This is a genomic window from Coleofasciculus sp. D1-CHI-01 (genome assembly GCF_040218875.1).
GTDB lineage: Bacteria > Cyanobacteriota > Cyanobacteriia > Cyanobacteriales > Coleofasciculaceae > Coleofasciculus.
The window spans coordinates 1-47,258 of the sequence record NZ_JAVJQP010000064.1; the positions used below are offsets into that span (position 1 = coordinate 1).

The 47,258-nt window shown below is 45.2% G+C and carries 45 protein-coding genes and 2 pseudogenes; 23 read left to right on the forward strand and 24 right to left on the reverse strand.

Annotated features, from left to right (window positions below):
- Positions 1-348 precede the first annotated feature (348 nt).
- Complete coding sequence (locus RIB93_RS12265) at positions 349-975, forward strand: type I restriction endonuclease (protein ID WP_446373048.1); 627 nt, start codon at positions 349-351, stop codon at positions 973-975.
- 176 nt (positions 976-1,151) lie between these two features.
- Here the strand turns inward: RIB93_RS12265 and RIB93_RS12270 are convergent, their stop codons facing one another.
- From RIB93_RS12270 to RIB93_RS12285, 4 genes are read right to left on the reverse strand one after another with little or no spacing between them, the layout of a single operon-like run.
- Positions 1,152-1,577 (reverse strand): hypothetical protein, encoded by a 426-nt coding sequence (locus RIB93_RS12270; protein WP_446373049.1) that lies wholly within the window; start codon positions 1,575-1,577, stop codon positions 1,152-1,154.
- The gene (locus tag RIB93_RS12275; RefSeq protein WP_446373050.1) at positions 1,564-1,785 is read right to left on the reverse strand and encodes a hypothetical protein; all 222 of its coding nucleotides are present in this window, start codon (positions 1,783-1,785) and stop codon (positions 1,564-1,566) included. The genes RIB93_RS12270 and RIB93_RS12275 overlap by 14 nt, the downstream gene beginning before the upstream one ends.
- A 59-nt stretch (positions 1,786-1,844) precedes the next feature.
- Positions 1,845-2,078: a hypothetical protein gene (locus tag RIB93_RS12280; RefSeq protein ID WP_446373051.1), complete on the reverse strand. Its 234-nt coding sequence runs from the start codon at positions 2,076-2,078 to the stop codon at positions 1,845-1,847.
- A 9-nt stretch (positions 2,079-2,087) separates the two neighbouring features.
- Positions 2,088-2,318, reverse strand: coding sequence for a ribbon-helix-helix domain-containing protein (locus RIB93_RS12285; RefSeq protein ID WP_446373052.1), 231 nt, complete (start codon positions 2,316-2,318; stop codon positions 2,088-2,090).
- Between the two features lie 162 nt (positions 2,319-2,480).
- On the opposite strand from RIB93_RS12285, the gene RIB93_RS12290 reads away from it, so the two are divergent.
- Both RIB93_RS12290 and RIB93_RS12295 read left to right on the forward strand, forming a co-directional pair.
- Entirely contained in the window at positions 2,481-3,635 is a 1,155-nt protein-coding gene (locus RIB93_RS12290; protein ID WP_446373053.1) for an AAA family ATPase, read from the forward strand.
- Positions 3,632-4,255 carry a DUF4276 family protein gene (locus RIB93_RS12295; RefSeq protein WP_446373054.1) on the forward strand — a complete coding sequence of 208 codons (624 nt, stop codon included), beginning with the start codon at positions 3,632-3,634 and terminating at the stop codon, positions 4,253-4,255. The genes RIB93_RS12290 and RIB93_RS12295 overlap by 4 nt, the downstream gene beginning before the upstream one ends.
- 63 nt (positions 4,256-4,318) lie before the next feature.
- On the opposite strand, the gene RIB93_RS12300 is transcribed toward RIB93_RS12295, so the two are convergent.
- From RIB93_RS12300 to RIB93_RS12315, 4 genes are all read right to left on the reverse strand, one after another.
- A complete protein-coding gene (locus RIB93_RS12300) occupies positions 4,319-4,789 on the reverse strand; it encodes a putative dsRNA-binding protein (protein ID WP_446373055.1) in 471 nt (156 codons plus the stop codon).
- 62 nt (positions 4,790-4,851) lie between these two features.
- A complete protein-coding gene (gene bchB / locus RIB93_RS12305; protein ID WP_446373056.1) occupies positions 4,852-6,378 on the reverse strand; it encodes a ferredoxin:protochlorophyllide reductase (ATP-dependent) subunit B in 1,527 nt (508 codons plus the stop codon).
- A 1,080-nt stretch (positions 6,379-7,458) separates the two neighbouring features.
- Positions 7,459-7,767, reverse strand: coding sequence for a hypothetical protein (locus RIB93_RS12310; RefSeq protein WP_446373057.1), 309 nt, complete (start codon positions 7,765-7,767; stop codon positions 7,459-7,461).
- A 9-nt stretch (positions 7,768-7,776) separates the two neighbouring features.
- Positions 7,777-8,067: a hypothetical protein gene (locus RIB93_RS12315; RefSeq protein WP_446373058.1), complete on the reverse strand. Its 291-nt coding sequence runs from the start codon at positions 8,065-8,067 to the stop codon at positions 7,777-7,779.
- A 156-nt stretch (positions 8,068-8,223) separates the two neighbouring features.
- On the opposite strand from RIB93_RS12315, the gene RIB93_RS12320 reads away from it, so the two are divergent.
- Positions 8,224-8,409 carry a lanthionine synthetase LanC family protein gene (locus tag RIB93_RS12320; RefSeq protein WP_446373091.1) on the forward strand — a complete coding sequence of 62 codons (186 nt, stop codon included), beginning with the start codon at positions 8,224-8,226 and terminating at the stop codon, positions 8,407-8,409.
- 125 nt (positions 8,410-8,534) lie between these two features.
- Positions 8,535-9,749, forward strand: a complete 1,215-nt coding sequence (locus RIB93_RS12325) for a glycosyltransferase (protein ID WP_446373059.1) — start codon at positions 8,535-8,537, stop codon at positions 9,747-9,749.
- 270 nt (positions 9,750-10,019) lie between these two features.
- Here RIB93_RS12325 and rph read toward each other — a convergent pair whose 3' ends face one another.
- From rph to RIB93_RS12340, 3 genes are all read right to left on the reverse strand, one after another.
- Entirely contained in the window at positions 10,020-10,736 is a 717-nt protein-coding gene (gene rph / locus RIB93_RS12330; protein ID WP_446373060.1) for a ribonuclease PH, read from the reverse strand.
- A gap of 41 nt (positions 10,737-10,777) precedes the next feature.
- Positions 10,778-11,401, reverse strand: coding sequence for an adenylate kinase family protein (locus tag RIB93_RS12335; protein ID WP_446373061.1), 624 nt, complete (start codon positions 11,399-11,401; stop codon positions 10,778-10,780).
- Between the two features lie 236 nt (positions 11,402-11,637).
- Positions 11,638-11,892 carry a hypothetical protein gene (locus tag RIB93_RS12340; protein ID WP_446373062.1) on the reverse strand — a complete coding sequence of 85 codons (255 nt, stop codon included), beginning with the start codon at positions 11,890-11,892 and terminating at the stop codon, positions 11,638-11,640.
- 19 nt (positions 11,893-11,911) lie between these two features.
- Between RIB93_RS12340 and RIB93_RS12345 the strand changes: the two genes are divergently transcribed.
- The 4 genes from RIB93_RS12345 to thyX all read left to right on the forward strand — a co-directional run bounded on the left by RIB93_RS12345 (position 11,912) and on the right by thyX (position 15,770).
- Positions 11,912-12,448 carry a P-loop NTPase family protein gene (locus RIB93_RS12345; protein WP_446373063.1) on the forward strand — a complete coding sequence of 179 codons (537 nt, stop codon included), beginning with the start codon at positions 11,912-11,914 and terminating at the stop codon, positions 12,446-12,448.
- A gap of 80 nt (positions 12,449-12,528) precedes the next feature.
- On the forward strand, positions 12,529-13,425 hold the full coding sequence (locus tag RIB93_RS12350; RefSeq protein WP_446373064.1) for a hypothetical protein: 897 nt from the start codon (positions 12,529-12,531) through the stop codon (positions 13,423-13,425).
- 65 nt (positions 13,426-13,490) lie between these two features.
- Complete coding sequence (dcd, locus tag RIB93_RS12355) at positions 13,491-14,072, forward strand: dCTP deaminase (protein ID WP_446373065.1); 582 nt, start codon at positions 13,491-13,493, stop codon at positions 14,070-14,072.
- Between the two features lie 342 nt (positions 14,073-14,414).
- Positions 14,415-15,770, forward strand: a complete 1,356-nt coding sequence (gene thyX / locus RIB93_RS12360) for an FAD-dependent thymidylate synthase (protein ID WP_446373066.1) — start codon at positions 14,415-14,417, stop codon at positions 15,768-15,770.
- Positions 15,771-16,137: 367 nt separating this feature from the next.
- Here the strand turns inward: thyX and RIB93_RS12365 are convergent, their stop codons facing one another.
- The 6 genes from RIB93_RS12365 to RIB93_RS12390 form a co-directional block, all read right to left on the reverse strand.
- Entirely contained in the window at positions 16,138-17,409 is a 1,272-nt protein-coding gene (locus RIB93_RS12365; RefSeq protein WP_446373067.1) for a sensor histidine kinase, read from the reverse strand.
- Between the two features lie 217 nt (positions 17,410-17,626).
- Complete coding sequence (locus tag RIB93_RS12370) at positions 17,627-18,298, reverse strand: response regulator transcription factor (RefSeq protein ID WP_446373068.1); 672 nt, start codon at positions 18,296-18,298, stop codon at positions 17,627-17,629.
- 71 nt (positions 18,299-18,369) lie between these two features.
- On the reverse strand, positions 18,370-18,666 hold the full coding sequence (locus tag RIB93_RS12375) for a hypothetical protein (protein WP_446373069.1): 297 nt from the start codon (positions 18,664-18,666) through the stop codon (positions 18,370-18,372).
- A gap of 257 nt (positions 18,667-18,923) precedes the next feature.
- Complete coding sequence (locus RIB93_RS12380; protein ID WP_446373070.1) at positions 18,924-20,894, reverse strand: mechanosensitive ion channel domain-containing protein; 1,971 nt, start codon at positions 20,892-20,894, stop codon at positions 18,924-18,926.
- Positions 20,895-21,023: 129 nt separating this feature from the next.
- Positions 21,024-21,410 carry a four helix bundle protein gene (locus tag RIB93_RS12385; RefSeq protein ID WP_446373071.1) on the reverse strand — a complete coding sequence of 129 codons (387 nt, stop codon included), beginning with the start codon at positions 21,408-21,410 and terminating at the stop codon, positions 21,024-21,026.
- 251 nt (positions 21,411-21,661) lie between these two features.
- Complete coding sequence (locus RIB93_RS12390; RefSeq protein ID WP_446373072.1) at positions 21,662-22,210, reverse strand: FHA domain-containing protein; 549 nt, start codon at positions 22,208-22,210, stop codon at positions 21,662-21,664.
- Between the two features lie 243 nt (positions 22,211-22,453).
- On the opposite strand from RIB93_RS12390, the gene RIB93_RS12395 reads away from it, so the two are divergent.
- The 5 genes from RIB93_RS12395 to RIB93_RS12415 all read left to right on the forward strand — a co-directional run bounded on the left by RIB93_RS12395 (position 22,454) and on the right by RIB93_RS12415 (position 28,007).
- Complete coding sequence (locus tag RIB93_RS12395; RefSeq protein ID WP_446373073.1) at positions 22,454-24,460, forward strand: protein kinase domain-containing protein; 2,007 nt, start codon at positions 22,454-22,456, stop codon at positions 24,458-24,460.
- A 386-nt stretch (positions 24,461-24,846) separates the two neighbouring features.
- Positions 24,847-25,278 (forward strand): hypothetical protein, encoded by a 432-nt coding sequence (locus RIB93_RS12400; protein WP_446373074.1) that lies wholly within the window; start codon positions 24,847-24,849, stop codon positions 25,276-25,278.
- 59 nt (positions 25,279-25,337) lie between these two features.
- Positions 25,338-25,784, forward strand: a complete 447-nt coding sequence (locus tag RIB93_RS12405) for a tetratricopeptide repeat protein (RefSeq protein ID WP_446373075.1) — start codon at positions 25,338-25,340, stop codon at positions 25,782-25,784.
- Between the two features lie 297 nt (positions 25,785-26,081).
- A complete protein-coding gene (locus RIB93_RS12410) occupies positions 26,082-26,489 on the forward strand; it encodes a hypothetical protein (protein WP_446373076.1) in 408 nt (135 codons plus the stop codon).
- Between the two features lie 219 nt (positions 26,490-26,708).
- Entirely contained in the window at positions 26,709-28,007 is a 1,299-nt protein-coding gene (locus tag RIB93_RS12415) for an ABC transporter ATP-binding protein (protein ID WP_446373077.1), read from the forward strand.
- 176 nt (positions 28,008-28,183) lie between these two features.
- On the opposite strand, the pseudogene RIB93_RS12420 reads toward RIB93_RS12415, so the two are convergent.
- From RIB93_RS12420 to gltD, 3 genes and pseudogenes are all read right to left on the reverse strand, one after another.
- Positions 28,184-28,579, reverse strand: a pseudogene (locus tag RIB93_RS12420) (Uma2 family endonuclease); the annotation flags it as partial.
- Between the two features lie 185 nt (positions 28,580-28,764).
- Complete coding sequence (locus RIB93_RS12425) at positions 28,765-30,591, reverse strand: AAA-like domain-containing protein (RefSeq protein ID WP_446373078.1); 1,827 nt, start codon at positions 30,589-30,591, stop codon at positions 28,765-28,767.
- A gap of 263 nt (positions 30,592-30,854) precedes the next feature.
- The gene (gltD, locus tag RIB93_RS12430; protein WP_446373079.1) at positions 30,855-32,342 is read right to left on the reverse strand and encodes a glutamate synthase small subunit; all 1,488 of its coding nucleotides are present in this window, start codon (positions 32,340-32,342) and stop codon (positions 30,855-30,857) included.
- Positions 32,343-32,970: 628 nt separating this feature from the next.
- Between gltD and RIB93_RS12435 the strand changes: the two genes are divergently transcribed.
- Entirely contained in the window at positions 32,971-33,333 is a 363-nt protein-coding gene (locus RIB93_RS12435) for a protein kinase domain-containing protein (protein ID WP_446373080.1), read from the forward strand.
- On the opposite strand, the gene RIB93_RS12440 is transcribed toward RIB93_RS12435, so the two are convergent.
- Positions 33,297-33,728: an element excision factor XisI family protein gene (locus tag RIB93_RS12440; protein ID WP_446373081.1), complete on the reverse strand. Its 432-nt coding sequence runs from the start codon at positions 33,726-33,728 to the stop codon at positions 33,297-33,299. The genes RIB93_RS12435 and RIB93_RS12440 overlap by 37 nt on opposite strands.
- A complete protein-coding gene (locus RIB93_RS12445) occupies positions 33,716-34,156 on the reverse strand; it encodes an element excision factor XisH family protein (protein WP_446373082.1) in 441 nt (146 codons plus the stop codon). Before RIB93_RS12445 ends, RIB93_RS12440 begins: the two co-directional genes overlap by 13 nt.
- Here RIB93_RS12445 and RIB93_RS12450 point away from each other — a divergent pair.
- Both RIB93_RS12450 and RIB93_RS12455 read left to right on the forward strand, forming a co-directional pair.
- Positions 34,115-34,258, forward strand: a pseudogene (locus RIB93_RS12450) (element excision factor XisI family protein); the annotation flags it as partial. The gene RIB93_RS12445 and the pseudogene RIB93_RS12450 sit on opposite strands and share 42 nt — an antisense overlap.
- Positions 34,259-35,249: 991 nt before the next feature.
- Positions 35,250-35,546 (forward strand): ISAs1 family transposase, encoded by a 297-nt coding sequence (locus tag RIB93_RS12455; RefSeq protein WP_446373092.1) that lies wholly within the window; start codon positions 35,250-35,252, stop codon positions 35,544-35,546.
- A 330-nt stretch (positions 35,547-35,876) separates the two neighbouring features.
- Here RIB93_RS12455 and RIB93_RS12460 read toward each other — a convergent pair whose 3' ends face one another.
- Both RIB93_RS12460 and RIB93_RS12465 read right to left on the reverse strand, forming a co-directional pair.
- The gene (locus tag RIB93_RS12460) at positions 35,877-36,275 is read right to left on the reverse strand and encodes a hypothetical protein (protein ID WP_446373083.1); all 399 of its coding nucleotides are present in this window, start codon (positions 36,273-36,275) and stop codon (positions 35,877-35,879) included.
- A 543-nt stretch (positions 36,276-36,818) separates the two neighbouring features.
- Positions 36,819-37,469: a calcium-binding protein gene (locus RIB93_RS12465; protein WP_446373084.1), complete on the reverse strand. Its 651-nt coding sequence runs from the start codon at positions 37,467-37,469 to the stop codon at positions 36,819-36,821.
- A gap of 573 nt (positions 37,470-38,042) precedes the next feature.
- On the opposite strand from RIB93_RS12465, the gene RIB93_RS12470 reads away from it, so the two are divergent.
- The 6 genes from RIB93_RS12470 to RIB93_RS12495 all read left to right on the forward strand — a co-directional run bounded on the left by RIB93_RS12470 (position 38,043) and on the right by RIB93_RS12495 (position 46,486).
- A complete protein-coding gene (locus RIB93_RS12470) occupies positions 38,043-39,311 on the forward strand; it encodes a hypothetical protein (protein WP_446373085.1) in 1,269 nt (422 codons plus the stop codon).
- Between the two features lie 62 nt (positions 39,312-39,373).
- Positions 39,374-41,650 carry a heavy metal translocating P-type ATPase gene (locus RIB93_RS12475; RefSeq protein WP_446373086.1) on the forward strand — a complete coding sequence of 759 codons (2,277 nt, stop codon included), beginning with the start codon at positions 39,374-39,376 and terminating at the stop codon, positions 41,648-41,650.
- A gap of 223 nt (positions 41,651-41,873) precedes the next feature.
- The gene (locus tag RIB93_RS12480; protein ID WP_446373087.1) at positions 41,874-42,170 is read left to right on the forward strand and encodes a DUF5132 domain-containing protein; all 297 of its coding nucleotides are present in this window, start codon (positions 41,874-41,876) and stop codon (positions 42,168-42,170) included.
- Between the two features lie 87 nt (positions 42,171-42,257).
- Positions 42,258-42,545, forward strand: coding sequence for a DUF5132 domain-containing protein (locus RIB93_RS12485; protein ID WP_446373088.1), 288 nt, complete (start codon positions 42,258-42,260; stop codon positions 42,543-42,545).
- A gap of 102 nt (positions 42,546-42,647) precedes the next feature.
- The gene (locus RIB93_RS12490) at positions 42,648-43,205 is read left to right on the forward strand and encodes an HMA2 domain-containing protein (RefSeq protein ID WP_446373089.1); all 558 of its coding nucleotides are present in this window, start codon (positions 42,648-42,650) and stop codon (positions 43,203-43,205) included.
- A gap of 389 nt (positions 43,206-43,594) precedes the next feature.
- Positions 43,595-46,486, forward strand: coding sequence for an NACHT domain-containing protein (locus RIB93_RS12495; RefSeq protein ID WP_446373090.1), 2,892 nt, complete (start codon positions 43,595-43,597; stop codon positions 46,484-46,486).
- The last annotated feature ends 772 nt before the right edge of the window (positions 46,487-47,258 follow it).

The following is a 47,258-nucleotide window of genomic DNA, read 5'->3' on the forward strand; positions in this document are numbered from 1 at the left end:
GGGTTTAGGGACAATTTGTAGGGGCGGGTTTAGGGACAATTTGTAGGGGCGGGTTTAGGGACAATTTGTAGGGGCGGGTTTAGGGACAATTTGTAGGGGCGGGTTTAGGGACAATTTGTAGGGGCGGGTTTAGGGATTCAATTAGATAGTCACCGATAAATGAACAACAAAACCCGCCCTCCTCACCGATAAATGAACAACAAAACCCGCCCTCCTCACCGATAAATGAACAACAAAACCCGCCCTCCTCACCGATTTTCTAGTCAGATGTGCCAGATTAGTCTCTACATGATGTCTTATGACGGCTAACTGCTATTCCTATACCGAAGTAATCACAAATAAAGTCTTATGGTTGAAACTCTAAAAGCCCAAAGAATAGATTTACGCTACCTAATTGATAAATTCAGTCTTCAGCGCATTCGGGATGACCAGTTTTTTTGGGAATGGCAAACCAATCTCCCCGAATTAACGGATATAGAGAAACAAGAACTTGATCGGGTGCAGGAGGGATATTTCAATTTAGTCGAATATCCGCCGTTGTTAGAAAATGTTGTTAAATTAACAATTGTCAGTCCGCTTTTATTTATTGCGGGTTTATATCTATCTCCCTTTCACATCAAAGCGGAAAAATCATTGGAGATTCTGGCAGAGGATGAAACTGTTATTATCGAAGGTAGAATTGACATCCTGGTTCTGAAACAAAATTTCTGGGTTACGGTTATCGAATCCAAGCAAACGGCGTTCTCTATCGAAGAAGGGTTAGCCCAAATTCTAACTTATATGCTAGCCGACCCCAACCCGGAAACACCCACGTTTGGTATGATTACCAATGGCGTCAATTTTAGGTTTGTCAAGTTAGTACGAGAAGAAACGCCTAAGTATGCGTTATCGGATGAGTTTGTGATTGATAATCGAGGGAATGAACTCTACAACGTTTTGAAAATTATCAAGCGTTTGAGTCAATTAGGGGGTTAATAAGTAAGTTGGTGCGTTACGCTAGCGCTAACGCACCCTACTGGCGTGACCCAGCTAAAATAGTGCAATAGAAAAATCGAGAATATTCAACCTTTTCGGAAGCCGTGTATCTCTTATTGCTAACTACGAATAGTGCGATCGCAAAAACTTAAACAGACCAAGCAAGCACGACATCCTTACGCTGAAGAGTCTTTCGGTCGTATCTCAAAAGCCGATTGAGAGCGATAGAAACAAACATCAAATTCCAGAAAAAAATTAGCTTGTCCTAACAATAAGGGAATACCAGAGGCTTGAGTCCATGCAAACACCAACTGCACAGGATTAAATTGGGCAACTACCGCTGACATAATTAGGACACGAGCCTCAAATTGAGCGAGATTACCTGTTAACTGTAGTGGCGTTGTCGCTTGCTCCCAAACTGCACCCAACTCAATACCTAGCTCATGGGGTAGTACGTTAACCGCCGCTCCCGTGTCAAGCAAGCCCGAAGATGTAATCGATTTTCCTTGATATGTCAGGGTAATGGGCAAATAGGGTCGAAGACTCGCCGCACCAAATGTAGAATCAGCTACAGTGAACAAGTATCGTTCAGCATTCTGCATGGTCATTACTATTCTGGGCTTCCAGTGCTTTGAGCATGGTATCCGCCGCCTCAAACGCATCATAAGGTGACCAAACGGGATAAGTCTGACTAGGCTGTAACCCATCAGTTTCTTCTTGAGCTAGCTGTGCAACTAAGAATTGCATAAGCCGAAACTTATCAGCACGAGATAGTTTTTGCAGTGTTGGGAGTAATTCTGTTACGGACATAGCACAAACATTAGAGGAGCTAACTCTAATTATAGAGAGTGCGATCGCGTCTTGATTGGCTACCTGCTGCTCTTTATAGTTCTGTGGCTATCCGTTGACGATGAGTTAGTCTGAGTGGCTGGTTCGGTAGAACTAGAGGAAACGACAGATTCAGCAGACGTTCCTGGAGAATTCACCCCAGAGGGAGGTTCTGCTTGACAAGCAATAGTCAGTCCCAAACTCACACAGCACAACACTCGACCCAAAAACCAGGGGATGCGACTGTTAGTTATCCATTGGCGCTGAATTGACATAAATCATCCTTATCTGCCTTTATCTGGTTTTTCTGGCTTGGGTGGTATCTGTCCGGTCTTTTGAGCTTCTAATACAGCTACCTCAATCAAAAAGGCAGCTAAACTCGCTCTGGGTCTGCCTTCGTTGTCTGCCCATTGCTCTAAAGTTTCATAAATATAGTCGGGAATTGTAACGTGAATACGTTTGCTCACTACCAACAGTTGACGTTCATTATCGCTTTTTATCTTACAGGTCGGCACTCGTAAATAGGGCGTTAGCTACAAATTAGCTACAAAAAAAGCCCAAAGTACGCTATAATTTAAGGCTATTTATTTTTGTGATACTCTTGAAATGAACGCGAAACGTTCAAAGTCAGAGTCTAATCATTCCAGTAACTATAAACAAGTGAAATAAATCCAAATATGAACTCATTTGAACACATAACCATCGAAGGATACCGTCGCTTGTTTTCCGTACAAGTGGATATGCGACCTCTAACGGTGATGATTGGTGCAAATGGAGTAGGTAAAACATCTTTTTTAGAGATATTCTCACTCCTAGCCGCGTCAGCAAAAGGTCAGCTACAGTCCAATATTTCCGAATTAGGTGGTCTTCGTGATATGGTGACACGCAGCAAGGTAGATAATTTAGCGATCGCCTTGTCCATGTCTGTTCCAAATGAGCCACCCCTAAACTACAACCTCAGAATAACTTTTAAAGGTCAGTTCTATGAAATTGGTCTAGAAACATTGACCCAACAGCGTGATCCTCATGCACCTCAACCCTTTAAGTACATTGATTCTAGTGGCTTAGATATCAAGTATTCCACGCCACAGGAACTCGGACTATTGCGACCGAATTGGGAACATAATCCCTTAGAAACATCTCTGTCTCAGGTTCCCAAAATGTATCAACAACCGGAGACATTGCGAAAGCGATTAGCCTCCTGTAGTTTTTATCGATCCTGGGAATTAAATGTGGCTCCTAAAAGTCCGGTTCGTTTGCCTCAATCCCTGCGTCCAGCCACGTTACCTGGAGCCAATGGAGAAGATTTAGTCTCTTGTCTTTATTATCTAAGAGAAACCGATCCTGATCGATTTGAAATTGTAGAAGATACCCTTTCTGCTGCCTTTCCCGATTTTGAACGATTGAGTTTTCCGCCCGTAGCAGCAGGTACTTTGGCAATGACATGGAAAGATAAAAATTTTTCAGAACCCCTCTATATGCATCAACTATCTGAGGGAGTATTGCGCTTTTTGTGGTTGGTGACACTCCTACAAAGTCGAGATTTAACCGCTGTAACTCTGATTGATGAACCAGAAGTGAGTTTACATCCAGAATTGCTCCAATTGTTAGCTCATGTCATGCGAGAAGCTGCTCAACGAACTCAACTGATTGTGGCAACGCATTCAGATAGACTTATCCGATTTCTTGAACCCAAAGAAGTATTGGTGTGTGACGCCGAAGATGGATTAACGACTCTAACGTGGGCAGATTCTCTAGATTTAGAAAAGTGGCTAGAAGAGTATAGTTTAGACCAACTATGGGCGATGAACCTAATGGGAGGGCGTCCATGAAGATTGCCATTTTAGTTGAAGGATCAACTGAAAAAGCGTTTAAACCAATCCTAATCGAGTTCCTCAAGCGGTATTTACCCCAACAGATGCCCAAACTAAAGTTTGTCACATCTGGAGCGGGTGGTCGTATTCCTAAAGGAAATAAACTCAAACGTCAGGTTGAAAAACTCCTGAGTGGTAAAGATGCTTATGATGCTGTCATTGCACTGACAGACGTTTATACGGATACTAAAGGGATTAGAGATTTTGAAGATGCAGAAGATGCTAAGAAAAAAATGAGGGAATGGGTGGGAAATAACCCCAAGTTTTATCCCCATGCTGCATCCTATGAATTTGAAGCTTGGCTTTTACCGTTTTGGTCAACTATTCAGAAACTGGCTAAACATAATAAATCTGCTCCCAGTGGCAATCCTGAGAAAGTTAATCATGATAATCCGCCTTCCCAGCGAATTAAAGAAATCTTTGAATTAGGGAAAAGTTCTCGAAGTTATAATAAAGCGCGTGATGCCAAAAAAATCTTAGAGCAAAACGATCTGATGGATGCTATTGAAGCTTGTTCCGAATTAAAAGCTTTTATCAATACAATTCTGTCTTTGTCTGGAGGAGATGCAATACCGTAGCTGCGATCTCTCTGTCTGAGATTCTTCACGCAATTGCCTTATTCAGTTACTCTGAGACTTTTTTTATAAGCTAATTACTAGGGCAAGTAATTTGTGAGCGGCATTCCTCTTTGCTTCTTTTTTTGCCCTTCCACTGCCATCTGCTACTAAATTTTGTCCTCTAAATTCACAGGTAGCTCTTATAGTAAATACTGGTAGATGATCAGAACCTTGTTTATATAACTCAATATACTGAGGTGGAGAATTACCATATTTTGCTAGCAATTCTTGTAAAACCGAAATGGGATTTTCTACATCTACAACAGTTGTTTCTGTATTTACCGTTTTTGTATTATATGGAGGACTTATTCGATCTAACTCAAATAAGCTTGTAATAACCTCTCTACATTTGGAAAAGCCTTGATCCAAATAAATGGCTCCTATCAAAGCTTCTATAACATCAGCCATTACTCTATCACTAATTTGCTCTCTACTGCTTGTCGTGGGAAGAGTAATAACAGAAATTAAGTTAATTTTCTTGGCTATCAGAACCAATGAGAGTGTCCCCAGCCAGGAAACACTCTCATTCTACTACAGCGTGCGATCGCGAAGTTCTTCTAAGCGCCGACAGATTCTTTAGCGGCGTACATCACCTCAAGTGAAATTTCCGTGAATCCTCGCTCCCGGGCAAATTTCTCTGTATTCCGCTTCACCTTACCGCGCACGAAACCAGGAACTTTATTCAATTCCGCTTGCGCTTCTTTATTCCAATTCAAGTCAGAATCAGCGGAAATTCCTTTGGTAATTACTTCCTTGGTATCATGACCGCCGAAGATTTCCAACAGGTGATCTTCCATTCCCAAAGTGAAGGAATTATAGACCAAATCAGCCATTTGATTTGTCCCCTCGTAACCCATGAAGGGTTTATACCCAATGGGGAAGTCTTGGATATGAATCGGTGCCGCAATCACACCACAGGGGATATCCAACCGCTTACCCACATGGCGTTCCATCTGAGTGCCAAAAATAGCCGAGGGTTCAATCCGCGCGATCGCATCGCCAATTTTGCCGTTATCATCGCTAATTAGGATCTCGTCACAGTACTCGCTCACCTGTTCCTTGAACCAGTCTGCATCATACTTGCAGTACGTTCCCGCTAGCACCACATGAATCCCCATCTCCCGTGCCAAAATCTTGGTCATCGCCGCCGCATGGGTATTGTCACCAAAGACAACGGCTTTCTTCCCGGTTAAATTCTGACAGTCAATGGAACGGGAGAACCAAGCGGCTTGGGACACATACAGCGTCTGATTATTAATATACTCCTCGTAATCCACATCAGCGCCTTGCTGGTTGAGTACCTGCTGCATCTTACGGATACACCGCGCTGTTTCCACTACTCCCATCGGCGTGATATCCACATAAGGCATATCAAACTCGGCTTCCAGGTAACGCGCCGCCATCATGCCGATTTCCCGATAAGGAACTAAATTAAACCAAGCACGAGGCAAATTCTTCAGATTGTGAACCGAAGCACCTTCTGGGATCACCTCGTTTACTTCAATCCCTAAATCAGCCATTAACCGCTTTAATTCGGTGCAGTCGTGCTGGTTGTGGAAGCCGAGAGTGGAAATGCCAATGATGTTCACCGAGGGTTTTTCCGTCTTCCCTTCGGGTAATTCCCCTTTCTTGTTCGCTTTCTTCAGGTAAAACTGGACAATTTGTTCTAAAGTGCGATCGGCAGCTTGTAGTTCATTCACCCGGTAGTGGTTCACATCTGCCAGCATTACATCACTGTTGGCTTCAATCTCGGCGCGTTCGACGAAGTTAGCCAAATCTTCTTGGAGGATGCTGGAGGTGCAGGTGGGGGTCAATACAATCAGATCTGGGGTGACTTCCTTATCCTTGCGGATGATATTGTCCACCACTTTTTCCTGAGAACCCCGTGCCAAAACGTGTCGATCTACGATGCTGGCGGTTACTGGGGTGTAATCTCGCTCCCGTTCTAGCATCGATCGCATCACGTTAAAATAATCATCGCCCAGTGGTGCATGCATGATCGCGTGGACATTCTTAAACGAACTGGCAACGCGGAGAGTGCCAATGTGAGCCGGACCTGCATACATCCAGTAAGCTAATTTCATACGAGTTTCTCCCTTGTATTAGTTGCACAAAGCCCGATTGAGGACGAATGGGCAGTGTTATCGATAAGTTTATGGTTGAGGTCGTTTCTGATTGTCTCAGACTTTAAGCGTTTCGTGAGTAGGTATTAACGCGGATAGTCATGGGGGCAAAATCGCCCAAACCCGCTTAATGACTGGGATTCAGTCTATAATTAAAACAACTTAACAGTTGTTTATTGCAATCATTCTTAAACTTTCGCGAAATTCCTCAACGTTCAAGCCCCCAAGGAGCAATGGATTCTCCCGTACTTGTGGTGATAATGCAAGCTGATAATCTAGCAACATTAAGGTTTTCAGCCTGATATGACGACCTGAGCCGGAACCCCTGTGTCATATATTTTAAATAATTTTTGCCGCTTAATCTTTGAGAGCATGACGAAATTTGAGACGGGAGAGACGTCGGGAGAGTATGTTCGACGACTAATATTGCACGTTTGGTCGTTCTTGTGTAGGGGCGGGTTTCACTACTATCTTTTCGGTTGCAACCCGATGTAACTAAACCCGCCCCGACTCAGGTTTGTAGACTGAGCATAATAGAATCACGCTAGATTTTTATCAGTATAGACCCACTCATTGATAGCGGTATCATTAGCCTGATGTTACACCCGTAGGGGCGCACGCTCCGTGCGCCCGAAAAATCCCAAAAGGAACTCCGACAATTTTGAACAAGAGTGGATTTGGTTGTTCAATTAAGCTGTTCGGCATTTAAACCTTAATGTCAATAATTGCTCTCATCCTTGTAGTGTGTTAAGCGAAGCCATGCCGCAGGCTTTGCATCTTGCTCGCTACTAATACCCAATTTAAAGGCATGACAGCTTATACCAAATCTGGGTTAGCCACCCCGGTTATAAACCAGTCCGCGCAGGCGGACTTTGTTTGTGTAGCAGCGATTTTAATCGCCTCTTCAAAAGGGGGTTATAAAGGCGGATTTGGTATTATTGGTGAGGCAGGGCGGGTTTCGTTGTTCAGTTAGTTCTGACTAGCTAAATTAATTCCCTAAACCCGCCCCTACAATTGTGACTAAACCCGCCCCTACGGTTGTCAATGTGTTTCGTAACTATCCACGATAAATTGAAAAACACCCAACAGTTTCTCCAGTTCATTAATGTAATATCGCTGGTTATCCACCAAAATAAAATTGCCCTCTAACTTCAAAAATTGCCAATCTTCTCCCGTAGTCACACAGCCGTAAATCCCCGAAATTGAGTTATCTTCTAGCTGGTTAAACCTTTGCGCTCCCAACATTTGTGCAATGCACTGACCTAAACCCCCTTTGATATCGCTTTTTTTCGCTTCTACCAACGAAACAATCGGAGCCTGCATCGTCAGCGAAATGGGACTTTTAGCCAAGATAAAATCTCATTCTCCTTTCAAGCATTGTTCCTCATCTACATCCAGCTTTTCGCCAGAATAGATAGATATTTTATTCGGATTTCGTCGCTCTAGCTCAATTAAAATTGGGGCAATAATAAATTCTGAACGGGCTTTCTCACTGGAGGAATACAGGGCTAATTTAAGGCTGTAGCTGAAGGTTTCCTGTAACCAGTTACTCGGTTCTAAGGTAGCGACATCACTGAAAAGCTGAACCGATTGTTCGGTTAGTCCAAATACTTTTTTGACCTGAGTCAATGAAAAATCGCTGTATGCCATAGTAGCAGTTCGGAACTAGACGAGGATTGTCCAAGGACTAATACCAAGTTGCGTTCTATCATGTCTAGGAACAGCGTTGCGTGAAGCTTTCGCTATAGCGAGGAACGAGATACGAGAATCTGGACAGATGCGCGAGCGTCATTCCGTTTCAATGCGATCGCCTACGAACGCAGTCTCTTTTCCCCAGGTGTCGGAAATTGGCCCGATTTACGCGAATTTGAGACTACCGTGCGTTCTGGAAACCCAGGACGAGTCAATTATATGACAGCTTGGTGTCATGGTGCTACGGGAATTGGATTAGCTCGATTGCGCTCTATGCCTCATCTGGAGGATAACGTTTAATTATCACCGACAAACTAGACTCTGAACGAATCCCCAACCTGTGATAATTGATCAGGAGATCAACCTGTTGTCAAGGAAGAAGTCATCCAAGAAAAACTGTATCCAAGACTACCAACAACCACCTAATGCGAATCTTATTTTTGCATTCCAACTTTCCCGCCCAATTCCGCCACCTCGCTGTTACCTTGGCGCAAAACCCGCGTCACCAAGTCGTCTTTGGTACAACGCGCAAAGAAGGTCAATTACCTGGTGTTGCCAAGGTAATCTATGCACCATCTCGTCAAGCCCGTCCAGAAACCCATCACTATGTCCGCCCCTTGGAAAATGCAGTGCTACAAGGACAAGCGGTTTATCGCCTATGTGAACAACTCAAAGCTAATGGGTTTATCCCCGATGTGGTGTATGGTCATTCCGGTTGGGGTCCGACGTTCTTTATCAAAGACAGTTTCCCCAAAGCGAAACTATTATGCTATTTCGAGTGGTTTTATCACGCCCACCGTTCAGACGCCGACTTCGATCCAGCAGAACCCCTCAACGCCGACGATGAAGCCCGGATTCGGATCAAAAACGCGCCGATTCTGATTGATTTGTACAGTTGCGATCGCGGACTCTCCCCTACTCGTTGGCAGCAGCAACAGTTTCCCCCAGAGTATCGGGATAAAATTACGGTACACCATGATGGGATTGACACCAACTTTTTTCAACCGAAACCAGGACATAAGTTAGTCCTGCCTCGGTTAAATTTAGACCTATCTCACGTCGAGGAACTTGTCACCTATGTCGCCCGAGGAATGGAACCCTATCGTGGCTTTCCTCAGTTGATAGAAACCATTGCCTTACTGCAAGAAAAACGCCCCCATTGCCATGCAGTTATCGTGGGTGAAAATCGTGTCGCCTATGGGAAATCCCTTCCGGATGGCAAAACCTATAAGGATGTCATGCTGGAAAAATTTCCCCTGGATCTCAACCGCGTGCATTTTACCGGGTTACTTCCCTATCCCGATTATCTGCAAGTATTACAAGCTTCTTCCGTTCATATTTATTTAACCCGTCCCTTTGTTTTATCCTGGTCAATGTTAGAAGCCTTATCAACAGCCTGTTTAGTGGTGGCGTCGAACACTGCACCTGTAACTGAAGTTATCCAGGATGGGGTTAATGGTTTATTAACCGACTTTTTTTCGCCCCAAGCCATAGCTGAACGGGTGGAAGAAGTGCTGAATCATCCTAACGGGATGGCGGCGCTGCGAGTTCAAGCGCGAAAAACGATTCTGGAGCGTTATGATTTATCTCAATTATTGACGCAGCATATCCAGTGGATCGAACAAGCTAATACATTGTAAATCAATTACCTTCTTTGGTAGATTAGCTTGGGTTCGTAGTAAGGGCTTTAGCCCTAGATTCTGTTGGGTTGAGCGAAGTCGAAACCCAACCTACAACCTATTCCACCATTTTAGCTGTGCCACGCCACTACTGGCTTGGCGCACCTAATTTAGTGGATTAGCCTTATACCCAGAAAACTTATACGATTAAGGGCTAAAGCCCCTACTACGAACCTAATCTATCCCACGATTTTAGCTGTGTCAGTCCACTACAAGAAGTTTTAATTCGGATTAGCTTAGGGCGTGACGTTGAGCGTCTAACAACTCCTGTATTCCTGTTTCTGCCATATCAATTAACTGATTAAGTTGAGTCCGACTAAAGCTTTCTTCTTCCGCCGTTCCCTGAATTTCAATAATATTTAATTCGTCGTTCATGACAATATTGAAATCCGTTTGTGCGGCGACATCTTCTTCGTACTTTAAATCCAAAAATGGCTCACCCGCCAACAGTCCCACCGAAACCGCCGCGATTTGGTGACGGATTGGCGATCGCTCTAATTCTCCAGCTTGGACTAATTTATCTAACGCCTCAGCTAGGGCGACGTATCCCCCAGTAATCGAAGTGGTACGAGTTCCCGCATCAGCTTGCAGCACATCCGCATCCACAAAAACGGTGCGTTCTCCTAAGGCGGTTAAATCTACAGCCGCTCTTAAACTACGTCCAATCAGTCGTTGAATCTCTTGAGTTCGACCCGATAGTTTGAGTAATTCCCGGGTTTGGCGTTGGGGTGTGGCGCCGGGAAGCATCCGATACTCGGCGGTTAACCAACCACTACCTGTTCCTTCCAGAAATCGCGGGATTCCTGGCTGAATGGTGACATTACACAACACCTGGGTATCACCACACTTAGTCAATACAGAAGCTGGTGCAAATTTAGTGAATCCGCGTACAAAACTGATGGGACGGAGTTGGTTAGGTTGGCGATGATCAGGACGTTGCCAAGACATGGTAGTACTTCTTTGTCAGAACGGGGTTGGGTCAAAAAACGTTAATCGTCCAGTTCAAGTTTGTGCCAGATATTCTGCTGAACTTGCTCTGGCGGTTGGTCGCCGTTTATGGTTAACAGTTTTTGACGATAGTCATAGTATTCCAGGATAGGAACCGTGCGCTCGTAGAATAACTCGATGCGGCGCGGGACAATTTCGGGATGGTCATCCAGACGAGACTTGGTTGATGGGGTGCTATCTTGAGCTTGGTTTTGGGTTGGCGGAGTCTGTTCCGAAGGAACGTATCGCGCCACGGAACGAGTCATCATTACCGATTCGGGTACAGTTAAGTAAATTGCCCAATCTAGCTGCTGATTTAAGTCCTCAAGCAGAAAATCTAATTCCTCAGCTTGGAACGCGGTACGGGGATACCCCTCTAAGACCCACCCTTTCACTGTGTCAGGTTCCAGCAGGCGCTGGCGCATGAATTCGATCAGGATTTCATCCGGGACTAATTCTCCCTTCTCGACGTAGGGCTGCGCTTTTCGACCTAAGTCAGTTTGAGCTGCGATCGCGCGACGCAAAATGTTACCACTGGAAATCTCCACGATCCCCAAATGGCGACACAACTGTCGCGCCTGTGTGCTTTTCCCTGAACCTGGACCTCCCAGAATCACTAGTCTCACGATAATAGCTCCTCTGTTCCTAGCCTGGACAAGTCTGTCATAAATGTTGCACAAATCCTTTGCATCTGGGCAGGTTTTGACGCTACTAACTACTGACCGTCATTTTGCCACGAATCCCCGTGGATGAACATTCTCCAGGACTCACTCTTGACGGACTTGTAGATATGGTGTTTGATCAGGGATGCCACTGAAAAAAATACGCTATATCTTGTTCGCTGCATCGATTGAATTTCTAGTTAGGTTCCTTGAGGTACTTGTGGGTTTTGTGATACAGTGACAATGTATGTAGGGATCGGGGAGAAGGAGAGAATTGCTGGACTTGAGTTAAGTTGTAAACGCCTATAATCCACAGCCCAAAAGGATTCGGTGGAATAGGACAAAAAACAGGCGATCGCTCCGACATAGTTAAAAGCGGGTTCTGCCAAAAAGCTGTCTAAAACGACCATGAGACACTGATCAAGGAAGGCTTGAGGAGTGTCCATCAGATTCATTGCTCTTTAATTGTTGACTATGGTTTCCCAGTTAGAAACTCCTACCCTTAATTCAGCGCATCACCTGACCTACAGCCTAGAAGGGCTGGTGCAAGTCTTTACCAGTTCCCAGCGCAACTTTTTTACCAATGTGATTGCCCAAGGCTTGAGAATAGCTGGACAGGGGACACCTGTGCTGGTGGTTCAGTTCCTCAAAGGGGGTATTGGTCAAGGACACCAGCATCCGATTCGGTTGGGACAGTATTTAGAATGGATTCGCTGTGACTTGCCACGATATATCGATACCCCAGAGTTAGATGAGGCAGAACATAAATCCCTCAAGCAGTTGTGGCATCATACTCAGCAGGTGGTGTATGAGGGGAAATATTCTGTCGTTGTCCTGGATGAATTGAGTTTAGCGATCAACTACGGCTTAATCCCCCTCAGTGAAGTATTGAGATTTCTGGAAAGTCGCCCCAGTTCAGTAGATATTATTCTCACAGGACCCGATATGCCACCAGAACTTCTAGAGGTGGCTGACCAAATTACAGAAATTCGTCGCAGTCATCAGCCTTAGTAGGGGCTTGGTTCCCAAGCCCATCCCGGAAGACTGTACAATGTTGTACAGAAACGTGTTTTGTCGCAAGGTACAGTGACATGGCAGCGGAAGCGAGAGCGGTTCGTTTCCAGATTGGAAACATTGAGGTTTCTGCTTATCAGCTAACCTCTGCTCAGGATCGGCGTTTGTTATTCACCCACAGGCAAATCGCCGAAGTCGTGGGTAAAAGCAAGGGAACAGCGCAAAAGTTTTGTAAATCAAACGAAAACAACTTGCCAGAAACCGTCAAGACTGTGGTTCCGGATAAACCCAGACCGATCGCGTTATCATCCTGGGATGCAGCGGTAGCATTTTGGCACTATCAAGCCGATGCGGGGAATGAGACAGCAACGGCTTTAGTGGGAGTGGTGAGTTCCACACCTCTAGAAACTCTTCAGATTGAAGCAGCGAGTGATATAGAGCCAGTTGAGACATCCTATCCCAAAGACATCGAAGCTGCGATCGCGGCGTTACCCCAAACCGATGAATTTCCCCTCGATAACCAACTCCAGCAACTGGATCAGGGGTTAAGGTTAATTGCCAAATGGTTAGAGGAAGCGGGATTGGATCAACGTGCGATCGCGTCTTGGAAATTGAATGTACTCACCCAGCGTTTTCCGGCTTTAGCCAGTGCTGCGAATCAAGCACAGCAGCTTTTAGTCACCCATTCGGTTGAGGAACCATCGGGGATGATCGCCTCCCAAGTCGCACAGAAGGTGTCAGAGCAATTAGGACGAAAAGTGAAAGCCGCTCAAGTCAACGCCGCACTCCATGAATTAGGCATTCAGGAATGGACTAAACCCGGTTCTAGGGAGCGACGACTCACCGAGAAAGGAAAAGCATACGGGCGAGCCATGCTAGCCACATCCAAAACGAATGCCTGGAGTGGAGCGCAACTGAGATGGTTTGATAATGTTGTGCCATTATTGTGTGACTTTTTTAAACCTGCAAAATAAAAGTCGATGCTATCCATTTTGCGACTATTCGGGTTATTCTAGTAAGTCGGCTATAATTACCTGCGATGATTAAAAACGATACCTGGATAACTCAAATGGCTGACAAGGGTATGATTACACCTTTTGAGCCAAAGTTAGTTCGTCGCGTTGATACGCTACATGTTATCTCCTATGGTTTGAGCAGCTTTGGCTACGATATCCGGCTTTCACCCGTGGAGTTCCGTATTTTTCGGCATATACCGGGTACGGTAGTTGATCCAAAAAACTTTAATCCAGAAAACTTAGAACCGACTCAATTACATCATGATCAACAGGGAGACTATTTTATTCTTCCTGGACATAGTTATGGTCTTGGCGTCGCCTTGGAACGTATTGAAGTGCCAGAAAATGGCACCGTCTTATGTATTGGCAAAAGTACGTATGCCAGAGCCGGTATAATCGCTAATTTAACTCCTGCTGAAGCAGGGTGGCGGGGGCATTTAACCTTGGAGGTTAGCAATAGTTCTCCCGCCGATTGTCGGATTTATGCCAATGAGGGCATTGTCCAATTGCTCTTTTTTGAATCAGAGCTATGTTCGGTGACTTATGAGCAACGTAAGGGTAAATATCAAGATCAGCCGGAAAAAGTGGTTTTTTCTAAAGTTTGATAATTAGTTGGGCAAGTTTTAGCCAGTATAATTACGATATAATCTCGTCTATATTGGCGTGACACGCCAAATCAATAGGGATGATGATTGTGTCCAAAAACTGTAGGGGCGCAAGGCTTGCGCCCAATTCAACGGTAAAATCTATTCCATTATTTTAGCGAGCAAGATGCTCAGCTCAGTAGCGAGCAAGATGCTCAGCTCAGTAGCGAGCAAGATGCTCGCACTACTATTATTGACATTAAAATTTCAATAAAAATAGCTTATTATTGGTAAGCTTGAGTGTACCCGATAAATTTATTGTCAATAAGATCAAGCTTGGATTTATATTGAGGTAATAACGAAGTGGAAAAATTTTGTATTGATATAATTGCAGCAACACCAAATCCGCAACAAGTGGTTTGGGCAGCAATGCACCAAGATTACTCAGAACATTACGTTTGGGATAGCCGCGATCGCTGGCCCCCTGAACAACGGTCAGGTGAACTAATTGTTAAGCATTTGTTGGCGGGTGAGCGAGGACATTATGGCTGTTTAGAACATCCCCAAATTACATTTAATGTTGGTTATTTTCCGCACTCAATGATGCAGCAAGTTCGCACGCATAGAGTTGGCGTGAGCTTCGATGTTCAATGTCTGGCGGCTAATACTCAGGTAACGTTTGTTAACGATAAGGGGGAAACTCACCCAGAACCGAGAACAACGATGGGAGAGTTATACGAACTGTGGACGAATGGTGAACAAACCATCCCCAAAAAATCTATCTCAGTAATCAAAGGAGAGTCGTCTGGATGCTATCACTGTGACGGCAAAAACCACATCCGCAGCATGAATTTGCGCGTTCTCAACGAAGAAAATGGTTTATTTGAAACGGGGAATATTAAAGATGTAATATATAGTGGAATTCAGCCTATTTACCGAGTCAGTTTAGCCGATGGTAAAACTCTCGATTGCACGGTAAATCATCGATTGTTTACATCAGCAGGTTGGCAGACAATGGGTGATGCCGTTGGCTTAGTCACATCGGCTGATGGCTGTGTTGTTAAACTAACGAAGTCTTGCTCGGTTATGTGTAATGGCATGGTAGTGGCTAACAAGACCAATCTGTTAGATTGGCAATCTCAGTTACAGTCTGCTGACACTAACATTCAGGCGCACCCGGTAAACGTCATTAAGGTTGAGTATCTGGGTGAGCATAAGACCTATGATTTAGAGGTAGAAGGTCAATGGCATAACTTTGTCGCTAATGGAATGGTGGTTCATAATTCCTTTCGCTATACCGGACAAAGAATTATTAATGTTGCTCAAGGCAAGCAAGACATCGAAGAGGTATTTTACCTGCGCCCTGTGGGAAACTACACAAACCGTCAAGGAAAGCGTTATTTTTATTCTGAAGCCCAACGGAATGAAGACCTAAAATGGTGTTTAGAGGCGTGTAAACGGTATCAGCAACGAATTGAAGAAGGGTTATCTGAAGAACATGCTAGAGGCTTGATTCCCTTTGACGCCAGACAGAATTTTGTCCTCAGTTGTAATATGCGATCGCTGATGCATCTTTTAGACTTACGATGGAAAAAAGATGCTCAACTAGAGGCGCAGAAGTTCTGTGAGCTTCTCTATGTACAGTTTGAACAATGGGCTCCGGCTGTCGCCCAGTGGTATAAAGAAAACCGTGCCAAAAAAGCTAAATTATCGCCCTAGTACAATAAGGTAGATAGCAGAATTTATAGTGAGCTATTCGGCATTTAAAATTCAATATCAATAAGGGTGAAATTCTTATAGTGCGAGCATCTTGCTTGCTATTAATACCCAATTTAAATGCATGACAGCTTATCTGCTTTTTATTGTATTCTTTGGTTGGGGCGGGTTTAGTCACATCAGGGCGGGAAAAAAATGATAATAGTGAAACCCGCCCCTACATTCGGACAAAACTCTGGATAAGATGTCAGTTATACTAAATCCGGGTTTCCCACCCCCGTTATAATTTAGTCCGCGTAGGCGGACTTTGTTTGTATAGCAGCGATTTTAATCGCCGTGGCAAAAAGGGGTAACAAAGGCGGATTTAGTATTAAACAGCAGGTAAACGCACCTGAAAACAGCTACCCACCCCAACCTGACTCGTCACCGTAATTTTCCCGCCATGACGCTGCGCGATCGCAGCAGCAATAGCTAAACCCAACCCTGTCCCCCCCTCGCGGCGAGAACGGGCTTTGTCCGCCCGCCAGAAGCGATCAAACACAAAGGGTAATTGTTCTCGCTCAATGCCAATTCCGGTATCCTTAACACTCACAATGGCAAAGCGATTAGTTTTCGCTAAAATCAGGTCTACTTTCCCTTGACTCGGCGTATATTGAATCGCATTTTCCAGCACGTTACAAAATAAACGACTCAGTTGTGATTCATCCCCTACCACAGAAACTGTGGCTAGCCACTGAGACTGGATTGTCACCTCTTTGTCTTGGGCAAAAGGTTCTAATAACTCCAGCAAGTGCTTTAAAATCTTATTCAGAGAGATTGTGCTTTTCTCCCGGCTAGGCGTTGATATCTTACTATCGTTTCGCGCTAAAAAAAGTAAGTCTTCTGATAAGTGACTCATCTGATCCGTAGCACTCGCGATCGCTGCTAACTTTTTCGCATCTTTGGGATGAATTCGTTCCGGATGATTTCGCATCACATCAACTGATGCTTTAATCGCCATTAAAGGACTGCGTAACTCGTGAGACGCATCCGCCGTAAACTGTTTAAGTTGCTGAAAACTTTGCTCAATTGGCTCCACAGCTTTCTGTGTCAACCACAGTCCGCCCAAACCCACTAAACCTAACCCCATAACACCACCCATTCCCAATCCCCACAGCATTTGGCGTTGGACGATTTGGATATCCTCCATCGATTGCGAGGCGCGAATATACCCTTCTAGAGAGGGCTGATTGGGGGTTGAGCCATCTTTAAACACAGAAATGGTATACGTGCGAACCTGTCTCGGCTTTTGCTTTTCCGCTTGAGTTTGAGAACCGACTCGGAGTCGAGAGTCCAACTCTAGAGCGCCTCGACTTGCCAAAAGTTGACCCTTGGCATCAAACCATTCTAAGCTTTGCTGATCCCGATTAAAAATATCGCGCCAGGGAACCGTATCCACTTGATTCAGATATTGACGCCCCTTCATTTTGACAGGCGTAAACGAGGCGGCAGCGGCTTGAGCCAGAGTCAATAGTTTTTTATCCAGTTGATAATAAAGATTGCGGCTAACAAAGACATAAACTCCCGAACCAAAGAAACTCAAAATTGCTGCCATTACAGTTAGGTAAGACAACAATAGACGCCAGCGTAAACCTTGAAACATTCTAATAACGGTAGAAACGTAGCATCCTACGTCTGAGTTTTGACTGTGTAGGGGCGGGTTTTACCGATAACCTTGAGGATAAAACCTCTAACTGAACTAAACCCGCCCTGACTTTGTAGGGGCGGGTTTATGTGCTTTCGTTTCACTATGTATGATAACATTTATTCAAAACCCGCCCTGTATAAGGTTTAAATTATAAATCTTCCCCAATCACCAATCATTGTTTTAAACGATAACCCAAACCATAAACCGTTTCAATCAAATCACTGGGAGCGCCGCCAGCTTCAAGTTTCTGTCGTAAACTGCGGATATGCGCTTTCACCGTCGCTTCTTCCGGGAGTCGCTCAAAGGGCCACAGGTGTTCTAAGATTTGAGCGCGGCTAAACACACGACGACCATGGCGTAAGAAAAATTCTAACAACGAATATTCTTTGGGTGAAAGCGATAAGAGGCGATCTTCATAAAAAACTTCACAGGTACTTGGATCTAGTCGCAGCTTTTCCCATTCTAATACCGGGGGGGCGGTTGAAACACCCCGACGCAGTAAGGCTCGAATGCGAGCTGATAACTCTTCTAGGTCAAAGGGTTTAACCAAATAGTCATCAGCTCCTGCATCCAATCCCACAACCTTATCACTAATTGTATCCTTAGCCGTTAGCATCAGAATCGGAGTACTACAGCCTTGGGAGCGTAGTCGCTGGCAAAGTGTAATCCCATCGATTTTGGGTAACATAATGTCGAGCAAAATTAAGTCATAGGTGACAGAATCAGCGAGATTTAACCCCTCCTCTCCATCATGCGCCACATCGATCGCATAATGTTGATCGGTGAGATCTTCTTCTAGGGCATCGGTAATGCGCTCATCATCTTCCACGAGTAAAAGTCTCATCTCTGACACCTGTTACTTAATAAGACTTATCGCTCCCAAGGTAAGCTGTTCACGTTCTGATCAAGCTAGGTTTATGGCGTAGCCTCACCGTCTTCCTCTTCTTCCTCACCAGGCATAGCCTCACCGTCTTCCTCTTCTTCCTCACCAGGCATAGCCTCTTCCTCACCAGGCATAGCCTCTTCCTCACCAGGCATAACCTCTTCCTCACCAGGCATAGCCTCTTCCTCACCAGGCATAACTTCGGTGTCTTCTGCTGGAGTTGGCTCTTCTACACCCGTCTCATCAGGTGTAGTTGTATCAGTCTGACAAGCTCCCAGCAATGATGTCAAACCCAACAACAGTGAAAAAGCGATAATCTTCAGCTTCACAGCATTACCTCCTAAAATTTTCCAAATTCAACCTTCTTACCGGGGTAATCAAGTTGCTTATACGTTTCTACTTGGCGTTAATCGCCGTTAAACCCTTAAACAGCCCTGAATTTTTCGGGTTCATCTGCCAAGGTAAACTCAAAAAGTAAAAAACTCGATAAAACCACCCAATAGTTTCCGCCTTGCCATAAAACCCATAGCCACTCCGGTAGGCATCACCCTGTCATGAGTCCGATCTCTGATACCCTAGCTTCAAGTCATACCAGACGATCATCCCGATAAAATCGATAAAATGAATAATCATCTTGAAACGGATAATCATCAATAACATGATGGATAATACCGCTATCAATCAAAATTTGTCCGATGCGAATCGCTTCTTGTCGAGAACCCTGAGTCCGTTGTGCTAGCCATTCCACGGCTTCTGCACCAATGAAGCATTGAGGATAAAGATTTCCTCGATAGCGGCGGTCTTTTATTTCCACACCATCTGCACCCCGCATCGCTGCAACTAATACTTCAATTTCTGTCTCAGTTAGGGTTTTGGCTGGAGTGATTGTCCGGGATACTGCTCCGGATATCTCAGTCGTAGCGGCGAGGGAATCTTGTGGTTGAGAATAGGAAGTATGGTTTGATTGATCACCATTTGTCGGATCAATTGATCGAGTAGAAAATGTTGATGAATCCCGATCTAATAACAGGTTGAAAATTTCTTCAAGTTTAGGCGATCGCAGATGTAAATCCCGTTGCGGAAAGGGAATCTCAATCCTATGGTGTCGCAGACAGGCTTCAATCCGATAGTTGAGATCACTTTTAACTTTAAACTGTTTCTTCGGTTCTCCTGTCCACACCAGTAAATCAAAGTCCAGGGAACTCTCCCCAAACCCTTGAAACCATACCTGAGGCGGCGGTTGCAGCAGCACTTCAGGATGATTTTTGACGGCTTCGAGTAACGCGGTTTGGACTTTATCGATATCTGATCCATACGCCACACCCACAGGAATCCGCAGCCGAGAAATCGGGTTCCCATGACTCCAATTAATTACCTCAGTCTCTAAAAAGAGGGAGTTGGGTACGATAATCGTCACTTGATCTAACGTACAAATCTCCGTACTGCGTGCGCCGATGCGTTCTACGGTTCCCAGTAAATCACCGACTTTGACAAAATCACCGATTTGGATGGGGCGTTCAAAGGTAATAATAATACCGCTAATAAAGTTATTGGCAATATTTTGAACCCCAAAACCAATCCCCACACCGAGGACACTAGCAATAATGGTTAAAGACCCAACATCTAAACCCCAAATTTGTAACAGGACAATCAATCCGAGAAAGGTGAGAATATACTGAGTGAGGACAGCAATCACCTCTTGCAATCTGGGTTCAGCCCCGGTGTGGGCTAAGACATAGGATTTAAACAGCTTAGTCAGAGAACTAACCGCAAACCACAATCCAACAGTTAAGCCCAAAAGCAATAGTAATTCTAGGGCAGAATATTTACTACTCCCTAAGCTAATCACTGGCGCATTAAGAATACCAAAAACCTTAGCGATAAAATCAAATAACTCATAGCGCCAAATCCGACTGGCGGGAAACAAATCGGTCACATAATAGGCGATCGCGATCCATAATCCGCCCTGTAACCCTAGTCGGGCAAGGCTTACCATGAATTGGGCGGGATCTTCCCAGGCGTGAAACGAGGAGGTGGGTTGTCCTAGCCACACTCTCAAGCGATGAGACACCCATTTTCCTAAAAACAGTAAACCCAGATGAATCGCGATCGCAACCAGTATCGCCCCAAGGACAAAGCCTAACGCCTGACGAATATAGGCGGGCGTTCGCTCAAATTGGGCTTGTACAAATGCCTTTTCCAGAATTCTCTGCCAAATTCGGGCTTGCTGAAGAGCAGTTAGTTCTGGTAGGACATCCTTGTCGGTTACAGTGAGTAAATGGTCTGACTCAAGCAAGGAAGGAATAGTTAGCGTGGTTTGATCCTCTGTCTGATTCACTTCAACGCTGACAGGTTGAGAGGATTGCACCGCTTGCGCCAAAATATCGTTGATCCGCTTTGCCCGATTTTCTGCTGTATAGTTATTGTTTAAACTTCTTACCTGTAGTAAAACGCGACCATCTAGCACGATTGGTGCTTTGTCATTAGGATTTGTTGGGGAAGTTTGGGCAACGCTGGGAAATGGGTTCAATGTTAGCAGCAGTGTCAGTAATGCCAAAAAGATAAACCGCCAACGTCTTAGAGGGAGCAGGGGAAGCAGAGGGAGCTGGGGGAGCATTTTTAGGGATGGGTTATTTTCACAAATGGCTACTAGCGCCGGATGGAAGAAATCACTAATTGGATAAATTTAATGCTTCATAAGCCAAGGTGAAGGATTGTTAATCATGTTGACGAAACCTGTTAAAACTTGGTTGTACGTTCCATAAACTTCTCGACCGACTTGAATATCCATATAGCTACATTTAACAGCAAACTCTATCCAAGTTTGAGTTTCAGCCGCTTCTGCTTCGCAGTCATTCAGTTTAGCGATGAAGGCAGCTTCATATCGTCTTTTACGCCATGCTTCTGCGAGATTGGCACAAACTGAGCGAGAAGAACGACGAATCTGGTCAGTTAAAGAATAGCGCTCCTCTACAGGAAATTTTTTGGATAACTCAAAAATTATCATGGCTGAATCAAACGCCATCTTATAAACTTCCAACTCTCTATGACTTTTCAATAGGTTTCTACTCATCTTCCTCGACTAAATCCAATACTTACTACTCAAATAAACTCTAATGTAGTCTTCCCCCGCTTCCCCCGCTTCCCCCGCTTCCCCCGCTTCCCCCGCTTCCCCCGCTTCCCCCGCTTCCCCCGCTTCCCCCGCTTCCCCCGCTTCCCCAGCTTCCCCCGCTTCCCCAGCTTCCCCCGCTTCCCCAGCTTCCCCAGCTTCCCCCGCTTCCCCCGCTTCCCCCGCTTTCCCCAGCTTCCCCAGCTTCCCCAGCTTTATTTCACCAGACGACTACTAGACGGCGATGTGGGTGACGGTTGAGGGCGCGATCGCTCTAAAATAGTGCTGGCTACTGCCCATGCACCAAATGTGGTTAACAAGAGAACGCCGATTCCAATCGCCCAGATCACCACTTTCTTTTGGGGGATAGACTTCATCGACGGTGTAAAACTGGATACATTGGGACTCTGGGCGGTGGCGTTGAGATCATTGCTGTGGACTAAGGTGACGGTCATTTTATAGGGACCCATTCGTAGGGTATCTTTAAAGGAAATCGGTTGATTGGCTTGGCGCAGGGGTCGCCCATTCAGAAAGGTACCGTTAGCACTACGTTGATCGGTAATATACATTTGGTGATTTGCCACCGTAATCAGGACATGAAACCGGGAGATCTCTGGGTTAGCCAGTTCTAACCGAGATACCGACTCTCCTCCCCAATACTCTGGCATTTGATCCAATTCTCGACCGATCGCGATCGGGGCGGCTAAGAGGGATCGCTTGACTTCCCCCATTTCTGGATCTTCCCAGGTTAATTGAATATACATAGACGTGGTAGACCTCGAACACCTGTTATAGTAATGGTTCCCGTTTTTTGAGCGATATTGTCGGCAAAACCGAAACCGCAACGCCTGTTGTCACGTCAAACGCTTTAGGTATTGGATTAAACGATTTGGCAAAGCAATCTGGATAAAGATTAATGATGATTTTGTCACTATCCAAATCATATCGTTAAAAATAATTAAGATAATAGGTCAAGGATTCATTTTTCCTGTAAAGAGCGGTAGGACATGAGCATCAATCTTTTCCGTCGATTTCAATCCACAAATACGGAGCAACCCCTCGGTGGACGCTATAAAATCGAGAGTCAACTGGGAATAGGCGGATTTGGTCAAACCTTCCTGGCGCAAGATCTCCACTTACCTGGACATCCCCAATGCGTGATTAAGCAGCTTAAACCTAAAACTACTGACGCCGCCAGTCTGGAAACCGCTAGACGCCTATTTGACACCGAAGCTCAAGTCCTCTATCAACTGGGTAATCATGACCAAATTCCCCGGCTGCTGGCACATTTTGAAGAGAATCAGGAATTTTATTTAGCACAAGAATTAATTCTTGGCAATCCCCTCACCCAGGAATTGAAAAAAGGTCAGCAATGGTTAGAATCTAAAACTATTGCCTTACTAGAGGATATTCTCCAGGTTTTGGCGTATGTCCATGAGCAAAATGTCATTCATCGCGATATCAAACCCTCTAATCTGATTCGCCGCCAACAGGATGGCAGAATTGTCTTGATTGATTTTGGTGCGGTGAAGCAAGTTACCACTCAATTTAGTCATCCTCAATCGGGACAAACTAATTTAACCATTTCCATTGGGACTCAAGGCTATGTTCCTAAAGAACAGTTGGGTGGACAACCCCGGTTTAGTAGTGATGTGTATGCGGTGGGTATCTTAGGGATTCAAGCCTTAACCGGGACACATCCTCGAGTAATTCGGGAAAATCCAGAGACAGGAGAAATTCAGTGGCGTGATTTAGCCCCTCATGTTAGTCTCAACCTGGCAGAGGTTCTGGATCAGATGATTCGGTATGACTTCCGCGATCGCTATCAAACTGCTACGGAAGCTCTCTTCGCCCTGCAACGTCTCTCCAGCGATATTCCACCCTTATCCGATACAACGCAACAATTACCCGATTCCTCAGACACCACAGCATCGATTCCGGGATCAACCTCAACTCAGATTTGGACACCCACGGAGTCTCCAGCCACATCCCCCTCAGACACCAGTACCACTCAGTTACCCGAAACGTGGCGGAATTCCCAACCCGGATCAGGGAGTTCAGTCCCTACAATTGTTACACCCGGTTCCAACCCAAAACGAGGGCTGAATCTTTGGTGGGTTGTAGCAATTTTAGGCATTGTCGGCGGAATTGCTGGAGTCGCGACAACACTGCTGATTCCGCAGTTTACCAGCAAAACGACGCATCAGAGTCAGGAATTAACAGTTAATTCTGCGAACTCTGCAACTCAACCCTCCCCCACATCATCCCTGGAATCTTCCCCCACGGAGGAGATAGCGACGAATCCCAGTTCAGACTCAGAATCACCTACTTCTGAACAGCCTACTCCTGATACACCAAAACCCAATAACCAATCATCTCCTGTTCCTTCACCGGAATCAACTCCCTCCGCTTCTGTGAAAAAGTCACCCCCAGTCACTCAAAATCCTGCACCCCCCAAACCAGCAACGCCAACACCAACTCCCGTAGCGCCAAAGCCAACAAAGGTTCAGCCAACCCCCTCACCCGTTCCATCGGCTTCTCCTTCCCCTAATACCGCCAACGCCAAAACCCATTGGCAACGCTGCTATGATTTAAACACTCAGGTTCGTCCAACCGAAGCGATTCAGGCGTGCGATCGCGCTTTAGCCATTAACCCTGATTATCCGGAAGCATTATGGAGTAAGGGTGCGGCGTTGGATCAATTAGGAAGACACCAAGAAGCATTAAACCTCTACGAAAAAGCCACAACCCTGAAGCCAGATTTTGCCGAAGCCTGGATTAATCAAGGTGTGGCGTTGATTTTATTAGGTCAACCGGAGAAAGCGATTCCGGTTCTTGATCGCGCCACTCAGCTTAAACCTAATTCTGCAAACGCTTGGATTAACAAAGCCGAAGCCTATATGGAATTGGAACGGTTCGATGACGCGATCGCGTCTCTGAAAAAGGCGTTAGAAATTCAACCTAATAATGAATATGCAGCAACCATGTTAATCGCAGCAGAAGCGAAAAAATGAAACCTTTATTTGACCGGGGGTTAGAAGAAGCCAGGAACTAAAGTTCTGGCTAAAAGCTAAAACCCGTTAAAACGGGTTAAACTGAAGTTCCCCCAACCAAAAAATCAAAACTGCCTCACCGTGAACATATTACCTTTAGTCTAAACGGTAGGGGCGACCCGCTTGCATCAATTAACAACGCCCCTCCACTCAATGTGATCGGGTCGCCCTTTACTCAACCCCATCATAAAGTCAATTGTAGTGGCGTGACACAGCTAAAATAGTGGAATAGGTTGTAGGTTGGGTTGACGCAAGGAAACCCAACGGAATCTAGGGCTAAGGTTCCCTATCTCCGTTAAAATGATTGAAATAATCGCCGAATAATCTCTACTATAGCCCAGATATAAATGCTCAACCTCAAAAATGAAGACCGCCAACAATTAATTGCACTGCTCAAAGACATTCCTGAACTCAGTAACGAGCGATCGCGTCAGCGATTCTTGACAGAGGCGGGTTTAACTCAATTGCTGCCAAGGCTGGATCTTTCGGGTTCTCCGTTTACGGCTATTAGTGAAATTATCACTAATTTGTCGAATTATGGGCGTTTGAATGATGACCGTGAAGCGTTGGCTGTGTTCTTGAATGCTCTCAAGATTTTTGATACTGTTGGTGTGCAGCAACAGCAGTTTATTGATCGACTCTTAACTGACTATAAAATGATTACACCAATCGCTGAATTACCTGCGGTTGATAGATGGCAAGGACAAGAAAATCCGGTTGACAATGAAAATTATAGTTTACCAGATAGTCAAATTAATGAAAAGCTTTTTATGATTTAACAAAGGATGATCTGCCACTGACAGCAATTATTGATCGCGAGCAGTTTTTTATCGAATTGGTGAAATCCAGTGAGGTTACTAATCGAGCGATCGCGGCTGAAATAGCAGAGGACTTAGACGATATTATTCTGGCAGCCCAGTGGTTACAGCGACAGGAAACAGCCGATTATTCATTTGCCGATTTCCTTAACTTATTTTTTTCAGAGAGCTTACGAAATGTGCTAGATAGTTTAGGTCGGGTTTTACGACAGCAAGGATCTTTTGACCAAGCTGAAGCTATCCTTCAGCGTTGCTATGTTCTTGAAGAGGCATTGGGTGATCAACATAGTCTCAGAATAACACTCAATAGTCTAGGCTTGGTATTCCAAAAACAAGGACGGCTCGATGAAGCTATCGAAGCTTTCCAACAGGTAGTTGAAATCAGCCAAACTCTCAATGACCAACGCCAAATCGCAATTGGATCTAATTGCTTGAAGGAAGTACTTCAGCAGCAAGGGCGAGTTTAGCCGTTTAATTCGAGTATTTACTGATAACCTCTCAACAAAACCCGCCCTTCCTCATCTATCTGATACTGTCCCTCTCCTGAAATCTTGCCACACAAATAATAAATCCCACGTTACCGTGAGGTGGGCAAATGTAACAAACGATAACATCAGCATTTTCAAGTTGATAACGTTTGCCCACCCTACAGGATAAAAGCTACCAACTTCAGCAATAACCAGCGAGAATGAACAGAGCGATCGCGTATTTGGATAAACTAGATCCAGTTGTATATAGACACCAGCATGGGTCGGAGTATCTCTATGTCTTTGCAAGAGATCAAAGAACAGGTTAACCAATTATCGGTAAGCGATCGCCTCGCCCTGATCAGTGCGATCATTCAATCCCTAGAAGATACCAACCTACAGGAAAACTGGCACTATCTGGTGGCACATCCCCATCCATGGCGACGCCAACTTTATATAAAAGGACGCAAACTCCTGACTTCAACAGTTTGGCAAGATAAGATTGTCAATGAAATGACACCAGAACAAGCCGCAGAAAATTGGGATTTGCCTCTACCCGCAATCTATGAAGTGATCCATTACTGCGAAAGTCATCGGGATCTGATCAAGCTAGAAGCAGACGAGGAACACTACCGTTTAGAAGAAAAAGGAGTTTTATATGAGTCAATTGGTTATTCTCAATCAAGGGAACTCCTGAACAAGTAAACTGAGAAAAGCCCAGGCGATCGCAGATTAAAAAATTAACTCCAAGTTTAGAGTTTGTAGTCAGCGCTAAAGCGCTGATGGTACTAAAGTACCAACTACGAACCCAGTTTGATAACCTGCTTCTCACCGAGGACTTGGGTTCGAGACCTCAGTTGATGACACAAAAGAACATAATAGTATAGTTACCTCTATCACTGTCGCTCATCCCCCGTCACCATCGTGTCCCAGGTTGTTCTCGAAAACGTCTACAAAAGCTTTCCTAGTCGCCAAGACAGGTCAACTGTTGCGCCTGTGACAACAGAACCCTTGCTCACACCTACGGATGAAGCGCCACTGGTAGCCGTTGATCAATCCTCTGCGTCATCGGGAAGTGTGAATGTTTTGCGGCGGATTAATCTGAGAGTCTACGATGGCGAGTTTATGGTACTGGTGGGTCCTTCGGGTTGTGGCAAAAGTACCCTGTTGCGGGTGATTGCGGGATTAGAGGAATTAACCGGGGGTAAAATTTGGGTAGGCGATCGCATGGTGAATGATTTACCGCCAAAAGCCCGTAATATCGCTATGGTGTTTCAGAATTATGCCCTCTATCCGCATCTGACGGTCTACGATAATATTGCCTTTGGCTTGCGGCGAACAAGGGTGGGATTAGACTACGCAAAGCCGACCACTGAGAAGCCGCTTTGGGTGGAGAATGCTTTAATTAGGATGACGCGATCGCTTCCCAAACGATGGCGCTATTTCTCCGATCGCGAACGGGCGATTGATGATCAGGTGCGCTATGTCGCCAAACTCCTACAAATTGAACCCCTGCTGAATCGACGCCCCAAACAGTTATCCGGGGGACAAAAGCAACGAGTCGCCCTAGGGCGTGCGATCGCCCGGAACCCCCAAGTCTTTCTCATGGATGAACCCCTCTCCAATCTAGACGCTAAACTCCGGGCTCAAACCCGCAGTCAAATCGTGCGCTTACAACGACAATTAGGTACTACAACCCTCTATGTCACCCACGATCAAACCGAAGCCATGACGATGGGCGATCGCATCGCGGTGATGAATCAGGGGGAAATCCAGCAAATCGCCCCTCCCCTAGAACTTTATAACCACCCCGCTAATCGCTTTGTCGCCGAATTTATCGGTTCACCGCCGATGAACTTTATTCCGGTTCAATTTAAAGCGCCCCTCCTGATTCAGCATCGTCAATTTCGACTCACGCTTCCAGAGATTTGGCAACCTTTTTTGGAAGAATATGATGGACGTTCTTTAATTTTAGGAATTCGTCCCGAACATTTGAGTGTCAGTGTTCCCGCCCCGAAAAACTTATCGGTTAATGTTGAACAAGTCGAAGCCTTGGGAAATGATACCTATTTATTAGTTAAGCTGGATCGGAAGATTCGATTACAAGCCCGAATCCCTGCTGATCATGTTGTCAAAGTCGGCGATCAAATTTGGTTATCGATTAATGCAGATAAAGTTCATTTCTTTGATGAAAGAACAGGTCAAGCGATTCGGTCTAATTAGCTGGATCTTCACGGTATGTGGCGTCTCTGTAGGGGCGGGTTTCACAACTATCTTTTCGGTTGCACCCAGATGTGACTAAACCCGCCCCGACTCAGGTTTGTTTATCTGTTGTAGAGACGTTCCGCCGAAACGTCTCTACAATGGTGCCGAACGTCCTAATCGATGTGTCTATTGCTATAGTAATCGTCACGCCAGTTCGTTGAAACAACCTCGACGATTAATTTAACTGAATCTGGATTTTGAATAATCGATTCACTTTCCCACCGGGGTTCTGCACCAATAACCTCTTGGTTCAAAACAATGATATCGGGTTCATACCCTGATTTTTCCCGTTTGGGTTTCACAATTGATTCTCTAGGAATCGTCCAAATGCCGCCTTGCCCCATTTGCCGGATAATTATGAAGAGTTGTTCGATCAGGGCACCTGTTAGAGTTGAATGTTGTCCCTTGGGTTTGGGCATTTCGATAATTACTCCGTCATGCAGTTCGTACCGAACGTCTGAATTTTCGGGATATCAGTTGATAAATTCATCAAAGCTGTAGAGTTGGGGTTGAGTTTTGGCTTGAGTCATCGTTGATATCAGGTGTTTGGTGTTCTACCAAAATGGCTATAAATTAATAATTTTCCCCCTCATCCCCTAACCCCTTCTCCCTCCGTGGGGAGAAGGGGAACCGAATTCTATTTTTTCAGCCCCTCTGCGTTACTCTGCGCTTCCCTCTGCGTTAAATCAACTACCAAATTTTCCCATCAACTTCCTCAAGAATCATGAACACGATTCAAACGCAGCCGAAAATATTGACAATACAAATCGCACCGAGGCGTCACCTCATTCCCTTGCAGATTCACCAATCCCATGCTGTGTAACTTAAATCCTTGCATCGGTTCTAATTGTATCGGAGAATCCGCCGTAACTACCTTCTTCAACGCCGTAGCCAACTCAGAATGTTGAGATAAATTCCACAAGTGTCGCCGCAAATGATCACCATACAATCCCGCATCCGTTGGCGCTGTCGCTAACAGTTGAGTTAACGTAATCTCTTGACGTGCGATCGCGTACAGCGCTAGTCTGATTAAATAAGGATGACCCCCAACCATTGCCATTAGTTGTTCCACCTGATTCGATTCCCAGACTAATCCGTGACGCTGGGCTAAATCTTGAACTTGTTCGGCTGCAAATTCCGGTAAATCAATCGGTAATCCCACATTAAATGGAGACTGATTAATATCCATGGGAATATAGGCTTCCGTTGAATGCACCACAACTAATCGCAGTTTACGCCATATTTCCCGATTTTTCGCCTCTTCATGCCACGATCGCAACAAGCCAAAAAAATCAGCGGTGAGTTCAGGATAATGAAACACCCGATCCACTTCATCTAACCCTAATACCAAGGGTGTGGCAATCGTTGCCAATAAATACCGCTCAAAATAGGACTTACAACTCACCTTACTGCCAAACGTCTGACTCCAATACTTGTCCAAGCGATCGGGTAATTCCAGTTCGAGGGTAATCACTGCACAAAACCACTGTAAGAAGCGATATAAATTACTAAAAACATTACTATCCGCTAATTGAAAACTTAACGGAACTGTGGCATAATTAAGCTGAGTTCCCCGATGTAAAATCCGTGCCATTAACGAGGTTTTTCCCATTTGTCGCGGCGCTTTAATTCGGATTAAGGAACCCGGTTTAGCCACCGCTTCATAGCAACGCTGTTCAACACCAGGGCGTTCCACATAAAACGCTGAGGCTAATTCGACTTGTCCTCGTGGTAATTCCGGTTCGGCGACAGGTTGCGGCGGATGATTGGGGGTGAGGGAATAGGCACTGGGAAACGTCGCGGATTTTGGATCAGCCTTTGTTGTCGTAGTGGGTTGATCAGTAGAGAGCCAATCCCGGACTGAGTTTAACACAATCGGCGTATCTTCAGGCGATCGCCACTCCTGCTGGGACACGTCTTGGAGATAACCGCGTAAATCATGGTTGAGTAATGTCCAGGGGCAATTAATCCGAATCGCCAACATATCCGGTTTCCCCTGCGGATGTTGATCTCGTCGCCGTTTTGCCCATTGTACCTCTTCGGTTACCATCTCACTGGACGCCGCTAGAGGGGATAATAATAACACCACGCGATCGCAACGGTTTAATTCGGCGTAGATTTGCTGCAATCCCTGGGTTGCCATGCGGAGACTACTATTGGCAATGAACACCTGACATCCTTGGGCAGTTAACGCCGTGTCTAATTGCGTCGCAAGGCTTTTATCCGGATCAGTGCCACAATGATAACTCAGGATAACCTGAGGCTGATTGGTCGCCGCCAGCGTATCTCCAGGGATTAAATTGGGTAAATTGTGGGCAATGGCAGTAATTAACTTAGAACGGTGAGATGATCCTTTATCTTCGTCATGGTTTAGGGCAAATATCTGACAGATATTCTGGATATGTTTTCGCACCGTTCCTTGAGAAATACAGAGTTCCGCCGCAATTTCACCATCACTTTTCCCAGCGACAAATTGCTGTAAAACTTCCTTTTGTCGCGGTGTAAGTTTGGTAAATGCGTTGGTGAACTCTTGCTGTTCCATTCCCCTGAAAGAATAGGTTAATTGTCGGGACAGGTTTAGCCACAATTGTAGGGGCGGGTTTAGCCACTAAAACGACTTGTTACTACTAAATGAACAACAAAACCCGCCCTCCCCACCGATAACTCTGGGAACCGCTTCACCCTCATCCCCTAACCCCTTCTCCATCCCCCCTAGCCCCCCTTTGAAAGGGGGGAAATATTGGGAGAAGGGGAACCTGAACCATCATAAAAGACGCGCCATGACTCGTCTGAAACCTTCTAGCATTAACCTGGCAAATCGGTACTCCCCATCAAAAAGCGATCGCACTCACGGGCAGCACCTCGTCCTTCGTTGAATGCCCAAACCACCAAACTCTGACCCCGGCGACAGTCACCGGCGGCAAAGACACCGGGAATGCTGGTGGCATAGTTCCCATAATCGGCTTTTATATTACTCCGGGCATTGCGTTCTAAACCGAGGGCATCCAGCAGGGGTTGTTCGGGTCCCAAGAAACCCATGGCTAACAGAACAAGCTGGGCAGGAATCACTTTTTCTGTACCCGCAACCGGACTGGGAATAAATCGACCTTGCTCATTTTTCTGCCACTCGATTGTTACCGTATGCACCGCTTTTACCTGTCCTTCCTCATCCCCCTCAAACTTAGTCGCAGTGGTGAGATAGGAACGGGGATCAGCGCCAAACTTCGCCGCCGCTTCTTCCTGCCCGTAATCCATACGATAAATCTTAGGCCATTCGGGCCAGGGATTGTCGGGGGCGCGTTCTAGGGGCGGCTGGGGCATGATTTCCAGTTGCGCCAGACTCTTACACCCATGACGCAGGGAAGTACCAACGCAGTCGGTTCCGGTGTCACCGCCGCCGATAATCACCACATCTTTGCCTTCAGCGGAGATAAAGTTGCCGTTTTTGCTGTTATCTAAAAGGGCTTTGGTATTAGCCGTCAGGAAATCCATGGCGAAGTGGATACCCTTTAACTCCCGTCCTTCGATGGGTAAATCCCGTGGTTTGGTCGCGCCTGTACAAAGGACTACAGCGTCAAATTCTTTGAGTAGATTCTCGGTGGGGAAGTCTTTGCCCACCTCAGTGTTGCAGATAAACTTGACCCCTTCTTGTTCGAGCTGGTCAAGGCGACGCTGGACGACTTGCTTTTTGTCCAGTTTCATGTTAGGGATGCCATACATGAGTAAGCCGCCGGGACGATCGGCTCGTTCAAATACGGTGATCCAATGACCGGCTTTATTGAGTTGGGCAGCCGCACAGAGTCCAGCCGGTCCAGACCCAATAATTGCGACTTTTTTCCCGGTGCGCTTGGTTGGGGGTTCAGGTTCGACCCAGCCTTCCTCCCAGCCTTTGTCAATAATCGAACATTCGATATTTTTGATGGTCACGGGGGGGTTATGGATACCCAGGACACAGGAACCCTCACAGGGCGCAGGACAAACACGACCGGTGAATTCGGGGAAGTTGTTGGTTTTGTGCAAGCGATCGAGCGCCTCACGCCATCGACCCCGATAAATCAGGTCGTTCCACTCTGGAATCAGGTTGTTGATTGGGCAACCGCTTGCCATACCCTTGAGCATGGTTCCGGTATGGCAAAATGGCGTGCCGCAGTCCATACACCGCGCCGCCTGAGTTTGGAGTTTTTCCTCTGGCATGGGTAGATGGAACTCATCCCAGTTGCCAATGCGACTGTCGGGTTGTAGTTCAGAGGGTAATTCGCGGAGATATTCGATAAAGCCAGTTGGTTTTCCCATAGTGATGCCTCAAGTTGAGAGTAGGGTATAGTTGTTGCTAAGGTATCATTCGGTAAATTGGCGATGGTGATCAAGTCCCTAGACTATTTTGGCGGCAAATCCTCACCAATTGGTCGTTGACGGTACTCGGTGACCAACTAAGCGGATGGAAGACTGTCTAGAGACCTTAAATGCAACATCTGTATCAAGTCAAAAGTCAAAATCAGAGATATTTTGTAGTATTTGTTACAGTTTGTCAATCATTTTGGCGTTTAAATCCGAGGTTTAGTTTAATAAAAGGTTAGATTTGCTGTGGTTCAGTGGCTAGGATTCATTAAGGTTTGGGTTCTCTTTGAAGACGGCTAGAGATAGGATACAAAATAATTGCTTCTAGGGTTTCATATTTTCACATTTTTTTATAAAGCAACTCCCGTTGCGTTGGTGTCGGAAGTCAGCCCTGAATTAAAATACTCGAAGAGAAGCCGCTCCGCGTCTACGGGCTAAGAGATCGCGTCCCGTTAAAACGGGTTAATAACTTTAATTGTGTCCACCTACTTATGACAAATGACGAATGACAAATGACAAATGACAAATGACAAATGACAACCAACTTATGCCACAATCAAGGCAGTATTTGAGATAATCGGCAATGGCTTGGTCGGCGGGACAGCAGTTGCAACATGGCAAATATACGATTGAGAAGGAGTTAGGATCAGGACGGTTTGGGATAACCTATTTAGCACGCGATCGCACATCCCAACGCTGTGTGGTGAAAACCTTGAGTGATACGTTACTCCATCAGCTAACTCCACCGGAACTTAATCGACTTCAGGATAAGTTGTGGCAAGAGGCGGTGAAGTTGGCGCAGTGCAAACACCCCCATATTGTCCGGGTTAAAGATTCGTTTAAAGAAGGTCAGCAGGTTTGTCTTGTCATGGAGTATTTCATTGCTGAAGCTTCCTTTGTTGGGGAATATCAAGACCGAATTGAATATTTGCCATTGAGTGAATAAAAAGAGCGGAAACGCACCAACCCCCAGGGAAAACTATTTATTAAATTTAAAGCGATTGAAAAATCGGTGAGATGTCGGTGTTTAGGGCGAATAAATCCTAAAACGATATCTTCTTTTGGGATGCCTAAGTCTATCAGTTCCAGGGCAATTCCTTTCTCTGTGCCATCGACTTCAATCCAAATTTTTTCGTCAATAATCCTGAGATGAAACACCACAGCATGAACTCGTCCCGTTCGATCCCATCCCGTATCCAGTAATAAATAATTATCCGCGATCGCATCATTTACAATTAAGGTTTCTATTTCTCCATGGCTGGGTTTATAGTGACCATGTTTTTGAATAATTTGGGCAATTATTTTTCGGTAATGGTCTAATTTATGTTCTAGTTGAGCCATTGGCGAATCACCTCCTGATCTGGATTAAAAACAATTAAGTGAATCTTTTGATCGCTGATAATATCTTGAATCGCTGGTTTTTGGAAAAAATCGTTGTACACTTCCTCTGAAATAGCTAAAAAGAGTTTTCGATCGGGGCTAACACGCTTTAATATACTGTGATACATATTATACTGACCAATTGCTTTTTGCAGTTCCGTAACTTGTGAAGGACTGTTAAAGACTTTAATCTCAACAGCGATTTTTTGTTCTTCTTTCTCTGCTGCTAATAATTTTTCTGCTCCCAAGTCTGCATATAAGCGCAGCCCTTTATAGTCTAATGTGTAAGGATCATTGGTAATTCTCCAGCCATCTTTACTCAAAGCATTTTTAACTTCATTATGATAAATGGCAAGGTATGGATACAGCTTAATAATACTGAGGCTCATTTAGCCGATGAGTTAATGAAATTGGGCGTAAATCGGGAGGATATCGTATTAGGATTTCATAGTCCTTATATGCGGCAGTTTACTGATTTTGCCGTTAGTTAATTGTGCAATTAAACTGCACGACAGCCAAAACCCACACCTGCGACTACGCCAAAATCACAACAGGTTCACCCAGCAACACATACCACACCTGACAATGTTCCCGACGTGCCATAACACGTCTACAATTTCGGTTGTAGGGGCGGGTTTTACCGATAACGTTTCAGCATCAACCGATAACTGGACTAAACCCGCCCTCTACTATCTTTAATGTCGTTTCACCCTGATTCCATCCAGCAATTGTGGCACAATCAAGACAGATAAACATTAGCAAACTGTATCTCAATGGTGATAATTTTCACCCTCTTCCCCTAACCCCTTCTCCCATCAAGGGAGAAGGGGAACCGGAAGTATTAATGATAAAAAATGTCGTCGGCTATATCTTATCTTACTCCCCTCTCGCCGGCGTGGGAGAGGGGCTGGGGGTGAGAGGTTTATAGCTAAACTACGACACCCCTAATCAACAAACATCCTGATTCCATCCAGCAATTGTGGCACAATCAAGACAGATAAACATTAGCAAACTGTATCTCAATGGTGATAATTTTCACCCTCTTCCCCTAACCCCTTCTCCCATCAAGGGAGAAGGGGAACCGGAAGTATTAATAATAGAAAATGTAGTCGGTTATATCTTATCTTGCTCCCCTCTCCCGTGCCAAAAAACAGACTTGTCGGCGGCAAGGACGGTCGGTGATTGAGTTTTTTCAAGCCGCCTTGGTAGCTCAAACCGAGTCGGGGCAATCTGTGTCACTGTTGCCTGAACCTGTCCCTTGAAACCTAGTTGTCTGTGTTCGAGTGATTGAACTCGACCAGGTTACACACTGGCAAACTGAGGCTCCATTCCTACCCATCATCCTGAGAGATGGGTGGTATCAGCCTGATGCTGGGGTTTTGAGCCTGGGCGCACTCGCCGATATGACTTAATTCCCTTTCCCCACTTACTTTTGCACGGCTCGTACACCCAGGCTGATTGATGAGCTAAACACAGACCTGAATCCTTACCAAAAAAGAATGGAATGAGACCTTATATTATATAAGCAGCAAAAAATTACCCGCTCAACTATTCGCCGAAAGAATTCAACAACATTGGGGAATTGAAAATCAAGTACATTGGGTAAAAGATGTAGTTTTCCAAGAAGATAATTCAAGAATCAAAGATTGTGCGGTAGCCGAAAAATTTTCTTTATTGACAACTTTAATTATGAATCTTTATCGAACTTGTGGTTTTTTGTCAATTAGTCAAGGGCAGGCGTGGTTAGGAAAACATTGGCAAAAAATGTTGCTAATTTAACGATTAATAGATTCAAGGCAACTAATTTCAATAAAAAAGAAAACTCAAAAAAAAGACAAGCCAAACCTGGAAATCACGAATCGGCAAGAGATTCAGCTTTTTTGCAGCCATAAAATAAGCAAAGAGTTGGGCTTAAAAATATTTTTGAATAGAGAGAATTAAAACTCGCAAAAGAACGGTTTTGATCAGCAAAGATTTTGCTTTTATTTTGGTATATTTTTTGAAAATGAAAATCCCCTGCTTGACAAGGGGAGGGTTAGGGAGGGGTTCAATCAAGGTATGGTGGATTTTTGACCAATGGCACGCCATGTACCCCTACCTCGATTGGTGTTATCTATGAACCGATGCAGATGGGTTTATCAGTTTATAGGTGACTTCTTTAATCCGGTGAACACTATTGATCTGAATGCCTAGATTCAACAGAATTTCCCACCCTTCACCTAAAAGATTCAGTCCCAATAATTTTCCTTGCTCAAAGCATAGGCTATGTTCTTGGAAGTTATTTAATTTGATGACTTTCCCATTCCAGACTAAAGACTCTAAAAGTACGGACTCCGTATCATTCCCATTCAGGAAATGACCAGAGCAGCTAAATTTACCTTTGCCAACTCCATGCACCTGAAACTCATAACAGAGGGAGTTATCTGAACCGGACTTAGCAATAACTTTGGCTAAAGGCTGGGAAGCAGCAGGGGCGGCAACGGAAACGGTTGAGTAATTGTGATTCATTGGAAGTCTATAGGTAAAGGACAATCCTCGTGTTTCAGATAACACCCTGTCAATATTTGAGTATTTACTATCGTATGTATTGCGCTTAATTAATATTTATAACATTTTGTTTACAATCTGTCTAGTCTTCTCATGAAAATTGCTGATAACCTTCACTTATCAGTCAATTAATTAATCTTTAATTGTAGAATTAAGCTTTGGTAAATTTATTGCTGTCAGTATATTAAAAAACGTAAATTTAAGCGGCAAAGGTTTATTTAGAAGCATAATGCGCTAATCTGAATGAAGAGTGTACATGCAACCTACTTCCACCCAGCGATCTCTCACGCTTGGGTTTCTTGAGTGCCACTCAGCGTCATTGGGGCGTCATTGGGGCGTCATTGGGCGCGATCGCGAGATGTCCGATTCATATTCTAATTTTTGTAGGTATCAAAATATACCTGTAGAGACGTTGCATGCAACGTCTCTACAAGGTTGGCATAAAAGGGGATCGTCAACCCGGAACCCGGATTGGGTATGATGACTGATGATCGCTGGACAGGATTAACTGGAAAACATAGTAAGTTCCGCGCCAAAAATATCAGTGGAATGAGCCGCTACAGTCTGAACATCAACATTCTGCAGCGTTGCCATAATCGCATAATTACCTAAACCGATCATTGTATCATTGCCTTGTCCGATCAAAACTACGCCGCGTAGCTCGGAGAGTCCCAAGTCAATTTGGTCTTGATAGGGGTTAAAGTTATTAATCTCACTAGATCCCCACATTTCTAAGCTAATGGTATTCTGTCCACCGCCCAGCCAGATTTGATTTTGACCTCTACCTGCATTAATTAAATCATCACCTGAACCACTGTAAATAATGTCATTTCCATCTCCGGTATTAATCGTGTTTACCCCTTCACCCGCGTAAATGGTATCATCACCAGAACCCGTGGTAATCGTATCATTTCCAGAGCCACTATAAATCAAATTGTCACCATCTCCAGCATCAATTATATTGACCCCTTCATTGGCATAAATGGTGTCATTGCCAGAACCTGTGGTAATTGTGTCCTGATCGGAACCGCCATAAATTAGATTATCACCACCTTTAGCTTTAATCCTATTTGCTCCCTCACCACCAAAAATGACATCATCATTGAATGTGCCTTCAAGCAAATCATCACCATAGGTTCCAAAAATGTAATTCATCGACTTTCTCCAAGTGTGTCTTTTGATAGTGGATTATCTAGAATTGTCTTGACTCGACAACAATCTTGGATATGTCTGCCAAGAAGCCGAGTTCCAAAAATCCAATTAAATCTGGCAGGGATTAAACCGCATTAATCTTCATTCTTGAACAATTTATTTTTTAGCCAGTGTATTTTTTAATTTAACTTAATTTTATAAACTTTTGCCTTATTTTTTATGAAGATTGGATAAAGAAATCATGATAACTTGATGAAGTTTTGGTCAAGAGCCAACGTAACTTTTGTTCCCCCCTACAGCGTGAAGCCTTCGCTATAGCGAGGAACGAGCTTTAACCCAAGGCGGGTTAAGGCTCAACCAATGAATCAGCCAAGCTTATATCATCCAAAATTTGAAGCGACAATTCAATGAATGTATTCCTGTATACATAGACTATAAGGTTAGGTTAAGAAATTTTCTAACATTCATAATCTTTTTTTCAGATAAAATTTCCAAATAGGGTGTATGCTTAAATGTGGAGGTTAACCTGTTCTTAACCAGAGAAACTCCACACTACTGTTACGAGGGTCAATGCCAATGGTTGGTGTGGTTTCACCTCGCCCAGAGCGGGAGGTCGAAATTTTACATGTTGTTCCTGGTCGTCTAAGACTCCGAGTCTTAGGAGAGGAACCCGGAACCGTATTAAAAGCGGTGACGCCCCAGCTGCGAAAGCAGGTCGGCGTGCGAGAGATACGAACCAATGAACAAATCGGAAGTTTACTCGTTACCTTTGATACGAATCAGTTATCTCTAGCTCAACTATTTAAGATTCTGGGGGATTTAGAAATTGCCGAAATTAAACAGCCCCAGAGTACGGAACCTTTAGACGCAGAGGCTTGGAAAAAAGCGGGAACTCAGCTTCAATCCTTCATTCCCTTATTGATTGGACTATTGATGACAAGGCAACTGGGACTTCAAGGATGGCGGTCAATTGCAGTTTATCTACTGATAGCCAATGTCGTCCGTCAGATTATGCAGAACTTGGATTTGGCAAAAGGTGAGGCAGAAGGGAAGGCAGAGGGTAAAAGCATACCCTCGAACAACGTCAAGGAGCAGAGGGCAGAAGGTCAGAAGCAAGGTGGCAAAGCAGAAAGAAACAATGCTGATTTAAACGGACATTATATTCCAAATGCTACACCTGATCAGCAGAATGGCAAGCAGTCAACCGTTGCATTTGATGCCAATTCAACGGTTGTCTATCGCTTAGTTCATGCGGTTCCTGGACGGATGCGTTTTTGTGTTCCTAAAGTTACCGAAGATTCAGCCTATCTGCGCCGATTGCAATCTTTAGTTAAAAAGGATGATTGGATTACCCAGATGCGCTGCAACAGCACCGTCGCATCGGTGGTGATCACCTACAACCCAATGCAGGTTTCCGAAGCGGAAGCTGGGTTACATTTCATTAGTCTGATTCAAATCGCTGCTAATCCTGACTCCAGAGAGACGGGGAGCCGGGGAGCAGAAGATGTAGAGACGTGCCATGGCACGTCTGAGAGCCAAAAAACTGAGGAGATAGCCGAGCCGGATTTGCCGCCACCGGAGACAAGTTCAGCCGAGGCGAATTCGTTGACTCCTCCGGTGCAGGTAGAAGAAGAGGATCACAGCAGTGAGGAGGCTGGGGAGAGTTCTGTTGATCAGGATGTACAACCCGCCAACACTGATGATTCTGTAGCTAATACATCAGAACCAACGGAAGACGCTCAATCCGCGATCGCAACTTCAGTGAATCCTTGGTTGGAATTTAAGTCAGCAGCGCTTTCCACCCTGCTCAGATTGATGGCAAAAATGCCAATCGTAGGCGTTTAATCCCAGTTGCGATCGCTCCCTATATTGCTCACCAAAATAAATTGTATTGACAGAAAGAGAGGGTGGTGAAAATGAAGCAAGTGCTTTTGACATCTGGCAATGTTTCCCAGAAACAGACAGCAGCCATGGAACGCAAATCGCCAACTGTTGTTAAGCAGACAAAGCCAAAAACACGACAGTTTCAGGTAACCTATCGAGTGGTTCACTCAACACCTGGACGAGTGCGGTTTCGGATTCCGCGCATTGCTCATGATTCTAACTATGCTCAACGGCTGCAAAGGCTTTTGGCAGCAGAACCCCAAGTTACGTCTGTGCGGTTAAAACCAGCCGCCGCATCGGTGGTGATTCGCTATCTGCCCAGTGAACCCGATAGCCAGATGCGTTCCCGGTTAGGGAAACTGATACAGCTTGCTACTAATGCGGCGCTAACGATTCCAGAGAATCCGACGCAGCCAGAGAAGTCACCGGAACCCGGAAATTGGTCTAGATTAAAATTACCGACGTTAGCCACACTGATTTCTCTGATTAGTGGTCCATTGGGGTTATCGTTCCATCCTTTAATTGTCGGCGGGACAATCGCACTAGCAACAATACCTGTGGCTCGACGGGCGATCGAAAGTATTATAAATGAACGTCGTCTCAATGTGGATTTTCTGGATCTAACGGCGATTACAATTATTACTGCTCAACGCCACTTCCTCACCTCCTGTAGTATGTTGGGGCTAATTGAACTGGGTGAGTCAATTCGAGAACGCACGGCGCGTTCCTCTCACAGTCAAACCTTAGACTTACTCCGTTCCTTGGCGCAGGTTGTTTGGGTGGAACGGAATGGCGAAAAACAACAAATTCCGATTGAGCAGGTACAGCCAGAAGATACGGTGATTGTTTATCCGGGGAATCAGATTCCCGTTGATGGGCAGATTCTCCAAGGTAAAGCCCTGATTGATGAGCAAAAACTCACGGGTGAAGCCATGCCCGTGGTGCGAAGTGAGGGGGATAGCGTTTATGCCTCCACATTGGTACGGGAAGGACAACTGTATATTTTAGCCGAACGCATTGGTGCAGATACCCTGGCAGGACGAACCCTGAAATTACTGCAAGATGCCCCAGTTCATGATACTCGTGTAGAAAACTATGCCGCGAAAATTGCCGATCGCATGGTACTGCCGACTTTATTATTAGGTGGGGTCATCTTTGCTCTAACTCGGAATGCGGCGAGGGCGGCGTCGATTTTAACCATTGACTTTGCCACCGGGATTCGGGTATCGGTACCCACTACTGTAATGGCGGCGATGTTAAGTGCAGCACGTCAAGGGATTCTATTGCGGAGTGGGCGGGCGTTAGAACAGTTAGCGCGAGTGGATGCGATCGTTTTTGATAAGACGGGGACATTGACACAGGGCGATGTGGCAATGATTGGGATTAAAACCGCTGATCCCGCCATTTCTGAATTAGATGTGCTGCGACTTGCAGCAGCAGCAGAACAACGGATTACCCACCCGGTTGCGGAAGCCGTGATCCGTTACGCCAATTATCAGGAGGTGATTATACCCCAGCGCGGTGAGTGGGATTACCAAGTCGGTTTAGGGATTCAGGCGCAAATTGAAGGACAGACGGTGTTAGTGGGGAGCGAACGCTTCTTGGTGAAAGAGGGAATTGACCTAGAGTCATTCTATACCGCCCATCCTGAAGTAAAGACAACCGGATATCCAACAATTTATGTGGCAAGTAATGGCAGACTGCTGGGGGTATTGCAATATACCGATCCCTTGCGCCCAGAAAGTGCCGAAGTGATTGCCATGTTGCGGGACGAAATTGGGGCGGAAATTCATATCCTAACTGGGGATAATTGTCAACGGGCGGCGACTGTGGCGGCTCAATTAAATATTCCTCCCAGTCATACCCACGCCGAAGCCTTCCCCCAACGCAAAGCCGAAGTGGTGCAGCAGTTACATGAAGCGGGGAAAACGGTGGCGTTTGTTGGCGATGGACTGAATGATTCAGCCGCATTAGCTTATGCTGATGTATCGGTATCCTTCCGAGATGGATCAGATATTGCCCGCGAAACCGCTGATGTGGTGTTGATGCAGAATAACTTGCAGGGTTTAGTCGAAGCCATTGCCATCGCCCGGAATGCTAAAGAGATTATCCGCCAGAATACCAATATTGTCGCTGTACCTAATTTATCGGGTTTAGCGATCGCGGCAACGGTGGGATTAAATCCGATGACGGCAACTTTAATTAATAATGGCTCTAGTGTCATCGCTGGCGTCAACGGATTACGCCCTGCACTCAAGGGGGATAAAGCGGCGATTGAGGTTGAAGTTGCTAGCGATTAATTGGAGTTTTTCCGACTGTAGGGGCGGGTTTCATTATTATCTGATGTTGTCACCCGGATGTGACTAAACCCGCCCCATCTCCCCTGATTCCGTAGAAGGGCGGGTTTAGTTAAGTTAGAGACACGACAGAACGTTATCGGTAAAACCCGCCCCTACAACCAGGTTTCCCTCTTTCCCTGTTATCTCAACCTAAAAATTTTCAATCTACGTTTGGAGGTGTTTTATGAGTTTATTCAATCTCGAAGATTTAGTCGAAGACATTGGTATTCCCGGTGTTCTTATCGGTGTTGGTGCTGTTGTTCTTGCACCAATTTTTGGTCCGGCGTTGGCGAAAGCAGGCAAACCTGTTGCCAAAGCTGCGATTAAAGGTGGCATTGTCTTCTATGAAAAGAGCAAAATTGTCATGGCGGAAGCTGGCGAAACCTTTGGTGATTTAGTGGCGCAAAGTAAGGCAGAACTAGCGACGGAACAAGACGAGAATAGCATTGTCAAAGTGTCTAATCATCCGGAAACGAATTAACACTGTATCCCTAGGATCATGCATTTTCCTAGGTAGGTTGTTAGAATAACAGTTCCGGAAAAGTTTTTTGAATGAAGGAGGTACATTATGGCGTTTAAAATAACTGATCTGTTTGAAGATCTGGGGGTTCCCGGTGTTGTGGCGGGTATTGGTGCCGTTGTTGCTGCGCCGTTGCTGATTCCGGCTGCTGTCAAGGTGGGGAAACCTGTTGCCAAAGCGATGGTCAAAGGTGGAATTGTCTTTTACGAAAAAGGTAAAGGGATGATCTCAGAATCTGGTGAAGTTTTTGAAGACATCGTGGCAGAAGCAAAGGCAGAATTGGCTGAACAAAAAAGCCAAGCCGAATTGGAACCCGCGCCGAATCGTGAAGGTTAATTTCCATTAACCCTGTAGAGACGTTGCATGCAACGTCTCTACAATTCATGATGCACAATTCATAATTGATAATTCATTATGATTATCACCAATAATTCCAAAATGCCAAAACTGAAGGAAACTACGCCAGAAAGCGGTGCTTCATCCATTTATGCTGAACTGATCAGTCAAACACCAGGGCGAGTGCGATTGCGGGTAGCTCCAGAGTATCGCCAATCTGAGGACATTGAACCGCTGATCAAGCTGTTAAATGAACGTCTAGAGATTTATCGGGTACGAGGTAATATCCACAGTGGCAGTATTACTATTTTTTACGCCCAAGATTACATTAACTTCGAGGGAGTTTGGGCGATTTTGCAGGATTTAGGAGTTACATTCAGCCCAATTCCTGAACAAGAACCGAGACATTCGGTAAATGGTCAATCTGATGCGGCGGCGAGTGTAACTTATGCTGTCACTGATTTCAATCGCCGTGTGAGACGGGCAACAGATGGTAAGGTTGATATAAGATTTTTGATTCCGCTGGGATTTAGTGTTTTAGCGATAAGGCAATTAATCGTTAAGGGATTGATGATAGAAGTGATTCCTTGGTATGTTTTAGCTTGGTATTCCTTTGATAGTTTTATTAAGCTGCATTATACTAGCGAAATTCAGGAATAGTAAGGGCTAAAGCCCATTAAGCCTGGAACTAAAGTTCCGGCTAAAAGCTTAAACCCGTTAAAACGGGTTAGCAAGATTTACTCAGTAAGCTCGATTCTTACTTAAGCTTAAAGATAAGAAATTTATTTCCTGGCGTCCTAGTTTGCAATGTGCGGCTTAAGTCAGCGTAATTAGATTTATAGCACTACGGGGATACGTTAGCATATTTCCCTGTTGCCTGTTGCCTTGTTACCTAATTGTATTTTTCTAACCTCAATGCGTAGTGCTATAAAGGTTTGTGGTGGGTGACAGGCGTTTATGGCGCTAAAGCGCAACTACAAGCGCAACTACAAGCGCAATTACGAACTTTCAGGTTATTGTGTAAGGGAGAGTCTAATGCCTGAGTGACGGTGAACAAATTTAAGCAGGTTTGGCAGCTTCTCAATACGGATATCCGGGATTTAGGGAAACCGGGAGAAATTACCGAGGCTGGCGCAGAGGTTTCCAAAGCGGGGTTAGAATTAGCGATCGCGTTAGGTTTATTGGGAACGCCAGCCGCACCTGTGGCGGTGATCCCGGCTGGGTTGTCGTTTGTGGGGCTTACTCGCAAAGGGGTGAACCTGTATCGTGATAAGGTTAAGGGCAAGACAAGCTTAGAAGAGTGGGCTGCGATCGCGTTTCCTTTAGCGTATCTGGAACGTTTCGATACATTGGTGCGTGAGAATGATTGGCTACAGCAAAAAATCGGTTCTGGGATATCAAATCAAGCGGCTAAATCACAATTGGAACAACTTGGAGAATTTCAACTTGACCAGAAATTAATTGAAGACGCTTTAACCTATTTTCCCAAATCCCGGTTAGGACAGGCGTTAAATCAACAATTATCAGAATACTTAAAACAAGCAGGATTAGATCAGTACAGTATTTCTATTGTAACCGGATGGGTAGCCTGGGGAATCTATCCGATAATTGATCAGCTACTTTTCTACGAGTCAGAGACGATTACCCAACCTCTACAATTAACCCGCACCGCCGCACGGGAAACCCAAGCCACTAAAAAATATAGCAGCATTGAATCCTATTTAACGGAACAGATATCTCCTCATACCAGTAATTCTCTATTACAAACCCAGTGGAAGGTATTGGGTGAGAATTTCACGCTTCCCGATATCTATGTGCCTCTGGAAGCCCAGTTAGTCGATAAAAATGGCAAAGTTGATAAAAAAGCAGACCCGGTTACTTTAGAACAGTGGGCAAAAAATCAGCTTACGAATCCGGATAAAAACGGTCAAGTCCTATTCATTCAAGCGGGACCCGGACGGGGAAAAAGTGTCTTTTGTCGGATGTTTGCCAATTGGGTGCGAGAACATCTTCATCCCATCTGGACACCGATTCTGATTCGACTCCGGGATATTGACGCCTTTGAAAACAATATCGAAAATACCCTCCGCGCTGCGGTTAAGGCAGATTTTGTTAAGAGTGATGATGGCTGGTTAACTGACCGCAATACCCGATTTTTATTCGTCCTGGATGGATTTGATGAATTGCGAATGGAGGGAAGAACCACAGGCGGGATTGAAAAGTTTCTCAAACAGGTGGGAAATTTTCAAACCAGTTGTCAGCAAAATCCCCAACTGGGACATCGGTTTTTAGTCACGGGTCGAGAATTAGCTTTACATGGGATTGAACAATTTCTACCTCGAAATTTAGAACGGGTAGAAATTGCCCTCATGAATGACCAAATCCAGCAGCAATGGTTGGAGAAATGGTCAAATTTAGTGGGTGAGGATAAAGCTAACGTATTTTGGGAATTTTTACAGGCTGAAAACTGCCCAGAACGGGTGAAGGAATTGGCGCGAGAACCGCTATTGCTTTACCTTTTAGCTGCGATGCATCGGGATGGGGAACTATCCTTAGAAATGTTTGAGGGAACCAGCCGCGCTGATGCTAAAGTCTTGATTTATCAAAAGGCTTTAGATTGGGTACTGACTCAGCAGCGTTCTGAAGACCTGAATTTGGAACTTACTGAACAGGAGACAGATGACTTGCGGCGCATTCTCACTGAAGCGGGGTTATGTGTTACCCAATCGGGTGGAGAGTGGACTTCAATTCGTATGATTGAGGAACGTCTCAAGGGAGATGATCAAGCCAGTAAATTGTTAGAAAAAGCACGAGAACGCATTGGCGATAATCCGTTGAGAAATGCGCTAGCAGCGTTTTATTTACGACCCGCTTCTGCTGCTGACGCCACCGAAGGTGCGGTGGAGTTTGTCCATAAAAGTTTTGCTGAGTTTTTATGCGCTCAGCGGTTAGTTGAAAGTTTGAAAGAGTGGGTTGAACCGCGCCGCAGACGTGGAGGTTTTCTGGTTAGCAGGGAAAAGTTAGCTGAGGAAGTGTACGACTTACTGGGTTATGGGGGACTGACTTGGGAAATTGTCGAGTATGTGATGGCGTTGCTTGATGTCAGTCACGAAGAATTTTTGCAATTATTCCAGCGTTTGGAAGAGTTCTACCTGGATTGGTGTAATGGGGAGTTTATTAATGCAGAACCTACGAGTAATCTGCCTCAGAAAAAGATGCTGCACTTGCGAAAGTATGGTAGTTTGATGGGACTGCGAGAGGTGGATATCTATGCTGGGATAAATGTGATGATTCTGCTTTTAGTATTGAATCGTTACGCTCAGAACAGGGATGAACTGAAGGGTAAGATTAGCTTTAATCCCTGTGGTCAGCCAGATAGTGACAGTTTTGAGCCAACTCAATTACTTCGCATTATTAGTTATAGCAATAGCTTTGACCTTAACACCTTTGCAAATACAGTTAGCCAATTTCTCAGCAGTGCCAACCTCAAAAACGCAGACTTCACAGGTGCAGATTTCAGCCGCGCCGACATCAAAAATGCAGACTTCACAGGTGCAGACCTCAGCCGTACCGACCTCAGCCGTGCCAACTTTAGCGACGCCAACCTCATTGGCGTCAACCTCAGCAACGCTAACCTTAGCCTTGCCAACTTTAGCGATGCCAACCTTAGTAAAGCAGACCTCTGGGGTGCCGACTTTAACAACGCTAACCTCAGCGACGCCAACCTCAGCGACGCTAATCTTAAGGAAGCCAACCTCAACGACACTAACCTCAGCGACGCTAACTTCAGCAAGGCTAATCTAGACGGTATTACCTGGGATGAATATACTCAATGGCAAAACGTGCAAGGATTAGAAACAGCAATTAACATTCCAGAAGCATTAAAGCAACTGCTATTGCTTTCCCCACCCGATCCGTCACCAGACGCGCCAAATTCATGAGCCGTTTAAATACTGACCCATTCTACTATTCAGACAACAGACTGGAAAGACGCGATCGCATTTCTTCATCGTTACACCTCAATTCCCACCATCGGCTGGGGAGGGCGGGTTTTGTACGAAAGTTATCGGTTATGTTTTGATAGGTTAGTCCCTAAACCCGCCCCTACAGATTGGGTTGACGATAACCCGATTAATTTAGTCCGCGCAGGCGGACTTTGTTTGTGTAGGGCTGTCTAATCGCCAGGGCTGTCTAATCGCCAAGGCTGGGGGAGGGCGGGTTTTGTAGGAAAGTTATCGGTTATGTTTTGATAGGTTAGTTCCTAAACCCGCCCCTACAGATTGGGTTGACGATAACGCAATTAATTTAGTCCGCGCAGGCGGACTTTGTTTGTGTAGCTGCGATTTCTAATCGCCAGGGCTGTCTAATCGCCAGGGCTGTCTAATCGCCAGGGCTGGGGGAGGGCGGGTTTTGTACGAAAGTTATTGGTTATGTTTTGATAGGTTAGTTCCTAAACCCGCCCCTACAGATTGGGTTGACGATAACGCAATTAATTTAGTCCGCGCAGGCGGACTTTGTTTGTGTAGCTGCGATTTCCAATCGCCAGGGCTGTCTAATCGCCAAGGCTGGGGGAGGGCGGGTTTTGTACGAAAGTTATCGGTTATGTTTTGATAGGTTAGTCCCTAAACCCGCCCCTACAGATTGGGTTTACGATAACGCAATTAATTTAGTCGGCGCAGGCGGACTTTGTTTGTGTAGCTGCGATTTCCAATC

Excerpts from the sequence above, each read along its gene's own strand:
- RIB93_RS12270 (WP_446373049.1), bottom strand. The coding sequence starts at position 1,577 with ATGCAGAATGCTGAACGATACTTGTTCACTGTAGCTGATTCTACATTT.
- RIB93_RS12295 (WP_446373054.1), top strand. The coding sequence starts at position 3,632 with ATGAAGATTGCCATTTTAGTTGAAGGATCAACTGAAAAAGCGTTTAAA.
- RIB93_RS12470 (WP_446373085.1), top strand. The coding sequence starts at position 38,043 with ATGGTTGGTGTGGTTTCACCTCGCCCAGAGCGGGAGGTCGAAATTTTA.
- RIB93_RS12440 (WP_446373081.1), bottom strand. The coding sequence starts at position 33,728 with ATGGCTCAACTAGAACATAAATTAGACCATTACCGAAAAATAATTGCC.
- rph (WP_446373060.1), bottom strand. The coding sequence starts at position 10,736 with ATGTCTTGGCAACGTCCTGATCATCGCCAACCTAACCAACTCCGTCCC.
- RIB93_RS12480 (WP_446373087.1), top strand. The coding sequence starts at position 41,874 with ATGAGTTTATTCAATCTCGAAGATTTAGTCGAAGACATTGGTATTCCC.
- RIB93_RS12345 (WP_446373063.1), top strand. The coding sequence starts at position 11,912 with ATGGTTTCCCAGTTAGAAACTCCTACCCTTAATTCAGCGCATCACCTG.
- RIB93_RS12290 (WP_446373053.1), top strand. The coding sequence starts at position 2,481 with ATGAACTCATTTGAACACATAACCATCGAAGGATACCGTCGCTTGTTT.
- RIB93_RS12315 (WP_446373058.1), bottom strand. The coding sequence starts at position 8,067 with ATGGCATACAGCGATTTTTCATTGACTCAGGTCAAAAAAGTATTTGGA.
- RIB93_RS12325 (WP_446373059.1), top strand. The coding sequence starts at position 8,535 with ATGCGAATCTTATTTTTGCATTCCAACTTTCCCGCCCAATTCCGCCAC.
- RIB93_RS12445 (WP_446373082.1), bottom strand. The coding sequence starts at position 34,156 with ATGAGCCTCAGTATTATTAAGCTGTATCCATACCTTGCCATTTATCAT.
- dcd (WP_446373065.1), top strand. The coding sequence starts at position 13,491 with ATGATTAAAAACGATACCTGGATAACTCAAATGGCTGACAAGGGTATG.
- bchB (WP_446373056.1), bottom strand. The coding sequence starts at position 6,378 with ATGAAATTAGCTTACTGGATGTATGCAGGTCCGGCTCACATTGGCACT.
- RIB93_RS12485 (WP_446373088.1), top strand. The coding sequence starts at position 42,258 with ATGGCGTTTAAAATAACTGATCTGTTTGAAGATCTGGGGGTTCCCGGT.
- RIB93_RS12350 (WP_446373064.1), top strand. The coding sequence starts at position 12,529 with ATGGCAGCGGAAGCGAGAGCGGTTCGTTTCCAGATTGGAAACATTGAG.
- RIB93_RS12365 (WP_446373067.1), bottom strand. The coding sequence starts at position 17,409 with ATGTTTCAAGGTTTACGCTGGCGTCTATTGTTGTCTTACCTAACTGTA.
- RIB93_RS12395 (WP_446373073.1), top strand. The coding sequence starts at position 22,454 with ATGAGCATCAATCTTTTCCGTCGATTTCAATCCACAAATACGGAGCAA.
- RIB93_RS12425 (WP_446373078.1), bottom strand. The coding sequence starts at position 30,591 with ATGGAACAGCAAGAGTTCACCAACGCATTTACCAAACTTACACCGCGA.
- RIB93_RS12390 (WP_446373072.1), bottom strand. The coding sequence starts at position 22,210 with ATGTATATTCAATTAACCTGGGAAGATCCAGAAATGGGGGAAGTCAAG.
- RIB93_RS12490 (WP_446373089.1), top strand. The coding sequence starts at position 42,648 with ATGCCAAAACTGAAGGAAACTACGCCAGAAAGCGGTGCTTCATCCATT.
- RIB93_RS12460 (WP_446373083.1), bottom strand. The coding sequence starts at position 36,275 with ATGAATCACAATTACTCAACCGTTTCCGTTGCCGCCCCTGCTGCTTCC.
- RIB93_RS12280 (WP_446373051.1), bottom strand. The coding sequence starts at position 2,078 with ATGTCAATTCAGCGCCAATGGATAACTAACAGTCGCATCCCCTGGTTT.
- RIB93_RS12275 (WP_446373050.1), bottom strand. The coding sequence starts at position 1,785 with ATGTCCGTAACAGAATTACTCCCAACACTGCAAAAACTATCTCGTGCT.
- gltD (WP_446373079.1), bottom strand. The coding sequence starts at position 32,342 with ATGGGAAAACCAACTGGCTTTATCGAATATCTCCGCGAATTACCCTCT.
- RIB93_RS12435 (WP_446373080.1), top strand. The coding sequence starts at position 32,971 with ATGGCTTGGTCGGCGGGACAGCAGTTGCAACATGGCAAATATACGATT.
- RIB93_RS12385 (WP_446373071.1), bottom strand. The coding sequence starts at position 21,410 with ATGAGTAGAAACCTATTGAAAAGTCATAGAGAGTTGGAAGTTTATAAG.
- RIB93_RS12340 (WP_446373062.1), bottom strand. The coding sequence starts at position 11,892 with ATGAATCTGATGGACACTCCTCAAGCCTTCCTTGATCAGTGTCTCATG.
- RIB93_RS12370 (WP_446373068.1), bottom strand. The coding sequence starts at position 18,298 with ATGAGACTTTTACTCGTGGAAGATGATGAGCGCATTACCGATGCCCTA.
- RIB93_RS12400 (WP_446373074.1), top strand. The coding sequence starts at position 24,847 with ATGCTCAACCTCAAAAATGAAGACCGCCAACAATTAATTGCACTGCTC.
- RIB93_RS12265 (WP_446373048.1), top strand. The coding sequence starts at position 349 with ATGGTTGAAACTCTAAAAGCCCAAAGAATAGATTTACGCTACCTAATT.
- RIB93_RS12410 (WP_446373076.1), top strand. The coding sequence starts at position 26,082 with ATGTCTTTGCAAGAGATCAAAGAACAGGTTAACCAATTATCGGTAAGC.
- RIB93_RS12465 (WP_446373084.1), bottom strand. The coding sequence starts at position 37,469 with ATGAATTACATTTTTGGAACCTATGGTGATGATTTGCTTGAAGGCACA.